Below are 57,671 nucleotides of genomic sequence, written 5' to 3'. Positions count from 1 at the left end.
CTTTTGAGGGGGGCATATTTTTCGTTCATAGTCATCCTGCCTTGTAATTTAACTACATCCATTTTCCCTTTCGGGGCTCACAATCTAACGAAAAACGCTAGTCGGAGTCAAATAAAGTAAACCTAGTTTGCACTTTTTATCGTTGAGGCAAGTGTACACTAGGCCTGACTCAAATCGTTATTATTACTGAAAATTTATTACATTTTTCGTTTTAACCAAAGCAATATTGATGGATTGCTTTGCGAATAATTTTTATCGTCGGGTCGATAAAATCTAAACTTAAGAACTCATCGGGCTGGTGAGCTTGGTCGATAGAACCGGGGCCGAGCACCAATGTTGGACAAAGCTGCTGCAGGAACGGCGCTTCTGTACAGTAGTTCACCGTTTCGGAATTCTGTTCACATAGGCTTTCCATGCCTTGTACAAAGGGATGCTGATGATCGCATTCATAACCAGGAATGGGTTCATGCAGTGCCGTTATGCTCAGTCGCCCGGGCCATTTTGCTTCAACCTCTTGAAGGGCATCACGCAGCAAGTTGTCTAAATTGTCGAGACTGATGCCGGGTAATGGACGGACATCGTAATGCAGTTCACAGCAACCACAGATACGGTTGGCACTATCACCGCCGTGAATATGACCGAGATTCAAGGTTGGACCGGGAATAGCAAAGCCTGGATGGTGATACTCTTTAATCAAGCGATCTCTGAGCTTCATCATGGCAAACAGCACTTCGTGCATAATTTCGATAGCGTTGACCCCAAGAGCGGGATCGGATGAGTGACCTGATTTTCCGGTGACGCGAATGGCATTCGCGACATGACCTTTGTGACCTCGAATTGGCACTAGGCTTGTTGGCTCACCAATAATGCAGTAGTCCGGATCAAAGGGGGCGCTTTGCGTAAAGTGTCGCGCGCCTAGCATGGTGGTTTCTTCGTCACAGGTAGCTAAAACATACAGCGGTTTGCTCTGTTTACTCCAATCAATGCTTTTTACCGCTTCATAAATAAAAGCAAAAAAGCCTTTCATATCGGCGGTGCCTAAACCGTAGAAGCGGTTGTTCGCTTCGGTAAGGTCATGAGGGTTGAAGTTCCAACGTCCCTCATCAAAAGGCACCGTATCGCTGTGTCCTGCCAATATTAGACCACCTTCACCTTCACCCATTTTGGCAATCATGTTGTATTTATTGCTTTCAACTTCAATCACCTCGACCTGAAAGCCGAGATCGGTCATCCAAGCGGCGAGTTTTTCAATCACGGCTTTATTGCCCAGATCCCAACTAGGGTCGGTTGAACTGATGGATGGGGTACTGATGAGTCCCTTGTAGACATCTAAAAAAGTCGCTAATTGCATATTATCTTCACTTCTATGGTTGACAGATGAATCTCAAGACGGTAAAACACATATTAAATCAAAATTAATGAATAAAAAATCAATTTAAAGCGATTTTTTTATATTACTACTCATTAATGCTTGGGTTCATCGAATTAATAACGGACGTAAAGTGATGCTAAAAACCACTATTATCGGCGCCAGCGGCTACACAGGAGCAGAATTAGCTCTGATGGTCTGCAAACATCCGCAGCTCAAGCTATCAGGTTTGTATGTTTCCGCCAATAGTGTTGATGCCGGAAAACCGATTTCTCAACTGCACGGTAAATTAGGCGGTGTGGTTGATATGCCTGTTCAAGCGCTTACCGATGTTGCTCAAGTAGCGGCACAGAGTGATGTGGTGTTTTTAGCAACGGCGCATGAAGTGAGCCATGATCTTGCCCCGACGTTTTTAGAGCAGGGCTGTCAGGTATTTGATTTGTCCGGCGCTTACCGTGTCCAGAGTGACAGCTTCTATACCCAGTTTTATGGCTTTGAACACCAAAATGCCAACTGGCTAGAACAAGCGGTATATGGTCTTGCGGAGTGGAACAGTGCCGCGATCCAGCAGGCACAACTAGTAGCGGTGCCGGGTTGTTACCCGACGGCTTCTCAATTGGCGATCAAGCCCTTGCTAGAAAAACAACTACTGGATACTCAAGTGTGGCCGGTGATCAATGCAACCAGTGGTGTTTCGGGCGCAGGGCGTAAAGCGAGTATGACCAATAGCTTTTGTGAGGTGAGCTTGCAACCTTATGGCATTTTTAATCATAGACACCAACCTGAGATTGCCACGCATCTGGGCTGTGATGTGATTTTTACTCCTCATCTTGGCAACTTTAAACGCGGTATTTTGGCGACGATCACCATGAAGTTGGCAGACGGCGTGAGTGAACAACAGGTTGCGGAAGCCTTCTCCGTTTATGCTGATACGCCATGTGTACGTGTAAAAAATAGCATTCCAAGAATACAAGATGTTGAAAATACGCCGTTTTGTGATATTGGTTGGCAGGTGCAAGGACAGCATATTATCGTGGTTTCTGCGATTGATAACCTGCTTAAAGGGGCATCGAGTCAAGCGATGCAATGTTTGAATATTAAAAATCAATTCGCCGAATTGACGGCACTCGTCTAGCAAAGGAGCTTGCTATGAACTCTACTTCATCACAATCCGTGCCGTTGGTCATCAAATTAGGTGGCGCTGCGCTTTCATGCACAAAGACTCTAGGGGATTTGTTTGGCGCAATTTCTCAATATCAGCAGCAAGCTCAGCGTGAAATTATTATTGTTCATGGTGGCGGTTATCTAGTCGATGAATTGATGCAGAAATTGCAGCTTCCGGTTGAAAAAAAACAAGGGCTACGCGTGACACCCTATGACCAAATTGGGGTGATTGCAGGTGCGTTGGCTGGGACTGCAAACAAACTATTGCAAGGCGACGCTATTAAAGCGGGCTTGAATACGGTAGGTCTTAGCTTGGCTGATGGTGGTCTGTGCCAAATTGTTGAGCTTGATCCAGAACTGGGCGCAGTCGGTGCGGCTTCTCCGGGTAATTCAGCGTTATTAAAAGCGGTGCTATCAACGGGTGCGCTGCCCATTATTAGTTCAATTGGTCACACGGCAGAAGGTCAGATCATGAATGTCAACGCCGACCAAGCCGCTGTTGCCGTTGCGGGTGCTTTAGATGCAGAGCTCGTTTTGCTGTCAGATGTCAGCGGTGTACTGGATGGTAAAGGACACTTGTTATCGAGTTTAAGCGCTGAACAAGCAGAGTCTTTGATTGCAGGGAAAGTGATCACTGATGGCATGATTGTGAAAGTACGAGCGGCACTGACGGCAGCCAATGACTTAGGTCGTCCCATTGAAGTCGCTACTTGGCGCTATCCAGAAAAACTGACGGAGTTGTTCGCAGGGAACAGCATCGGAACACAATTTGTACCCAATTAATCTTAATGTTTATTATACCGATGCGCTGACCGCCTCAGGCACGGATTTCAGGAGAGAAATAAAATGAGTAAACCATCTGTAAACAAGGTAGTTGTGGCCTATTCTGGCGGTCTTGATACCTCAGTAATCATCCCATGGCTAAAAGAGAACTATGACTGTGAAGTGGTGGCGTTTGTCGCTGATGTGGGTCAGGGTGAAGAAGAGTTGGTTGGTATCGAAGAGAAAGCGAAAGCTTCAGGTGCTTCCGAGTGTTACGTGGTCGATCTTAAAGAAGAAATGGTCGCTGACTACATTTACCCAACACTAAAAACTGGCGCATACTACGAAGGTAAGTATTTGCTAGGGACTTCAATGGCGCGTCCAATCATTGCTAAAGCGCAAGTTGAGATCGCGCGTAAAGTAGGTGCTGATGCGCTTTGTCACGGTTGTACTGGTAAAGGTAACGACCAAGTGCGTTTTGAAGGTGCGTTTGCTGCGCTTGCGCCGGATCTTGCTGTGATTGCACCATGGCGTGAATGGGATTTGGTCAGCCGTGAAGAGTGCCTCGATTATCTTGCCGAGCGCAACATTCCTTGTAGCGCTTCACTGACCAAGATTTATTCTCGTGATGCTAACGCTTGGCATATTTCTACGGAAGGTGGCGTACTGGAAAATACTTGGAATGCGCCAAATGAAGATTGCTGGGAATGGACGGTTGCTCCTGAACAAGCACCGGATCAGGCGGAATACGTCACGCTGGAAGTGAAGCAGGGTGAAGTGGTTGCGGTTGATGGTGAGCAAATGACACCATATAACGCTTTGGTTTACCTCAATGATAAGGGTTCTAAACATGGCGTGGGTCGTATTGATATCGTTGAAAACCGTCTTGTCGGTATGAAGTCTCGTGGTTGTTATGAAACTCCAGGAGGCACCATCATGATGGAAGCATTGCGTGCCGTTGAGCAATTGGTTCTTGATAAAGCGTCGTATGAATTCCGTGAAGAGTTAGGTGTCAAAGCATCACACCTTGTTTACGATGGTCGTTGGTTTACACCGCTATGTAGCTCAATTCTTGCGGCATCAGAAGAGTTAGCGAAAGATGTGAATGGTGAAGTGGTGGTGAAACTCTACAAGGGTCAAGCAACCGTCACGCAAAAACGCAGTGATAACAGCTTGTATTCAGAAGAGTTTGCGACTTTTGGTGAAGACGACGTGTATGACCAAAGCCATGCGGGCGGCTTTATCCGTCTTTACTCACTTGCAAGTCGTATCAGAGCGCTAAACGCAGCGAAAAAATAATTAACATTGATTGTTTGACCGTTAATCACCCCATTTGGTAACAAATGGGGTTTTCTTTTTGCAGTAAAAGTGATTAATAACTTATGCTTACGGGAATGAAACGCGAGCACTTGAGTGCCTTGCCTTAATCATAATAAACATAAGTAGAAAATTATTTTGAATACTTATGTGGAATTAATGAATTTTTACTTTATTTTTAGCCGCAATTGCCGTAACTTTAAGCTTATCGATTTAGGCATCGTTTTTCATCGTTCAGTACACGGCAAAGACCGAGCAGTTTAGGAGAGACACAATGGCATTATGGGGCGGAAGATTTACCCAAGCAGCAGATACGAGATTCAAAGACTTCAATGATTCATTGCGCTTTGATTATCGACTTGCTGAGCAAGATATTGTTGGCTCCATTGCTTGGTCAAAAGCGTTAGTATCGGTGAATGTACTCACCGAAGATGAGCAGCAAAAACTAGAATTAGCGCTGAATGAACTTAAATTAGAAGTGATGGAAGATCCTGAACAGATCTTGCGTTCTGATGCCGAAGATATCCATAGTTGGGTCGAGCAGCAACTGATAGGCAAAGTGGGCGACTTGGGCAAGAAGCTTCATACCGGGCGTTCTCGTAATGACCAAGTCGCGACGGATCTTAAACTTTGGTGTCGTCAACAAGGACAACAACTGCTGCTAGGGCTAGATAGACTGCAAATGCAGATGGTTGAAGTAGCAAAAGCACATCAAGGCACGGTACTGCCAGGCTACACTCACCTGCAAAGAGCTCAGCCTGTCACATTTGCTCACTGGTGTTTGGCGTATGTCGAAATGTTCGAGCGTGACTACTCCCGTCTTGAGGATGCCATCAAGCGTCTAGACACATGCCCGTTGGGTTCTGGGGCGTTAGCGGGTACCGCTTATCCTATGGACCGTGAGCAGTTAGCCCACAATCTTGGTTTCCACCGTGCAACCCGTAATAGTCTCGATTCGGTTTCTGATCGTGACCATGTTATGGAGTTAATGTCGATTGCCTCTATCTCTATGCTGCACCTTTCTCGTCTTGCAGAAGATATGATTTTTTATAATTCCGGTGAGTCGAACTTTATTGAGCTAGCGGATACGGTCACTTCTGGATCGTCTCTGATGCCACAAAAGAAAAACCCAGATGCATTGGAGTTGATTCGTGGTAAGACTGGGCGTGTTTATGGTTCGCTTGCTGGCATGATGATGACGGTAAAAGCTTTGCCTTTGGCTTATAACAAAGATATGCAGGAAGACAAGGAAGGGCTGTTTGACGCTCTAGATACTTGGAATGATTGTATGGAGATGGCAGCGCTTTGCTTTGATGGGATTAAAGTCAATGGCGAGCGTACACTAGAAGCTGCGAAGCAAGGCTACGCCAATTCTACAGAGTTGGCGGATTATCTGGTGGCGAAAGGGATCCCATTCCGTGAAGCTCACCATATTGTGGGGGTTGCCGTGGTGAGTGCGATAGCCAAAGGCTGCGCATTAGAAGAGTTATCAATTGAGGAACTCAAACAGTTCTCGGAAGTTATTGATAGCGATGTGTACGAAATCCTAACGATTGAAAGCTGCTTAGAAAAACGCAGTGCGCTAGGTGGAGTCTCACCAACACAAGTGAACTATGCGGTGAATCAAGCGGAGAAACGTTTACTCGCGAGAGATAACTCGAAAGTGAAAGTACGCTCGGCGAGATTGACGGACATTGATGCACTTGAAAGCATGGTTGCTTATTGGGCGAATCTCGGTGAAAACCTACCACGCAATCGCAATGAATTAGTCAGAGACATCGGTTCATTTGCGGTAGCAGAGCATCATGGTGAAGTGACCGGTTGTGCATCGCTGTATGTGTATGACTCTGGGTTGGCGGAAATTCGTTCTCTAGGAGTAGAAGCTGGATGGCAGGGACAAGGTCAAGGTACCGCGATTGTTCAACACCTTGTTGAGAAGGCGCGTAAAATGGCCATCAAGAAAGTGTTTGTACTAACGCGTACTCCTGAATTCTTTATGAAGCATGACTTTATTCCGACCTCTAAAACATTGCTTCCAGAAAAAGTGCTAAAAGATTGCGACCAATGCCCAAGACAGCACGCTTGTGATGAAGTGGCATTGGAAGTGAACCTTGTTGAACAGGTTATTGCCAAGGTGAATGTCGCTTAACTATCTGAAAAATAGTTAGATTAAAAATTAAATTAATTTAATTTAGAAAATTCATCAGAAACATTGAACCAACAGGAAAAGGCGGAGTCTACTAAAGTACCACTGCTTTTTCTTAGAAGAATCTAAGAAGGCCCCAAGTCAGTTTTGACTCTGGGGCTTTTTTCTTTTCAGCCCCTATCCCCTAAAATCTAGCCCCTAAAACCTAGAAGCACAGATAACCAAACAAACCTATTGATAGTCAACCCCTAATATTGATATTGTACTCATAGTTATTTTCTATCGGAGAGAAACATGAACATTCGAGATTTCGAGTACCTAGTCGCGTTGGCGGAGCATAAGCATTTTCGCAAGGCTGCGGAGGCTTGTTTTGTGAGTCAGCCGACCTTGAGTGGTCAGATCCGAAAGCTTGAAGATGAGATTGGCACTTCTCTGTTAGAGCGCAGCAGCCGTCGCGTGCTATTTACCGATGCGGGCTTACAGCTGGTGGACCAAGCGCAGCGCGTTTTGAAAGAAGTGAAAACCTTTCGAGAAATGGCTGCGGGTCAAAGTGGTGAGATGACAGGACCGATGCATATTGGTTTTATCCCAACCGTGGGACCTTACTTATTGCCTAAAATTGTTCCAAGACTCAAAGAAGCGTTTCCTGATCTGGAGTTGTATCTGCACGAAGCCCAAACCCATCAACTGGTTCGCCAATTAGAGGATGGAAAATTGGATTGCTTGGTACTGGCTTCGGTTCCAGAGACCGCCCCATTTAAAGAGATTGAGGTTTACAATGAACCACTAAGTATCGCCATCCCTTGTGATCACGAATGGGCAAGTCTATCTGAGATTGAAATGGATCAGTTGGAAGGTAAAACGGTTCTGTCATTAGGGGATGGGCACTGTTTACGTGATCAAGCTTTGGGCTATTGCTTTGCTGCCGGAGCAAAAGATGATGAGCGTTTCAAAGCGACCAGCCTAGAAACTTTACGCAATATGGTGGCGGCAGGAGCGGGTATCACATTATTACCTGAGTTATCTTTGCCGTTAGATAAAGTAAAAGATGGCGTCTGCTATGTTAAAGCTGTCAATCCAACACCAGCAAGAAGCTTGGTACTCGCTTATCGTCCTGGCTCACCATTGCGCCCAAGGTATGAAAGATTGGCTGCCTCGATTTCTGAATATTTAAACGCTTAAAGCCGAATGATAAAACAAGGGTCTTGTAGTTTGACCACAAGACCCTTGTTGATTTGCTAGGCAAAGGGACGATTTGTCTTGGAGATAAGCAGCCTTTGCGTAATGAACAACTCAAAGTAATATCCAGTCCAAGTACTGTCCCGTCTAAGTCATGCTCGGTCTAAGTGATGCTCGCTCTAAGTGATAAGCAGTGTCGCTAAGCCAAGAAAGACCGATAAGCCCACAACGTCAGTAATCGTGGTTAGCGCCATTCCGCCAGCTAGGGCTGGATCGATATTGAGTTTCTTTAATAAAATCGGAATGGTTACCCCAGCAATGCCCGCAACCACAAGGTTGGTTAGCATAGCGGCTGAGATGATGCCACCCAGCACCCAGTTACTCTTCCATGCGACAACAATACCGCCAATAATCAGCGCCCACAAAATACCGTTGAGTAAGCCAATGGCAGCTTCTTTAAGTAACAGTTCTCTCCGGTTACTATCACCGATATGACCCAAGGCGAGCCCGCGAATCACTAGAGCGATCGTTTGGTTACCGGCAACACCTCCCATAGATGGGACGATGGTCATTAAGATGGCAATAGCGGCCATTTGTTCAAGGGTCGCTTCAAACATATTGGAGACTGAAGCCGCAGCCAGCGCGGCTAATACGTTAGCGCCTAACCAGACACTGCGTCGTCTGGCTGATTTCACCACGGGTGCAAAGGTATCTTCATCATCATCCATACCTGCCATACTCATCATTGAGTGTTCTGCATCTTCACGAATGATATCGACCACATCATCAATGGTAATACGACCGACAAGATGCTGTTGACTGTCAACAACCGGCGCTGAAACCCAGTCACGACGTTCGAACAAAGAGGCAACATCGGAATCACTCGTTTCAACATGGATAGCTTCATCGGCATCGTCCATGACATCGGCGACTTTGACATCGGGCTGGCTGGTTAAAAGTGTGGCCAAAGAAAGGTGACCAATCAGCATGTCTTCATCGTCAATAACATAGAGAGCATCGGTGGCTTCCGGCAATTCACCTTTCATTCTTAGGTAACGCAACACGACATCAATATCGACGTCACCACGGATGGTGATAAAGTCGGTATTCATAATGCCGCCGGCGCTATCCTCTGGATAAGAGAGGGCGGTTTCGACACGGAGTCGATCTGCGGTGTCCATTTGCGATAGGACTTCGCGGGAAACATCGTCGGGGAGACTACGTAACACATACGCTACGTCATCGGTGTCCATCCCTTCAGTTGCTTCGGCCAACTTCTCTGGTGCCATTTTGGACACAAGACCATCTTTGACATCCTCATTCAGTTCATCGAGGATTTCACCATAGTCTTCAGGATCCGTTAGCTGCCATAAAACTTCACGACTTTTACGGGGTGAGGCTTCTAAAAGATGTGCAATATCTTCAGGTTCCATGTCCTGAAGTTGTCTACGAACATAAACGAAACGCCCATTTTCAAGCGCCTCGCTTACTTCTTGTAGGGTCTGGTGAGCTTGGTCGAATTCTATTTGCTCTGCCATTGATCCCCCTAAAGGTAAATATATTGATCAGTCGATTAATAAACGTATGTTCATTATAGAGCCTAACCAATTAGATTAATAAACAAATCATGAGTTTGCTGAGTGTGGTTAATTTTAGCAGTTGAGAGGCGGCAGCAGAGGATTATTCTTCTTCGTCGAATCTATGTTCTACCAGTTCACATACAGCATCAAGCGCGCCTTGGGCATCTTTTCCTTGCGACTTGATCGTGATGTTTTCACCTTGAGCCGACTCAAGCATAAGCAGCCCCATGACACTATCAGCCGTGGCTTCTTTGTTCTCATGATTACAGATGGTGAGTGTTGCATCAAAGCTTTGTGCTAGCTCAACCAATTTTACAGCCGCTCGAGCATGAAGACCAAGGCGGTTTTGAATAAGAACGGTGCGAGAGAGTGTCATTGTCTTCCTTGTTACTACTTTTTGTCTTCTAATGAAGTATGGCGAATTTTAACTTGATGTCCCAAGCTCATAAAATACTGCCCCAACTTTTCAGTTAGATAGACTGAACGATGTTTACCGCCAGTGCAACCAATCGCCACAGTAAGGTAGCTGCGGTTGTTTTTTTCTAGCATAGGTAACCAGCGCTCGACGAAATTTTGGATATCGGTACGCAGTTCAGCAACTTCCGGGATAACATCTAAAAATGCAATGACGGGCTCATCTAACCCGGTAAATGGTCGCAGAGCTGGTTCCCAGTGAGGGTTAGGCAAAAATCGCACATCAAATACATAGTCAGCATCTTGCGGCATACCGTTTTTAAAGCCAAAAGATTGAAACACCATAACTAGATCGCGCTTTTCTTTGCCTTCAAGCTCGACTCGAATTTTTTCACTTAAGTCGTGAATAGACTGCTGACTGGAATCGATCAGAAAGTCAGCTTGATCTCGGATAGGTGTGAGTAAGCATTTCTCGCGATCGATAGCTTGCTCTAGGCTTAATTTATCTTCAAGTTGCGAGAGAGGGTGAATGCGACGAGTTTCGCTGTAGCGTTTCAGTAATACCTCTTTTGAAGCATCAAGGAACAGGACCTGTATTTGATGTTGCTTACCTATTTGCTCAAGCTGTAGAGACAGACTCGAGAGGTTGGTCGGCAAATTACGAATATCAATGCTAACGGCAACGTTTTGATTGGAGTCTTTCGTTGTTGAAACAAAAGAATCCAAAAGGCTAACGGGTAGGTTATCGACACAGTAATACCCTAAATCTTCCAGCACTCTAAGAGCAACACTTTTACCTGCACCTGAGTGACCACTGACTATGATTAAGCGCATACTGTATTCCGGCAATGATTAATGGCTAATGATGATATCGAATAGCTCTTGATCGCTTTGAGCTTTTCTCAGTTGTTTGAGAACAGTTTTATCATTTAAACGCGCTGCCATACATGACAATGTGTTTAAATGTTCTTTACACTGTGCGTCTGGCACCAACAGGGCAAACATGAGGTCAACAGGGCGATTATCGATGGAGTTGAAATCGACGGGCTGTTGGCATTGCAGTAAAACGGCGACGGCTTTGTCGCTGTCTTGCATTCTCGCATGGGGAATGGCTATTCCGTTGCCAATTCCTGTACTTCCGACTTTTTCGCGACTTAGCATACATTCGAACAGTTCTGTTGGATTTTGTCCGGTATGTTCTGCGGCAATCTCACTAATAATTTCTAAAGCACGTTTTTTGCTTGTGCATTGGACTGCACTTTTGGTGCAGTCCAATGTCAATACTTCGTTGATTTGCATGTTAGTGGCTACTTAGTTTTTCTTTGTGTTTGTTCAACTGTCTAACCAGTTTATCGACCAGAGCGTCGATTGCAGCGTACATATTCTCATCGTCTGCTGCAGCGTGAATCTCGGCTTGGTTCACATGGAGCGTAGCTTCTGCGATTTGGTTTAATTTTTCAACTTTTAAAATGACATTAATACTATTTATATGGTCAAAAAAGCGCTCTAGCTTTTGGAACTTACTCTGAACGTAGTCTTGCATTGCGTCAGTAACATCGACATGGTGGCCTGTAATTTGAATTTGCATAGACTTTCCTTCTTGGTTAGTGGCCCTATAGTAGGCGTTTACGCTGACTGGAAGGGGCAATGCCCAACGATTCACGGTACTTAGCGATGGTTCGTCTAGCTACCTGAATTCCTTGGTCAGCCAGTTGGGTAGCAATTTTGCTATCACTCAATGGCTTGGCTGGGTTTTCCGCAGCGACAAGCTTCTTGATTAAGGCTCGAATCGCAGTAGAGGAGCATTCCCCACCGTTGTCTGTAGAGACATGACTCGAGAAAAAGTACTTAAGTTCAAAAATTCCACGGGGTGTATGCATGTATTTCTGTGTTGTTACACGAGAAATGGTGGATTCATGCATTTCTACAGCTAAAGCTACGTCATTGAGAACCATCGGCTTCATTGCTTCTTCGCCATGCTCAAAGAAATCGTGTTGATGTTCGACGATACACTTTGCCACTTTGAGCAGGGTTTCATTACGGCTCTCAAGGCTCTTAATTAACCATTTCGCTTCTTGAAGATTGGAGCGAATGTATTGACTATCTGGGCTATTACCCGTTCCAAGTTGTGCATACTGCTGATTCACTTTGAGCTTCGGTGCACTGTCTGGATTTATTTGTACCACCCATTTACCATGATCTTTGAAAACCGACACGTCAGGTACAACGTATTCTGTTTCGTCAGGTGTAATCTTGCTACCCGGACGTGGGTCGAGTTGCTGAATCAGTTTTAACACTTCTCGTAATTCAGCTTCTTTAAGCTTAGTCTCTTTGATGACAAGCTTGTAGTCACGATTACCGAGTTGGTCGATGTGGTTGGTAAGGACTAACTTGGCTTCTGTAAGCCATGGAGTATCTTCTGGATACGTTGCTAGTTGCAGCAACAAGCAGTCTTGTAAGTTAACCGAGGCAACACCCAGAGGATCAAATTGCTGAACGCGTTTTTTTACCGCAACCACTTCGTCCAGTTCGACATCTTCAATATCAAGACTGTCTAAGATCTCTTCGCAGCTTAGGGTGAGGTATCCGTAGTTATCGACAGCGTCGATGATGGCGAGAGCAATGGCGCGATCGATTTCCGAGAAAGGGGTTAGACCTAACTGCCAAACAAGATAGTCTTGCAGAGACTGAGTGGTTTCACCTTGGTAGATAGGCATGTCGTCGTCAAGGGCGATACCGGTATTCCCCGTGTTCGCGCTGTAGACGTCATCCCAAGTGGTATCCATTTCTAGTTCGTTAGAAATTTCCGATTTCTCTATCTGTTCTGAGCTATCTTTTAGATCAGGTTCGCTAAGGATGTCGGCGCTGACTTCGGCCTCTTCTTTGCCTTCAGATGAGTTCTTTTCTTCGTTGGCCGGTACGTCATCCGTTGACTCTTCAACATCGAGTAAGGGGTTAGAATCTAACGCCTCTTGAATCTCTTGTTGCAGATCAAGCGTCGACAACTGCAGCAAGCGAATAGCCTGTTGCAGTTGAGGTGTCATCGCTAATTGTTGACCTAGCTTGAGTTGTAATGAGGGTTTCATTAAGTGTTGTTGGCCTATTATTAAAAATTTCTACACACGCCTATTTAATCATAGTCTGAATTGTTCACCGAGATAAACCTGTTTTACATGCTCATTATTGAGAACATCTTCCGGTGAGCCTTCGGCAATGAGATGACCTTGGCTAACTATGTAGGCTTTTTCACAAACATCCAATGTTTCGCGAACGTTGTGGTCAGTTATCAAAACACCTAAGCCTCTGTCGCGCAAGTGTTCTATAATTTTCTTTATATCAATAACTGAGATTGGGTCAACCCCAGCAAAGGGTTCATCAAGCAGAATAAACTGCGGGTTTGCAGCCAAAGCTCTAGCGATTTCTACTCGTCTTCTTTCACCACCGGAGAGAGCCATACCTGCACTTGCTCGAATATGCTGGATATTAAACTCATCCAATAAATCTTCTAGTCGGTCTTGGCGTTCCTCTTCAGTCAGCTCTTTTCGCGTTTGAAGTACCGCCATGATGTTGTTTTCAACACTCAGTTTACGAAAAATAGAGGCTTCTTGAGGGAGATAACCAATCCCCATACGCGCACGGCTGTGCATAGGAAGTACGCTGATGTCTTCGCCATCGATAGAAATGGTCCCTTCATCTCGCGCAACTAAGCCGACAATCATATAAAACGAGGTGGTTTTTCCTGCTCCGTTAGGACCAAGAAGACCGACAATCTGTCCAGATTCAACCGAGAGACTAACGTCGGAAACGACCTTTCTATTTTTATAACTTTTCGCTAAGTGAGATGCTTTTAATAGCGCCATAACTGTGCTGCTTACTCTTGAATTTGTTGCGGTTGTAGTACGGTAGATACACGCTCTTTGGAGCTACCATCGGCGATCAGTTTTTGGGTTGAAATACTGTAATTGATCGTCGTACCACGGATAGTGTTGCCATCTTGCGCTAGCATTGCATTACTGGTCATTGTCAGACGATCTTGCTTGAGTGAATAACGCAACGTGTCAGCTTCGCCTTTCAGTTCTTTGCCATCGTCTGTTAATTGGGAAAATGTCGCAGGCTTTCCGAAACCCTCGATATCTTGAATTTCCCCCGTCTTTGCATCGCGAGTGACGATAATCTTATCGGCATTAATGTTGATGCTTCCCTGTTTCAACTTAACATCACCGGCAAACGTCACTTGATTACTCTTCATATCAAGCTGTTGTGTATCTGAATCAATATAAACGGGCTGCTTTGTATCCGTTGATAGAGCAAAGGCAGAGGCCGAAAATAAAACACAAAGACTAATACTGAGGTGAGAGAATTTCATATTTGCTGTTCACTTTTTTGTAGAGCTCGGCAAGGTGATTGGCAAAATTTCCTTTCATTGCCGCACCTTGCGTTTCAAATTGTGGGCCGAGTAGAAGGGTGTCAGTATCCGCCCAAAAGTCGCGATTGTCTAACTGAATACCCATCTGCTCTGTTGATAAAGTATCGAAACCGGATTCAGGTAACAGATTTCTAGCAATCACATTACCATAAAGTGTCAATACTTCATCCTTATCTAATACTGCTCGGTTTGCTGATATTTCCCATTCCTGCGTGCTGCCATCAGCGAAAATACGCAATACGGGGTAATCAAAGATTGTCTCTTCTTTTTTAGCAAAGTGAGAAAGATGTGACGAACTAATGCTATAGCTGCGCATACCATTATTGGTGTAAGCCACGTTTTGAAGATTGCGCGCGTTGAATGCAGGCATTTCAATGCCTGGATTCACGGTAATAACCGAATCATCTTCGTTAGTCCAAAGGTAGTAGCCACAACCGATGGAAATCAACACCAGTACCCCATATAGAATACGAGACAAACTCATATACTGAGACCCTTATGAGTCTCTAGTTCGCCTTTTGCTTCTAATATCAGGTCACACACTTCACGTACCGCGCCCCGTCCGCCAGGAATGGTTGTGGTATGGATCGCTTTACGTTGCAGCAATGGGTGCCCATCAGCAACGCAGACTCCCAGCGCGACTTTTTCCATTACTGGCCAATCAATCAAGTCATCACCAATGTAGGCGGTGTGCTCAGGAGCGATATTCAGTTTAGAAACAATATCCTGATACGCTTGGAGCTTATTGTCTTGTCCTTGATAGATGAGTTCTATGCCTAAAGCATTCATGCGATTTTCGACGATTTGAGACTGTCTACCGGTAATGATCGCGATTTCGATGCCAGCATTCATTAATGACTTAATGCCATAGCCGTCACGAGTATGAAAGGTTTTCAGTTCTTCGCCCTGGTTGCCCATAAAGACCAAACCGTCAGAGAACACACCGTCGACGTCGCAGATTAATAGCTTTATCTTGGCGGCAATCTCGACAATGTTTTTATCTACTGGACCATAAAGTGTTTCAATTTTTTGTGTCATTAGACGACCCCTGCTTTTAATAGATCATGCATATTTAATGCGCCCACTACTTTGTCTTGTCCCGCTAGTTTACCTTGTTCGACTAAGATTAAACCATTGATGTTCTTGGACTGCATAAGATGGAGACCCTCTGCCGCTAATAGGTGTGGAGAGGTCGTGGTTGGGTTTTCTGTCATGACTTCACCAATTTTAGTGGTGTGAATATCGATGCGCTTATCTAAAATACGCCGCAAATCACCGTCGGTGAATAGACCCAATAGATGTTGATGTTCATCAATGATGGTGGTCATACCTAAACCTTTATCAGAGATTTCTAATAGCGCATCGCGGACTAAGGTGTCGGCACTGACAGTCGGTAATGCATCACCAGAGTGCATAATATCGCTTAATTTTAGTAGTAATTTACGACCTAATGCCCCACCAGGATGAGAAAGGGCAAAATCCTGTTCATTAAATCCACGCGCTTCAAGCAGCGCGACCGCCAAGGCGTCCCCCATCACAAGAGTGGCGGTTGAACTTGAGGTCGGTGCTAAACCGAGAGGACAAGCTTCTTTAGGAACTGTAATTTGTAAGTGGAAGTCAGACAGTTTAGCCATGCTTGATTCTGGTTTTCCAGTCATGCTGACGGTGCGAATACCCAAGCGCTTAAATACTGGAAACAAACCCAAGATTTCATCCGATTCGCCTGAGTTTGAAATTGCGATCACGAGGTCTTTGGCTTCAACCATACCAAGATCGCCATGCGCTGCTTCGCCGGGATGAACAAAAAATGCTGAGGTGCCCGTGCTCGCGAGCGTCGCCGCTATCTTTTTGCCGATGTGACCGGATTTCCCCATGCCCATGACAATGACTTTACCTGCATGATTGAGAATAGTGTCACAAACGGCAGCAAATTGGTCATCGAAATAGTGTTCAATATGTTTCAGCGCTTGTACTTCAATATCCAACACCCGCTTAGCACTTTGGATATAATCAAATCTAGACATGAAATTCGCCCTTATGCTGCCATGTTTGCAAATAGATAAACCTGATAACCAATGAAGAGCACGATTAGGATGCCACCTTCAATGCGATTAATGCTCTTGGATTTGCCTAAGGCCATCACCACTAACAGTAAAGAAACCGCTAGCATAACCCAGAAGTCACGCCCCATTGCATATTCACTGAGTACCGAAGGATTGATAAGACCTGGTAGTCCCATTACGGCAAGGATGTTAAACACGTTGGAGCCGATAATATTGCCCACAGCCATATCATCTTCGCCTTTCAATACGCCAGCAAGAGAAGCGGCCAGTTCAGGCAAGCTGGTACCGATAGCGATGATGGTTAAACCGATCACGAGATCGCTCATTCCGAAATACTGAGCAATCGTGACCGCACTATCAACCAATCGATCGGCGGCGAGTGGTAGCACAATTAAGCCGATCACAACCCACATGGCAGCTTTGCCGTTGCTAACGCCCTCTGGTACTTCAGACTCTTGCTCTTCGAGCATGGCATCGCTGCCGCCTTTGGCTTTTTCTGCTTGGCTGATTCTTAGCATGGTGATGATAAAGGCTAAAAATAGTACAACGAGTAATACACCTTCATAGAAGCCCAAATAGTTATCCCAAAGTAGGGCGCCAGCAATGAGTGTGACAACAATCATCAGCGGCAGTTCTCGCTTAAGCACCGCGGAAGAGATAGATAAAGGCTTGATAAGTGCAGTAATACCTAAGATAAGTGCGATATTGGCAATGTTGGAGCCTAAGACGTTGCCCACTGCGGTGTCAGTTTTTCCATCCAGTGCGGCAGTCGCAGATACCATCATCTCAGGAGCGGATGATCCCATCGCTAGAATCGTCATACCAATAACGAGGGGGGATATCCCAAAGTTCCTTGCTAAAGCAGCTGACCCAAAAACCAGTTTGTCTGCACTCCAGACTAGAAAAACCAGACCAATAATAAGAAAAACGACAGCTTCAAGCATTTGGGATATCCATGGTGTTTAATAAAGATATTTGGCGGCTAATTCTACGGCTTGCGTGCCAAAATGGAAGTATATCAATCAATAAATTAGTAATTATACCGCGTCTGGCCTTGTTGCACTCATGCTGACGGTTATTGGGTATAAGTTAAGTCTACAACTAAAATTTATGGAGTCGCATTATTTAGCCCTCTCAGCATTATCTCGTCGTTCTCGCATTTTGCGTCTTTAACCACGTTAAAATGGGTAAATTTTTGATATAGAGCATTTATTGTAGATGAAATTATGTCAGTAATTGTATCCTCGGGTTTCATTCATCTTCAGGTCAGACTAATATTGATGCTTCTTGATTTCCGGTTCATCAGAAAGGAATGGTATGTTAAACAATAGCTTGGTGTCAGTGAAAGGTCTCTCTTTTACTCGCGGAGAGCGTGTTATCTTCGATGACATCAGCTTGGATGTGCCTAGAGGAAAAGTCACCGCGATTATGGGACCGTCAGGGATTGGTAAAACGACATTATTAAGATTGATCGGCGGTCAACTTCAACCGGATAAAGGTGAGATCTGTTTTGAATCCGACAACATTCCTGCCTTGTCTAGAAAACGCCTTTACCAAGTACGCAAAAAAATGGGCATGTTGTTTCAGTCGGGAGCACTCTTTACTGACCTCAATGTACTGGAAAATGTGGCATTTCCTCTTCGAGAGCATACGGAACTTAGCGAAGAAATGATTCGAACGTTGTCGCTGCTTAAGCTAGAAGCCGTAGGTCTACGTGGTGCTTCACAGTTAATGCCCAGTGAATTGTCTGGCGGTATGGCTCGGCGAGCAGCGTTGGCAAGGGCGATTGCTCTTGATCCTGAGTTAATCATGTATGACGAACCGTTTGTTGGTCAGGACCCGATTACTATGGGAATTTTGGTTGAGCTTATTGGTAAGTTAAATCGTGCCTTGAACCTCACCTCTATTGTCGTCTCTCATGATGTTCCAGAGGTGATGTCGATAGCTGATTGGGCTTATTTGTTGGTCGATGGACGTATTATCGCTCAAGGCTCGCCGGAAGATTTGCGTAATAATCCGGATGCGGGTGTTCAGCAATTTTTGCAAGGAAACTCGGATGGTCCGGTGCCATTTCGCTTTCCTAGCCCACCGTTAGCTGAGGAGTTGTTTTCGTGATGTCCGATTGGATACAAAGCTTGGGTCATAAGACGTTATCCCTATGTTATGCATGGGGGCGAGCTACATTTATGTTGATGGGAGTGTTGTTTGCCAAGCCTCAGCCAAGTAAGCATTTTCCCCTGCTACTCAAACAATTGCATAACTTAGGTGTACAGTCTCTCGCGATTATTGTGGTTTCTGGTCTATTTATCGGTATGGTGTTGAGCCTGCAAGGCTATATCGTGCTGGTGGACTATGGTGCAGAAGGAAGCCTGGGACAGATGGTTGCGCTATCGCTGCTAAGAGAGTTGGGACCTGTCGTGACGGCGTTGCTTTTTGCTGGACGTGCTGGCTCTGCCTTGACGGCAGAAATTGGTCTAATGAAAACAACAGAGCAACTCTCTAGCTTAGAAATGATGGCAATAGACCCCATTCGTCGAGTGGTGTCGCCACGATTTTGGGCGGGTGTGATCTCGATGCCTATGCTGGCGATGATTTTTATGTCGGTCGGGATTTTAGGCGCGCATGTTGTTGGGGTTGACTGGAAAGGCGTGGATCACGGCAGCTTCTGGTCTGCAATGCAGTCATCGGTTGAGCTTGGCAAAGATATTGGTAATAGCTTTATCAAATGTGTTGCCTTTGCTATTACCGTCACTTGGATTGCTCTATTTAATGGTTATGATGCCTTGCCGACTTCCGAAGGTATTAGCCGTGCAACCACCAAAACGGTGGTTCACTCATCACTGGCTGTTTTAGGCCTAGATTTTATTCTTACCGCCCTCATGTTTGGCAGCTAAATTTAAGGATTATTCGATGCAACAAACACGTAAGTTGGAATTATGGGTTGGTAGCTTTGTTCTTATTGGGCTTTGCGCCATTTTGTTTATGATTTTTCAAGTTGCTGACGTAAAGGGGTTAGGTTCAAGCGATACTTATACCCTAGAAGCTCGCTTCGATAATATCGGCAGTTTAAAAGTTCGCTCCCCAGTTAAAGTTGGGGGAGTGGTTGTTGGCCGTGTTAGCGCTATCCAGTTAGATAAAGAAAGTTATCTACCGACGGTGACGTTAGCGCTAAATAGTGATTATCAGTTCCCTGAAACGTCGAGTGCGCAGATTCTTACCTCTGGATTGATCGGTGAGCAATATATCGGACTAGTACCGGGTTTCATTTTTGACGATGAAGGCTATTTATCCGATGGCGACCGTATCGAAGACACCAAGTCTGCTCTAGTCTTAGAAGATATGATCGGCCAGGTATTGTATAGCATTAGCGGCAGTGATGATTCGAAGTAGGAGCAGTAGTATGTTTAAGAAGTATTTTTCGTGGTTGGCTGTAATCGTGGTTTCTTTTGGTAGTGTTGCTGCGGATATCGAGATTGATAGAACCGATCCTTACAACATGATGCAGCAGGTATCAATGCATGCGTTTGGTCGTTTGAAATCCGAGCAAGATAAGATAAAAGCCGATCCTGACTACCTAAAAGTGGTGGTAAATGAAGAGCTGATGCCTTACGTCAATGACCGTTATGCCGCACTTAAATTGTTAGGTCCTAATCTAAAAGGGGCAAAACGTGAGGATGTATTGACGTTTATCAATGCTTTTCATGGTTATCTTGTGACTTCGTATGCTCAAGTTTTAACTCAGTACGATGGTCAAGAGATCCGTTTTGGAAACCGACCGGTCATTGATGATCAAACCAGCATTGCAGGTGTGCAAGTGACCATCTTGGACAGCCCAAGACCGAATATTAGACTTGAGTTTAAACTGCGCAAAGATAAAAAATCGGGCGAGTGGAAGGCCTTTGATATGATTGCGGAAGGCGTGAGTCTGCTATCTAGCAAGCAATCAGAGTGGAATAGTAAGATTCGCCAAGAGGGGATTTTGTCTGTTGCAGAAGAGCTACAAAGATTAGCGGATACTCCAATTCGCGTTGAAGGTAGTAAGTAATGTCATCGGCAACGATTGAAGTTATTGAAGCGAGTAACTATCGATTGAAAGGGGACATCACACATACCAGTGTGCCGTTCTTGTGGCAGCAGGTAATGAGCTTGCCGTTTGCGGTTGAGCAGTTGGAGGTGTCATTGCAGCATACAACGCGCTTTGATTCTGCGGGACTCGTGATGTTAATTCACTTATTAGAGCATGCAAAAAATCGAAAGTGTCATATAATGCTCAGCTTCATACCGAAACAACTAGAAATATTAATCGAATTATACAACCTAGATTCGGTGATTGAGAAACATATTTAGGAGTATCTTGTGGATAGCACAAAAGTACAGGAACTATTGCAAAACGCATTAAATCTTGCAGAGCTACATGTAAAGGGTGAAGGTAGCCACTATGAGGTAATTGCTGTTGATGCGCAGTTCGACGGCATGAGCCGTGTCAAGAAACAACAGCTGATCTACGGACCTCTTATGGAATATATTCAGCGTAATGACATCCACGCAGTTTCAATTAAAGCCTACACACCAGAAGAGTGGGCTCGTGATAAAAAGCTGATGTCTTTATAAGGTTTTATTGATGGATAAGTTTCAAGTTATTGGATCGAACCAACCACTATCTGGTGAGGTATCGATCTCAGGCGCCAAGAATGCAGCGCTTCCTATCTTATTTGCTTCGATTCTGGCAGAAGAGCCAGTAGAAGTAGCGAATGTCCCACATCTTCGTGATATCGATACCACGATGCAACTTCTGACTCGTTTAGGTGCCAAGGTGCGTCGTAATGGTTCAGTACATGTCGACGGCAGCGGGATCAACGAGTTTTGCGCCCCTTACGACTTGGTAAAGACCATGCGTGCGTCGATTTGGGCATTGGGTCCACTTGTAGCGCGTTTTGGTCAGGGACAGGTTTCTCTTCCGGGTGGATGCGCTATCGGTGCTCGACCGGTTGATTTGCATATTCACGGTCTTGAAGCACTCGGTGCTGACATCACATTAGAAGATGGCTATGTAAAAGCAAGCGTTGATGGTCGTCTTAAAGGTGCTCATGTCGTAATGGACAAAGTGAGTGTTGGTGCCACTATTACAGTGATGTGTGCAGCGACTCTTGCCGAGGGTACTACGGTATTGGACAACGCAGCTCGTGAACCAGAGATTGTTGATACCGCGGACTTCTTAAACCAAATTGGTGCCAAGGTTTCAGGCGCAGGTACAGATACGATTACCATTGAAGGTGTCGAGCGTCTTGGTGGCGGTCAACATACTGTTGTTGCAGACCGTATTGAAACCGGTACCTTTTTAGTCGCAGCGGCGGTCTCCGGCGGTAAAGTCGTGTGTAAAAATACCAATGCACACCTTCTTGAAGCCGTATTGGCCAAGTTAGAAGAAGCGGGTGCCAAGATTGAGACCGGAGATGATTGGATCTCACTTGATATGACGGGTCGTGAATTACAAGCTGTTTCGATTCGCACCGCACCACATCCGGGTTTCCCAACGGATATGCAGGCTCAGTTTACTTTGCTTAATATGCTGGCCAAGGGCGGCGGTGTGATCACCGAGAACATTTTTGAAAACCGCTTTATGCACGTACCAGAGCTAATGCGCATGGGGGCGAAAGCCGAAATCGAAGGCAACACAGTGATTTGCGGTGATGTAGAGTCGCTAAGTGGCGCTCAAGTCATGGCGACAGACTTACGTGCATCGGCAAGTTTAGTGATTGCCGGCTGTATTGCGCAAGGCGAGACGATCGTCGACCGTATTTATCATATCGATCGTGGGTATGAAAAAATAGAAGATAAGTTGTCTGCTTTAGGTGCAAACATAAAGCGTGTCGAAGGATCGGAATAAATAGCCAACAATGTAATGAGCCGGAACCCTTTGGTTTCGGCTCTTTTTTGAATGGAATGTCGGAGTAAAAAATGATTGCTTTGATTCGCTGCATTGCTGTAGCGATTTTTGCGTGTTTAATGTTTATTTTTGGGTGTGGATACTGTCTGCTAAGCCCAAGAAATCCAAAGCACGTCTTCAGATTTGGTCGCTATTTTGGCGCGATGTCCAAGGTGTTTGGTATCAAATTGGAACTGCGTCTGCCCGAAGATGCGTATCAGCGTGGTCAGCATGTCTATATCGCTAACCACCAGAATAACTGGGACCTTTTCACTGTATCTTCTGCGGTCACTCCGAATGTGGTGACCGTGGGTAAAAAGAGTTTAGTATGGATGCCACTATTTGGTCAGCTCTATTATCTAACCGGTAATATTTTGATTGATCGTGCCAACCGTAGCAAAGCGAAAGGAACGATTGATCAGGTTGTCGACAGTATAAAAAGCAGTAATCTGTCAGTGTGGATGTTCCCAGAAGGCACACGTTCGCGTGGTCGAGGGTTACTTCCTTTTAAAACAGGTGCATTTCATGCTGCAATTGGCGCCGATGTTCCCGTGATTCCTATCGTTTGCAGTAGTACCAATCACCTCAAATTGAATAAGTGGAATAATGGTCACGTTATCATTGAGATGCTGCCACCAGTTTCTGTTGAGGGGTATGAAAAAGAGAATGTTCGCCAACTAGCTGAAATCTGCCGTCAACAGATGGAAGAGAAACTTGCCCAACTTGATGAAGAAGTTCAACAGCGCAATATGCAGTAATGTAGTTGGGTGCTAAATTAAGCGGGATAAAAAATGAGGAGGCATTGCCTCCTCATTTTTTAACTTATGCCATCTGTCTGTTTGGACTAGTACGAACGTGTGTAAGATAGAGAGGCAAGCCAACAAAACAGAACCCTCCGACCAAGTTCCCCAATGCTGTTGGTAGTTCATTCCAGATTAAGTATTCAGCAACAGTAAAATCTCCGCCCATAATCATAGAGAATGGGAATAGGAACATGTTAACAATTGAGTGTTCGAAACCCATAAAGAAGAACAGCATGATCGGCATCCACATCGCCAACATTTTACCGCCAGCCGTGGTTGATATCATCGCGCCAACGACGCCCATTGACACCATCCAGTTACATAGCATGCCCCTTATAAAGATAGTCAGCCAACCCGTTGTACCATGAGCCTGATAACCCACCGTCCGTGATTCACCGATAGCACTCACTTTCGCAGCAATAGCACCGCCATCAATTTTATAACCATAAGTCAGTATAAAAGACATCATCACAGCAACGGTTAGTGCGCCAGCAAAGTTACCCACAAAGACTAGTCCCCAGTTTCTGAGTAATTGCTGCATGTTAACGCCGGGTCTTTTATCTATGAGAGCAAGTGGTACTAGAGTAAAAACACCAGTAAGAAGGTCGAATTTCATTAAATAGAGCATGATAAATCCAACGGGGAAGAGAATCGCGCCAACCAGAGCTGAACCAGATTGAATGGTTACTGTGATCGCAAACATGGCGGCGAGAGCCAGAATAGCGCCGGCCATAAAAGCTCTAATTAAGGTATCTTTTGTTGACATAAAAACTTTCGACTCTCCAGAGTCGACCATCTTTTTCACAAACTCATTGGGTTCTAAATAAGCCATATAGCATCCTTGTATTAATAAATAGACTCTATAGAATTAACGCAAAGTACGTGCCACTTCACATAATGCTGTAACCGGTTGAAATAAATTGTAATATTTGCAAGTGGTCAGTTATTAGATGTCGATTTGCTTTAAATTTAAGCAATGGATGTTTAGATACTGTGCATGAAAAGTCTTAGATAGACGCAGTGAAAGCATGAAAGAATTAGATGAATTAATGTTAAGAGTTAACTACAATTCGCCAACGAGATAATAATGAAGCAAAGAGGTAATGTGGCTAGCATTAAAGTTTCGGTAGAACGTCTTCAGCCAGGATTACATGTACGTCTTCCCCTGAAATGGAATGAGCATCCATTTCTTTTTAATACATTCAAGATCAAATCCCAAGACCAGATACATGTCATTAAGCATCTGGGGCTAAAGTATGTCTTCGTAGCACCCGAGCTCAGTGATGTTGCGCCACGAAGTTTTGAAGAAATAAAGCCGGAAGAACAAGCTCCTCAAGATGATGCTGCTCAGAAACTATGGGCAGAGAAGCAAAAACGCATTGAAGAGTTGAGCCGTTACAGGCGTCGCGTAGCAAAGTGTGAAAAAGAATTTGAACGTTCACTGGCGCAGATTCGCTCAGTGATGGCAAAACTACGCAATAGACCAGAGCAAGCCGCGCAAGAGGCTCAGTTTCTGGTTGAAAATATTGTCGACACACTGTTAGCCGAAGAAGACGTTGCACTACATCTTGTCGGTAGCAAAAGCGAGTTTGAGGACGTCTACTTTCACAGCCTGAATGTTGCAGTTTTATCAATGATCATAGCGAAAGCTAAAAAAATGAATAGTGAGCAGATAAAACAAGTGGCGATGGCCGCTCTATTTCATGATATTGGTAAAATTAAGATCCCACCCGCTATATTGAGAAAGGTGACGCCACTGACTGATCCCGAACTCAATTATTATAAAATGCATACCAAGTATGGCGTCGACCTTGCCAATAAAATAGAAGTGCTGTCAGAAACCACGATCAAAGTGATCGACCAACACCATGAAAAGTTTGATGGTAGTGGTTACCCGAAAGGTTTAAAGAAAGAGCAGATCCACCCAGTGGCACAGATCATTGCTGTCGCCAACGCCTTTGATAATCTCTGCCACCATAATATTCCAAGTGAAAAGAAGATACCTTATGCGGCACTGTCCTACTTATTTAAGCAGTGTAGGCACGAGTACAATCAAGAAAACCTCAATATCTTGATCAAGTATATGGGAGTTTACCCACCTGGAACCATTGTCAGACTCACCAACAAGATGGTTGGGTTGGTTGTATCTGTAAATAGCGGCAACCTATTAAACCCGAATGTACTCCTTTATGATCCAAATGTTCCAAAGATGCAGGCTCCGATTATCGCCTTAGAAGAGAAAGAACTAAAAGTCGATAAAGTCATACATCCAGATAAATTGCCGCCGGAAGTAAGAGAATACCTGAACCCGAGGAGCCGAGTTTCTTACTACTTTGAAAGTGACAAAGGCTAAAATTAACCAGAAAATGGTCGCTTTTGCGCTTTTGTGCCTATTAAAGAACCAAACGCAATAAAAAATCCATTTTCAGTAAAAAAAGCCTTGCCAAGATGAATCCGATCTCTATAATGCACCCTCGCTGACACGGGAACGAGGCATTAAAACCTCTACCAAATCAGTGACAGGTCAACCTCCTAGAGGTTAGAGAAATTAAGTTGAAAAAAGTGGTTGACACAACAACTTATCTCGCTAAAATGGCCGTCCGTTTTGAGAGAAGCTCAAAACAAGCTCTTTAACAATATAAACCTATCAATCTGTGTGGGCACTCGTTGATGATAATCAAAAAGAGATACTTCGGTATCCATTTAGATTTCAATGAACTGAGTGACCAATCAAGTCGAAAGACTTGGCACAGTCAATTCATTGTTGTTCTGTTGGAACAACAATAGCTTTAAAATGACTTCTTACTTTCGAGTAAGGACAGTTTTGAAGTCAGTATTCGTTGAGTCTCCCCTATTTCATAGGGAATCAAAATCTTAAATTGAAGAGTTTGATCATGGCTCAGATTGAACGCTGGCGGCAGGCCTAACACATGCAAGTCGAGCGGAAACGAGTTATCTGAACCTTCGGGGAACGATAGCGGCGTCGAGCGGCGGACGGGTGAGTAATGCCTGGGAATATGCCTTGATGTGGGGGATAACCATTGGAAACGATGGCTAATACCGCATAATGCCTTCGGGCCAAAGAGGGGGATCTTCGGACCTCTCGCGTCAAGATTAGCCCAGGTGGGATTAGCTAGTTGGTGAGGTAATGGCTCACCAAGGCGACGATCCCTAGCTGGTCTGAGAGGATGATCAGCCACACTGGAACTGAGACACGGTCCAGACTCCTACGGGAGGCAGCAGTGGGGAATATTGCACAATGGGCGCAAGCCTGATGCAGCCATGCCGCGTGTGTGAAGAAGGCCTTCGGGTTGTAAAGCACTTTCAGTCGTGAGGAAGGGGTATACGTTAATAGCGTATGTCTTTGACGTTAGCGACAGAAGAAGCACCGGCTAACTCCGTGCCAGCAGCCGCGGTAATACGGAGGGTGCGAGCGTTAATCGGAATTACTGGGCGTAAAGCGCATGCAGGTGGTTCGTTAAGTCAGATGTGAAAGCCCGGGGCTCAACCTCGGAACTGCATTTGAAACTGGCGGACTAGAGTACTGTAGAGGGGGGTAGAATTTCAGGTGTAGCGGTGAAATGCGTAGAGATCTGAAGGAATACCGGTGGCGAAGGCGGCCCCCTGGACAGATACTGACACTCAGATGCGAAAGCGTGGGGAGCAAACAGGATTAGATACCCTGGTAGTCCACGCCGTAAACGATGTCTACTTGGAGGTTGTTCCCTTGAGGAGTGGCTTTCGGAGCTAACGCGTTAAGTAGACCGCCTGGGGAGTACGGTCGCAAGATTAAAACTCAAATGAATTGACGGGGGCCCGCACAAGCGGTGGAGCATGTGGTTTAATTCGATGCAACGCGAAGAACCTTACCTACTCTTGACATCCAGAGAAGCCAGCGGAGACGCAGGTGTGCCTTCGGGAGCTCTGAGACAGGTGCTGCATGGCTGTCGTCAGCTCGTGTTGTGAAATGTTGGGTTAAGTCCCGCAACGAGCGCAACCCTTATCCTTGTTTGCCAGCACGTAATGGTGGGAACTCCAGGGAGACTGCCGGTGATAAACCGGAGGAAGGTGGGGACGACGTCAAGTCATCATGGCCCTTACGAGTAGGGCTACACACGTGCTACAATGGCGCATACAGAGGGCGGCCAACCAGCGATGGTGAGCGAATCCCAAAAAGTGCGTCGTAGTCCGGATTGGAGTCTGCAACTCGACTCCATGAAGTCGGAATCGCTAGTAATCGTAGATCAGAATGCTACGGTGAATACGTTCCCGGGCCTTGTACACACCGCCCGTCACACCATGGGAGTGGGCTGCAAAAGAAGTGGGTAGTTTAACCTTCGGGAGGACGCTCACCACTTTGTGGTTCATGACTGGGGTGAAGTCGTAACAAGGTAGCGCTAGGGGAACCTGGCGCTGGATCACCTCCTTAACGATAAGATTATTGCGATGAGTGTTCACACAGATTGATGGTTTATAGATTAAAGACGATACTGGGTCTGTAGCTCAGGTGGTTAGAGCGTTCGCCTGATAAGCGAGAGGTCGGTGGTTCAAGTCCACTCAGACCCACCAATAGTCCTAACGGATTTTGGCATACAGTATCAACACCTGATGGGGCTATAGCTCAGCTGGGAGAGCGCCTGCCTTGCACGCAGGAGGTCTGCGGTTCGATCCCGCATAGCTCCACCATCTTTAAGCGCATTAGTGATAGTGTCTTTAAAAATGGTTTCCTTCTTTATAGAGAAGGTGAAACATTGCTCTTTAACAATTTGGAAAGCTGACGAATAACAACAATCCCCTTATCTTTAGATAAGCGTTGTTATTCAAATAAAAGTTCTCAAATCCTAGTGATTCTTTTTCAATAAAGAATGATTAGGTACCAACACACATTCAAGTGTTCTTGGAAACAACATAACTTCGGTTGTGTTTGTTCACTTTTTGCTTCTGCTTTTTTATAAAAAGCGGAAATAAAGAGTTATTTGAGTCCGGCAAAATCAAAGCTATCTCGCTCATTCAAATAATGAGATAGCGACTTTGGTTGTTTAACGACAGCGCCAAGATTTCTTTAGAAACTCTTTGGGGTTGTATGGTTAAGTGACTAAGCGTACACGGTGGATGCCTTGGCAGTCAGAGGCGATGAAAGACGTAGTAACTTGCGATAAGCCCAGATTAGGTAGTAACAACCTGTGAGTCTGGGATGTCTGAATGGGGAAACCCACTAGCATAAGCTAGTATCATTAACTGAATACATAGGTTAATGAGGCGAACCGGGGGAACTGAAACATCTAAGTACCCCGAGGAAAAGAAATCAACCGAGATTCCGAAAGTAGCGGCGAGCGAAATTGGATTAGCCCTTAAGCTTTTAGCGCGTCAGGTGAAGAGTCTGGAAAGTCTCGCAATAAAGGGTGATAGCCCCGTAACCGACAACGTGCAATCAGTGAAAACGAGTAGGGCGGGACACGTGATATCCTGTCTGAATATGGGGGGACCATCCTCCAAGGCTAAATACTCCTGACTGACCGATAGTGAACCAGTACCGTGAGGGAAAGGCGAAAAGAACCCCTGTGAGGGGAGTGAAATAGAACCTGAAACCGTGTACGTACAAGCAGTAGGAGCCTCTTTTATGGGGTGACTGCGTACCTTTTGTATAATGGGTCAGCGACTTATATTCAGTAGCAAGGTTAACCGAATAGGGGAGCCGTAGAGAAATCGAGTCTTAACTGGGCGTCGAGTTGCTGGATATAGACCCGAAACCAGGTGATCTAGCCATGGGCAGGTTGAAGGTTGAGTAACATCAACTGGAGGACCGAACCGACTAATGTTGAAAAATTAGCGGATGACTTGTGGCTAGGGGTGAAAGGCCAATCAAACCTGGAGATAGCTGGTTCTCCCCGAAAGCTATTTAGGTAGCGCCTCGGACGAATACTACTGGGGGTAGAGCACTGTTAAGGCTAGGGGGTCATCCCGACTTACCAACCCTTTGCAAACTCCGAATACCAGTAAGTACTATCCGGGAGACACACGGCGGGTGCTAACGTCCGTCGTGGAGAGGGAAACAACCCAGACCGCCAGCTAAGGTCCCAAAGTATAGCTAAGTGGGAAACGATGTGGGAAGGCTTAGACAGCTAGGATGTTGGCTTAGAAGCAGCCATCATTTAAAGAAAGCGTAATAGCTCACTAGTCGAGTCGGCCTGCGCGGAAGATGTAACGGGGCTAAGCTATACACCGAAGCTGCGGCAATAACTTTTAGTTATTGGGTAGGGGAGCGTTCTGTAAGCCGTTGAAGGTGAACTGTAAGGTTTGCTGGAGGTATCAGAAGTGCGAATGCTGACATGAGTAACGATAAAGGGGGTGAAAAACCTCCTCGCCGGAAGACCAAGGGTTCCTGTCCAACGTTAATCGGGGCAGGGTGAGTCGACTCCTAAGGCGAGGCCGAAAGGCGTAGTCGATGGGAAACGGGTTAATATTCCCGTACTTCTTACAATTGCGATGGGGGGACGGAGAAGGCTAGGTGGGCCTGGCGATGGTTGTCCAGGTTCAAGTGCGTAGGCTGAAGGTTTAGGTAAATCCGGACCTTCTTAAGGCTGAGACACGACGTCGAGCATCTACGGATGTGAAGTCATTGATGCCATGCTTCCAGGAAAAGCCTCTAAGCTTCAGATTGTAAGGAATCGTACCCCAAACCGACACAGGTGGTCGGGTAGAGAATACCAAGGCGCTTGAGAGAACTCGGGTGAAGGAACTAGGCAAAATGGTACCGTAACTTCGGGAGAAGGTACGCTCTTAGCGGTGAAGTCCCTAGCGGATGGAGCGGCCGAGAGTCGCAGATACCAGGTGGCTGCAACTGTTTATTAAAAACACAGCACTGTGCAAAATCGTAAGATGACGTATACGGTGTGACGCCTGCCCGGTGCCGGAAGGTTAATTGATGGGGTTAGACTTAGGTCGAAGCTCTTGATCGAAGCCCCGGTAAACGGCGGCCGTAACTATAACGGTCCTAAGGTAGCGAAATTCCTTGTCGGGTAAGTTCCGACCTGCACGAATGGCGTAATGATGGCCACGCTGTCTCCACCCGAGACTCAGTGAAATTGAAATCGCTGTGAAGATGCAGTGTACCCGCGGCTAGACGGAAAGACCCCGTGAACCTTTACTACAGCTTGGCACTGAACATTGACCCTACATGTGTAGGATAGGTGGGAGGCTTTGAAGACGGTACGCTAGTATCGTTGGAGCCGTCCTTGAAATACCACCCTTGTAGTGTTGATGTTCTAACTTAGACCCCTTATCGGGGTTGAGGACAGTGCCTGGTGGGTAGTTTGACTGGGGCGGTCTCCTCCCAAAGAGTAACGGAGGAGCACGAAGGTGGGCTAATCACGGTTGGACATCGTGAGGTTAGTGCAATGGCATAAGCCCGCTTGACTGCGAGAATGACAATTCGAGCAGGTGCGAAAGCAGGTCATAGTGATCCGGTGGTTCTGAATGGAAGGGCCATCGCTCAACGGATAAAAGGTACTCCGGGGATAACAGGCTGATACCGCCCAAGAGTTCATATCGACGGCGGTGTTTGGCACCTCGATGTCGGCTCATCACATCCTGGGGCTGAAGTCGGTCCCAAGGGTATGGCTGTTCGCCATTTAAAGTGGTACGCGAGCTGGGTTTAGAACGTCGTGAGACAGTTCGGTCCCTATCTGCCGTGGGCGTTGGAAGATTGAAGGGGGCTGCTCCTAGTACGAGAGGACCGGAGTGGACGAACCTCTGGTGTTCGGGTTGTCATGCCAATGGCATTGCCCGGTAGCTAAGTTCGGAATCGATAACCGCTGAAAGCATCTAAGCGGGAAGCGAGCCCTGAGATGAGTCTTCCCTGGCGCTTTAAGCGTCCTAAAGGGTTGTTCGAGACTAGAACGTTGATAGGCAGGGTGTGTAAGCGTTGTGAGGCGTTGAGCTAACCTGTACTAATTGCCCGTGAGGCTTAACCATACAACACCCAAAGGGTTTTGATGGACTCAAAGCAAGAACAGATTGAATGTGTGAGAACTTAATCAGCTTTCCAGATTTTTACCTTTAGCTTTTTTAAAGCTGAAAGTAAGCAAGAATTTGCTTGGCGACCATAGCGTTTTGGACCCACCTGACTCCATTCCGAACTCAGAAGTGAAACGAAACAGCGCCGATGGTAGTGTGGGGCTTCCCCATGTGAGAGTAGGTCATCGCCAGGCTTTAAACATTGTCTATTTAAAGCCCTTTTTTGGTCAGACTTTAGATAGTACCACTGCGGAGTGGTAGTTCAGTTGGTTAGAATACCGGCCTGTCACGCCGGGGGTCGCGGGTTCGAGTCCCGTCCACTCCGCCATTTATTTAGAAAAAGCCCTAGCAGCAATGCTAGGGCTTTTTCGTGTCTGTTGTTTGTATCCACCAGCCAATAGAAAATGCCCTTCCGATAGTTGCTGAAACCCTAACATTCACCACCCACTCGATACCTTGCCTACTGCCTAGCACCTATTTCCTATCACCATCATTCTTTCGAAGGAATGACCCTACCTCAAGCAAGCTATACACTCGCTTTAACAAATCACAGAGCAATAAAAAAGGCAGCTTAATGCTGCCCTTGTCGTATTCCAAACTAACTCTGACTATTCAAAAAGCTCTTCATGGAGTGCTTTCACCGCTTGCTTAGCCTCTTGTTCATCGAGTAAGAAGCAGAGATTATGAGGGCTTGCTCCGTAGCAAATCATGCGAATATTAAAGTCGTCTAATGTATCGAATACTTCAGCCGCCGATCCTTTGGTTTCACTCATGTTATTGCCGATCAGTGCAATTAGGCTGAGTCCTTGCTTTACTTCAACGGTGCACAGTTGTTGTAGCTCTTCTAGAGTGGCTTGAGGCAGTTGTGGTGCACCGCCAGCGGTATCGGTTTGATCCAAGGTTAAGGACACGCTGACTTCTGATGTCGTCACCAGGTCAACAGAGATTTTATGTTTAGCGAGTACCGTGAATACATCCGCTAAGAAGCCATACGCTTGGAACATCTTAGGATTACGCAGTGTCACCATGGTTTGGTTATTGCGTAGTGCTAACGCTCTAAATAGCGGCGCACTTTGTACACTTTGCTTGACCCAAGTTCCCCCTTCTCGAGGCGCTTTAGAAGAGCCGACAAAAACTGGGATTTGATGGCGAAGAGCAGGGAGTAGCGTCGACGGATGCAGAATTTTTGCACCGAAGTTTGCCATCTCTGAAGCTTCACTAAAGCTAATTTCCGGAATTGGACGAGCGTTAGGCGCAATTCGTGGGTCCGTGGTATAGATCCCCGGAACATCGGTCCAAATCTCTAGACCGGAAGCTTGCACCGCTTCGGCAATAAGAGCTGCGCTATAGTCACTGCCACCACGCCCAAGCGTTGTAGTATCGCCTTCATCGTCAGAACCAATAAATCCTTGTGTCACGACAACATGCTCATTGCAAAGAGGAACCAGTTTATGTTCTGCTGCTGCTCTGGTGGCTTCAAGGTTAGGCTCTGCTTTACCAAAGTCACTGTCTGTTTTTAGAACTTCGCGAATATCGAAGCGTACCGCGTTGATACCTCGTTCTTGCATCAATCGGGAAAGTATATGTGTCGACATGCGTTCACCGCAGGCAACAAGATGATCAGTAAGCTTTGCGGTCGCATCAATGCAAGCCGCTTCAGATAGGGTAGCAACCTTATCAATTAAAGCGTCAACGCGAGCTTCAATGGCGCTCGCATCAGATAGCTGCCCCATGATGTTGTAGTGAATGTGTTTTAATTGCTTAATGAGTTCGGCACGACGTACATCGTCTTTTACACCATTAGCAAGTTCGACCAAAATATTGGTGACGCCTGAGCAGGCGCTGCTAACAACGAGTCTTGTTTGTGGGTTGTTTTCGATGATTTCTGCACAACGGCTCATTGCTTCGAAGTTGGCGACGCTAGTTCCACCAAATTTAGCGACATTGAATGCGCTCACACTGTTTCTCCAAGAATTCCAAAAATTAAAGCGGGCTTATAGCCCAACATCCGATGTTTGAAGAGAAATTAGAGCAGAGGAATAAGAAAGTAACAATAGACCTCAGAAGCTCCTCACCAATAGGTTGGTGACAGTTAAAGGGATTCAGCCCGTTTAACCGACAAACTAAAACCGACAATTCTAGTCCATCTCGGCACTGCTCCCCATAGATAATAGGTATTGGAGTTGTGGCTCCACATATTACCTGCCTGGGCAGTGCTCCTCTTCTGCTTGATAGCTTCACCATTCAACGTGTTTCGTCGTGAAATGTCAATAATCCGTGCTAGATATTTTGTACTGAATTTAGCTGAAAAAAAACCGAGAGCTTTTGGCTCTCGGTTTGTTGTTTTGTTTAAGGCTGAAGATTATAGCGCCGCAATCGTCACTTTCTGTTCTTCAAGCTTGCTTAACGTATCTTTGTAGCCTTCAAGCTTTTCACGCTCTTTAGCCACAACAGCTTCAGGTGCTTTGGCAACAAAACCTTCGTTACCTAACTTACCTGCGATACGTTTGATCTCGCCTTGAGTTTTGGCAATCTCTTTGCTTAAGCGATCTAGCTCGGCATCTTTGTCAATCAGGCCCGCCATTGGGATCATCAGCTCAGATTTAGCGACCAACGCAGTTGCACACGCTGGCGTTTCTTCGCCGGCAGACAGAACCTTGATGGTCTCAAGCTTAGCCAGTGAAACCAATACCGCTTTGTTTGCTTCAAGGCGAGCAGCATCTTTCTCATCTGCGACTTTTAGCATCACATCAAGTGGCTTGCTTGGAGCAATATCGTACTCGGCTCTTAGGTTACGGATACTAGTGATAAAGGCTTTAACCCACTCAATGTCATCAAGCGCTTCTTGGCTGAAGTTAGCTTCTTGATATTGAGGAAGGGCTTGTAGCATAATCGTATCGCCTTCAACACCGTCTATCAGCGGCTTAATGCTCTGCCAGATAGTTTCGGTGATGTATGGCAATACAGGATGTGCCAAGCGTAGCGTCTTTTCTAGCACCGTGATCAGGGTACGACGCGTACCGCGCTGCTGTGCTTCTGTCCCTTTCCATAATACGGGTTTGGTTAGCTCTAGATACCAGTCACAGAATTGGTTCCAGATGAACTCATAAATGGTGTTCGCAGCCATATCGAGACGGTAGTTGTCGATGTGGTTGTTAAACTCCTTCGCTGCAAGCTCAAACTGGGACTCGATCCATTTATCCGCTTGCGAGAACTCAATGTCGCTACCCTGTCCGTTTGTAGATGGGAAGCCACAATCTTGCTCTTCTGTGTTCATCAATACATAACGGCTCGCATTCCAAAGCTTGTTACAGAAGTTACGATAACCCTCTAGACGTTTCATATCCCAGTTGATATCACGACCAGTAGAAGCCATCGCCGCTAGAGTAAAGCGCAGTGCATCGGTACCATAAGCTTCAATGCCGTTCTCGAACGTTTTACGCGTGTTTTTCTCGATCTTTTTCGCCAGTTGCGGCTGCATCATATTGCCAGTGCGCTTCTCAACCAAAGATTCTAGGTCAATACCGTCAATCATGTCGATTGGGTCAAGTACGTTGCCTTTCGACTTAGACATCTTGTCGCCGTTCTCATCACGGATAAGACCAGTCACATAAACGGTCTTAAACGGAACTTGAGGCTTACCGTCTTCATCTTTACAGAAGTGCATGGTCATCATGATCATACGAGCAACCCAGAAGAAGATGATATCGAAACCTGTTACCAATACATCGGATGGGTGGAAGGTTTTAAGGTCGTCAGTCTGCTCTGGCCAACCTTGAGTACCAAAGGTCCAAAGTGCCGAAGAGAACCAAGTATCTAACACATCGTCATCTTGGCGTAGCACCACAACAGGCGCTAGGTTGTTATTCGCACGAACTTCTTCTTCAGAACGACCAACATAGACATTACCGTCGTTGTCGTACCAAGCTGGGATACGGTGACCCCACCATAGTTGACGTGAAATACACCAATCTTGAATGTCACGCATCCAAGAGAAATACATGTTTTCATACTGCTTAGGTACAAACTGGATTTCACCGTCTTCGACGGCTTTGGTTGCTGTCTCTGCGAGCGGTGCAGTACGCACATACCATTGGTCAGTCAGCATAGGTTCAATAACAACACCACCACGGTCACCGTAAGGAACGGTTAGGTCGTGATCTTTGATTTCATCGAGTAGACCTAGTGCTTCAAATTCCGCCACGATGGCTTTACGTGCTGCGAAGCGTTCCATACCTTGATACTGTTCAGGCAGGTCAGCGGCGTATGCATCACTTGGCTCACCATTGGTCGTGAATACTTCAGCCGCATTGCGAATATTGGCGTCAAAAGTCAGGATGTTGATCATCGGCAATTGATGACGTTTACCCACTTCATAGTCATTGAAGTCGTGAGCGGGCGTGATTTTTACACAGCCAGTTCCTTTTTCCATATCAGCATGTTCGTCACCCACGATAGGGATACGACGATCAACGATTGGCAGGATCAGTTCTTTACCAATAAGATCTTTGTAACGTGGATCTTCTGGGTTTACCGCAACGCCAGTGTCACCCAGCATGGTTTCTGGACGAGTGGTTGCGACAACAATGTAGTCTTTGCCATCGGCCGTTTTTACGCCATCCGCGAGTGGGTAGCGGAAGTGCCACATGTGACCTTTCTTATCTTTGTTTTCTACTTCGAGATCAGAAATCGCAGTGTGCAGTTTTGGATCCCAGTTAACCAGACGTTTACCGCGGTAGATGAGGTCATCTTCATATAGGCGAACAAACACTTCTTGAACTGCGTTTGATAGACCGTCATCCATAGTGAAGCGCTCACGATCCCAATCAACCGAAGCACCTAGACGGCGAAGCTGCTTAGTAATCGTGCCGCCAGATTCTGCTTTCCACTCCCAGATTTTGTCGATGAAGGCGTCACGACCGTAATCATTCTTGGTCTTGTTTTCTTCAGCAGCAATTTTACGCTCAACAACCATTTGCGTCGCGATACCAGCGTGGTCGGTACCCACTTGCCAAAGGGTGTTCTTGCCTTTCATACGTTCACAACGGATTAGCGTATCCATGATGGTGTCTTGGAAAGCGTGACCCATGTGTAGGCTACCAGTGACGTTCGGTGGCGGGATCATGATGCTGTATGATTCTTTAGTGGTGTCACCGTGAGGCTTAAAGTAGCCTTTCTCTTCCCAAGTCTTGTATAGAGCTTGTTCGATAGATTGAGGGTTATATGTCTTTTCCATAGCTTTCTTGGATACTTACTTTAATCTGTGAAAGAAATTTGCCAAACCTTATAAGTAAACGCGACGGCTGCTTACTTATAAGGATTGACCTTGGTTAGGATTCAGGGTGCTGAATCTCAATGGTTTGAAGCTGATAGCCCGCTTGACGATAAATTTTATACCTTTCTCGTGCAAGTTGCTTAGCTTTTTCTTCGCAAGGAACGAAGTCTACCACTTGAGCAAAGGAGTTCGCAAAGGTTGCAGCGTTATTCGCCATATTTATTACTAATTGGCGGTTCCAACTCGGCTTTAGACCGGCAAAGCCTATCTCTACTGGCGTGCCACTTTTGGGACCTTCACCCACTAAGTTGTGCGCCAGATAATCATTTGGCTCTTGCTGCCAGAAATGTTCAGCAAGTTGTTCGGCAGCGATTTTGTCGTCGCAGTTGATATAGACCTTTGCACCTTGGGCGCTGAAGTGTCGACAGAGAAAATGCACATAGCTTGCCCACCCCAACGTAGAGTCTTGTGGAGAGCCCTCTTGAATGATGTAAAAAGTCGCGGTATTCATTGTCGGTCTATGGTTATCGAATCATTGAGTTTAACAAGCGGATATTAAAAAGGGCCTTGCGGCCCTTTGATGATTACTCTTCAGTCTCTTGGCCACTGCGATTGAGCAGGAATTGGACAAGGAGTGAGACTGGTCGACCCGTAGAGCCTTTAGCTTGACCAGACTTCCAAGCCGTCCCTGCGATATCTAGGTGTGCCCAGTTGTACTTTTTGGCGAAGCGAGACAGGAAACAACCCGCAGTGATGGTGCCACCTGGGCGTCCACCGATGTTCGCCATATCAGCGAATGGGCTGTTTAGTTGCTCTTGATACTCGTCGGCCATAGGCAGACGCCATGCACGGTCACCGGCTTGCTCAGAAGCGTTGACTAACTCATGCGAAAGAGGGTTGTGGTTGGAGATAACACCACTGATGTGATGACCAAGGGCAATTACGCAGGCACCAGTGAGAGTAGCTACGTCAACGACGCATTCTGGCTCATAGCGCTCGACGTAAGTCAGTGCATCACAAAGTACCAAGCGACCTTCTGCGTCAGTATTCAACACTTCAACCGTCTGGCCTGACATTGTCGTTAGAATGTCACCAGGGCGATACGCATTGCTACCAGGCATGTTTTCACAACCTGCGAGTATAGCAACCACATTGATAGGTAAGTTGAGTTTAGCCAGCGCTTTCATGGCGCCGAAAACAGAGGCTGCGCCACACATATCATATTTCATCTCATCCATGCCTTCGCCTGGTTTCAATGAAATACCGCCTGAGTCGAACGTCAAACCCTTACCAATCAATACAATAGGCTTGGCATCGGAGTCTGGATTACCTTTGTACTCCATGATTGACATCATAGACTCATTTTTGGAGCCACGACCCACCGCTAGGTAAGACGTCATACCCAATTTTTCCATCTCTTGCTCACCAATGATCTTGGTAGTGATGGTGTCGTAATCGTCAGCTAAGCGGCGCGCTTGAGAAGCAAGGTAGGCTGGATTGGCGACGTTTGGCGGCATGTTGCCAAGGTCTTTACTCGCTTTAACGCCCGATGAGATAGCTAAACCATGTGCAATGGCTTTTTCACCTAAGTTCAGCTCACGACGAGTCGGTACGTTAAACACCAACTTGCGCAATGGGCGGCGAGTCTCTGGCTTATTGCTTTTGAATTGATCAAAAGTGTAAAGACCGTCTTTAGTGGCTTCAATAGCTTGGCGCACTTTCCAATAGGTATCACGACCTTTGACATGTAGCTCAGTTAGGAAACAAACCGCTTCCATTGAACCCGTTTCGTTCAATGTGCTGATGGTTTTTTGAATGATTTCTTTGTATTGGCGTTCACCCAACTCACGTTCTTTACCACAACCTACTAGCAGCACTCTCTCAGAAAGCACGCCGGGTACTTGGTGTAGTAACAGCATTTGTCCGGGTTTTCCTTCTAAATCACCACGACGAAGCAAAGAGCTAATATAGCCGTCACTGATTTTATCTAGTTGCTCAGCAACCGGAGAGAGACGACGTGGCTCAAACACACCGACGACGATGCATGCACTGCGTTGTTTCTCTGGGCTGCCACTTTTTACATTAAACTCCATGCTAACTCCCACATCCTAAAGACAAATAGAACGAAATGTTGGATAATCGATCTTTGACACTGAACCTCGTAAGCCATTAAGGCCTATAATCATCAAAGATTAGAATCGTTCAAAAAAGTAAAAAACAAAAGGTTTACCCGAAAACTATAGCGATTCCATCAAAAAAACAAGTTTTGTATAGGTATTTTCACAGTGATTATTGTTAGATATTTGATCCGAGAAACAATCAAAAGCCAATTTGCGATATTTTTTGTCCTATTTCTCATCTTTTTAAGTCAAAAAATAATCCGTGTGCTGGCTGACGCTTCAGACGGCGATATTCCTGCCAGTCTTATTGCTTCAATTGTTGGATTGAATATGCCGGCGATGGGGCTGCTTATGCTGCCTCTGAGTCTATATATTGGTATTTTGATTACTTTTGGTCGTTTATACGCAGAAAGTGAAATTACCGTGATGAATGCCACTGGAATAGGCAATAAGTTCCTTATTATGGCTCCGCTTTATCTGGCGCTTATCACCTCGGGAGTAGCAGCGTTTAATTCCTTATTTCTTTCTCCTTGGGCGCAAAATAAAGAAGCTGAATTGATAGAACAAGTCGCTGCAGAAAATAGCGTTGAGTTGCTACAAAGTGGTCAATTTCAGCGCACGCCGGATGGCTCTGCGGTGGTGTTTATTGATGGGGTGAAAAACAAAAAGCTTGAGGGTGTGTTTGTTGCTCAAGTATTACCTAGAGAGTCGATTAAACCCAGTGTGTCTATTTCGAGTGGCGGTATTGTCAAAGAGTTATCTGACGGTCGTCAGATTTTAACCCTGTACGACGGCGCTCGCTATCAAGGCGTGCCGAAAAATGTCGAATATATGGTGACTTACTTTGATGAGTACGATGCACTTATCGGTCAGCGTGAAGTAAAGCGTAAGGGAAGAGACTGGGATGCAATTCCCACAGTCGAGTTGTTTAAGTCGGATAACCCTAAGGCGATTGCGGAGCTTCACTGGCGTATCTCTTTGATCATTTGTATCCCGTTACTGACCATGGTGGTGATCCCGTTATCAGCGGTCAACCCGCGTCAAGGTCGCTTTGCTAAAATGGGACCAGCGATTTTATTTTATCTTGCTTATTTCTTATCAATTAGTGCGGCAAAATCTGCGATTGAAGATGGTTCCATTCCGGGTTTAATTGGTATGTGGCCCATTAATATTGCGCTGCTTGTTTTAGGCATTTTATTGAATTCTATGGACAGTGTTTTCGTGAGAAAACTTAAAGATAACTTTCGTCAAAAGAGGTTAGCAAAGCGTGTTTAAGATTCTCGACCTCTACATTGGTAGAACCATCATAGCGACCACAGTACTGACACTGGCTACCTTTGTTGGTCTTTCTAGCATCATCAAATATGTAGAACAGTTAAGAAAAGTCGGGCAGGGAACCTATGATTTGATGACGGCGCTATACTATGTTGTTTTGAGTATTCCTCGCGATATTGAGATGTTCTTTCCCATGGCCGCCTTGTTAGGAGCATTGATTGCACTGGGCACCCTTGCATCAAGCTCAGAACTGACCGTCATGCAGGCAGCCGGTTATTCTAAGTTAGATATCGGTCTGTCGGTACTTAAGACAGCGATTCCCTTGATCGTCATGGTTGTTATTCTTGGAGAGTGGGGAGCGCCTCAAGCGCAGAAGACAGCTCGTGAAATGAGAGCAGCCTCGATTTCTGGGGGTAGCATAGTATCGGTGAGAAGTGGCGTATGGGCCAGAGATGTGGATGATTATATCTTTATCAATGAGGTCAATGACGCACATCTCAATGGCATTACCATCTGGAGCTTTAATAAAGACAAGAAGTTACAACAAGTGCTATTCGCTGAGCAAGCAGAGTACCTCGCCGATAACAAGTGGCGCATGACCAATGTTGATATCACCGACATGAGGAATGATGTTCAGATTACTAAGAGTGACATACCTAACTATGAATGGAAGACGTCACTCGCTCCTGACAAGCTAGCGATTGTAACTGTTAAACCGGAAGAACTGGCGCTCAGTGGGCTTTATGATTATGTCACTTACTTGAAAGATTCAGAGCAGGAATCCGCTCGTTATGAGTTGGCACTATGGCGTAAGGTAACTCAGCCGTTATCTGTTGGCGTTATGATGTTAATGGCACTGTCGTTTGTGTTTGGACCATTACGGAGTGTGACGATGGGCGCTAGAATCCTCTCTGGCGTGATCGCCGGTTTTGCTTTCTACATATCGAGTGAGTTTTTTGGACCGCTGAGTATTGTTTACAACGTCCCACCATTCTGGGGGGCCGTCGCCCCAAGTATCGTGTTTTTATTCGTTGCCACGATGTTGTTGAGAAGAAAGCTTTAAGCAGAAAAATATCCAAATAGTTTCGCTGCACCTCACCTGTTGAGGTGATTGGGAAATCAATCATAGGAATTTAAAAAGCGACCATCCGAAAGATGGTCGCTTTTTACTGTAGGGAGAGAACACGATTTTTGTTATTGGAATGGTAATTTTGGATTTGCTTAAGCGTATGCGCAGCGCAGTCTCATAACCTCTTGGTTCACTTCTTTTACGGCCTGAAAATGTCGTTTTTCTGCTCTGTCTGGGATAATGAGTTTACCGTTATCAAACTCGAAGCGACCTAATCCATAGATATATATTTTACCTTTAAACAGACGACTAATATGTTTGGCGATCATACCTGGAGTGTAGCGCTTAAAGAGTCTCATACAGCTTTCCTTATCGATATAGCCTAGCGAAAAGATTATAAAAAAAATCATCATTAAAATGTGTGATTGCCTAGGCTTTTTGGCGACGTAATTTGTGGTCTTTAGGGTTTTGTGCTGTCTATACCATAAAATTAGCATATCATCTATTTTTATGTGATATTCACCACAAAAGCTCTTGTTGTTATCATTTGAATTATCATCAGAGTATTAACAGGTTAATCTAGTACGAGATTCTTTTGATTCTAGAAAATGTCCTCTTGTTTATTCTGAATCGAAGCTACCCTGTATTTCTCTGAACCGTATTTTTTCTGAGTTCAAGTTGTTTTTCTTAATCCACGTTGTCTTTTCTGATTTGTTACGCACAGCGCGTCAACAATGTTCATCGGAGCTATGTTCATCAGAGTCATGTTCATCAGAGCTATGTTTACCAGAACCATGCTCATTAAAGCCATGTTCATCAGAAGTCTTAATATTGCCTAGCTATTACATAGACCGGAAATTGAGAGAAAAGTTGTTTACTGAAAAGAAGTTTTACAATCAAAGCGATTCGATGAATAAAAAAAAGCCCGCTCAGCGGGCCAAATGTCACAGATGCATTACACAAAAGTGGAGTTACTGCGGTTGCAGATAGTCACTCTAGTGCTATCGCAATCACACGGAGTCGTTGGTTGCGATAGGTTTACAATAGTACAAAAATCACCAGATGACTATTTATGCGTAATAAATAGATATATTTTCATTGAAGTTTTGTTTTTTCTGTGAGTTACGCCGAATTTATAAATGCAACAGAAGTTCGATGTTTCATTAAAACTTTGATATGGACTAGCGTGTAATCGCTCCCCAAACCGGAGTAATTAGAGAAAGCAACTGTTCAAGGGGGAGCTCAATCCCCGCGATTCGTTCGCCACTGCTGATGGTAATGGTGTGATTACGTTTAATATCAAGATCTAAAACGATGGGTAACGGTTGCTTGAGAAGCAGTGGAGTGACGGTGCCAATTTTATACCCGGTGATGGCTTCTACTTCGTCACTGGACAAACAGGTCATACGACGGCGTGAGAGGAGAGTGCGGACTTTTTTGGGGTCAACTTGCTTATCGCCCGGACAACATGCGAGTACATACTGATTATCCATGTCTCTTAGTACCATCGTCTTAAGCATTGTTTGTGGCTTAATGCCTCTAAGTTGAGCCGCATCCTCGATGGATACGGCTTCTCGCTCTTGTATAAGAACCCTAAAAGGAACGTTTGAGAGCTGTAAAAAACGAGTGATAGGCGTATCAATCATCTTGCTCGGCGAGATATGAGGGGAGAGAGAGTTGCAGTTGTTGGCTCTGTCCTGTCACTCTAAATTGCGTGTCATCATCTAGGTTGTTGGGAAGGATAACCAAAGCGACAAATTCTTTGTCAGCGTAATAGCTTGCTAAAACGTCACCGGCTTTGCGCCAGTTATCACCCACAGAACGCTCTATCTCGATAGCGCTCAGATCTAAATCAGACTCTAGTTCACCAGACAGCGTTGCCATCATGCGTTTGTTGATACCGCGATATTTGGCTCTTGCGACGGTCTCTTGACCAGTATAACACCCCTTGTGGAAGCTAATGCCGCCGAGTTGGTCCAAATTGAAAGCTTGTGGGATATGAGCATTTTGTTGCTCAGCTTCTAGAATAGGCAATCCAGCTTCGATATCCATCTTGCGCCAGAGAGCTTCTGTAACCCAAGCATCCTCGTTATTCATTAGGTGCTGTGAGGCAAATGCTTGATCACATAAAACCATCCAACGCTGTCCATCAATCTTAATGGCTGTGGATTGCTCTGATTGTCGTACGTCACCTTGAGAGGGGAAGTGGTCATTAATCCATTGCTCAGCTTCTTCACCGATAACACCGAATAGAGGAAGTTCGCTGGTGATGATCTCTACCTTGGAAAAAATGGCGTATTTCTTGAGTTCGGTAAGCTCTTTTTCTATCGCACTGAGTGGCTGTGCCATTCCATAACCACGAGGCGTATTGAAAAGGCGGAACAGACTCCATACCTTACCTTTTGCATCGCAATGTGCGCCAAGAACTGAAGCATCTTCATTGAGCGACACAACATCACAAGTGACTTGACCTTGCAAATAGGATTTCTTATCGTCGCCAGTCATTTCGATCACACCCCATGAAGCTAGGCGGGTGAACATTAAGTTCGGGGCGGGGGTTGAAGCGGAAATTTCTAGAGTCTTATGTGCTGGAAACCAATCCATAAATCTGTATCTCATTGGTGAACATAACGGGTATGTTAGTCTTTAGCACTCAATTTGTCAGCAGATTGTTGAACCTTAGAACTTGTGATACAACTAGCTTTTATGATTCGCATTGTGGTTGTGATTGAGCCATCTTGCTACACTCAGCAGAATTAATGTTGTAGATGGAGAATGGAATGTACTCTAGTGAGGAAAAAGCACGGATAAAGTGGGCGTGCCGTAGAGGAATGCTTGAACTCGATGTGGTGTTCATGCCTTTCTTTGAAGAATGCTTTGAAACATTAAACGATCAAGAACAACGTGATTTTGCCTCTCTGCTAGAATGTGATGATCCCGATCTATTCACTTGGGTCATGGGTCATGGACGCAGTGACAATTTGGGCCATGCTTCAATAGTTGACAAGATTGTTGCCTATAACCTCAGCAAAGTTCGTTGATTCAAAGCGAACGTATCCTGAACCCTCAAAATGGCATGTGTTTGTAAAGGCACATAAATCGATACATGCTGTTTTGATTGAGCGTCAATTATTGGTTAGCGTCTTATTAATTATCATTATTTCTGATATTCCCCTCATCGCCACCGCCTATCTGGCATCCATAGTTATTCATTATCATTGGCTTCGTCCCTCGCTAAGTGGGGAATTCTTGTTATCGCAGAAACAGGTTAAAGCCCGCAATAAAACGCACTTATCTCCCGAGTATATGCTGACGTTTAAGCATTGGTTATTAGCGATTAAATTATCGGGTCATTGGTACTTACTTTGGCGAGACTCTTGTCAGGATGAAGTCTACCGACGCTTAGTAGTGGCAATAAAAAGGCAGTCGTAGAGACTGCCTTGGCGAGAAGTGACTTAACGAGAAGTGACTTGGCGACTAAACCTTGTCGTTGAACGCTTGACTCGGATCGAGAATAGTCGGTCCACTATGTTCAAGCATATCTGGATAATCTAAGGTGTAATGTAACCCACGACTTTCTTTTCTCTGCATAGCACAGCGCACCATAAGTTCAGCAACTTGAAGCAGGTTACGTAACTCGAGTAGGTTGTTAGAGACCTTGAAGTTACTGTAGTACTCATGGGTTTCTTGTTGCAGTAATTGGATGCGTCTTAATGCTCGCTCAAGGCGCTTTTCGGTACGCACAATACCCATGTAATCCCACATGAATAAGCGCAACTCGTGCCAGTTATGTTGGATAATGACTTCTTCATCGGAGTCACTGACTTGGCTTTCATCCCATGCAGGAAGACTTGGGGCAATGCTAGCCTTGTCTAGTCCATTGAGAATATCGTTTGCGGCAGACCAAGCATAAACCACACATTCTAGCAGTGAGTTCGACGCCATACGGTTTGCGCCGTGTAGACCGGTGTAACTCACTTCTCCAATCGCATACAGTTGCTCTAAGTCGGTTTTACCGGACTTGTTAACCATAACGCCACCGCAAGTGTAGTGCGCCGCAGGCACGACCGGGATCGGATCTTTGGTCATATCAATACCGAGATCCTGCAGACGCATATGTATCGTTGGGAAGTGTTTGACAATAAATTCTTCCGGCTTATGGCTGATGTCTAGGAACATACAGTCTGCACCCAAGCGCTTCATCTCAAAGTCAATCGCTCTGGCAACCACATCACGAGGCGCAAGTTCGCCACGCTCATCAAAGTCAGGCATAAAGCGAGATCCATCAGGTCGCAACAGATACGCGCCTTCACCGCGCAAGGCTTCAGTAAGGAGGAAGTTTCTTGCGTCAGGATGGTATAGGCATGTTGGGTGGAACTGATTGAACTCTAAATTGGCAACACGACAACCGGCACGCCAAGCCATAGCAATACCGTCACCGGACGAAACGTCAGGGTTGGAGGTGTATTGATACACTTTTGAGGCGCCGCCTGTCGCCAGTACCACAAATTTAGCTCTTACCGTTTCGACATGTTCTTGGTTTCGGTTCCAAATATAAGCGCCAACGACTTTGCTCTTGTCACCGCCTACCTTGTCTCCAGTAATGATATCTAACGCGTTGTAGCGCTCTAGAATCTGAATGTTGGGGTGGCTATTCACATTGTCCTGCAGTGTCGTCTGCATCGCCATGCCGGTGGCATCCGCCGCATGAAGAATTCGACGGTGGCTATGTCCACCCTCACGAGTAAGGTGATAACGAGGTTGCCCGCTTTTTGCTGGTTCAACTTGGTCAAAGGGAACTCCGCCGTCAATCAGCCATTGAACGCACTCTTTGGCATTCTCGGCAATAAACTGAACGGTTTCCTCTTCACACAGCCCAGCGCCAGCGATGTTGGTATCATTGACATGTGACTCAATGCTGTCTGATTCGTCAAATACTGCTGCAATGCCCCCTTGAGCGTAATAAGTTGCCCCTTCACTTCGAGGCCCTTTACTCAAGACGATCACTTTAGCGCGTTCTGCAACGCGCAATGCTAGTGAGAGCCCTGCAGCACCACTTCCTATGACTAATACATCACAAAGATGCTCTCGGTTTGTCTTCATATTCTGTTAAAAATCCTGACCTAGGGTAGAGTTGCGTCACTCTAATTCAGATGTAAGCACATGGCAGGAGGCTACGTGCCTGTAGTTGGAGAGGGACACTTAAGTTCTATGAATGGGTTCTTGCTCTATTAAGGCAAAAAACGATTGAGTTAGTGGATAAACTCATACATCCTTGTCAATGGATCAAATTGTACTTGACGTTAATTCACATAGCGAATGGAAAAAAGACAAATTAAACCATAAAGTTTGAACTTTTCATTGAACGCACAGTCACAATAATGCGCTTGTTAGCGGTGGTGTCAAGACTACAATAATAGATAAATAGCACTCATATCTGAGAAGGTAGGAGTCATAACCAATAGGAGTGTAGGCTCGAATGAACGAGCAACCGACCGATCAGGTACTGATTGAGCGCGTTCAAAGTGGAGATAAGCAAGCCTTTAATCTGTTAGTACTTAAGTACCAAAATAAGGTGTGTAATCTCATATCAAGATACGTGAGCAATTCTGGTGATGTTGCAGATATTGCCCAAGAAGCCTTTATCAAGGCGTATCGTGCAATACCCACTTTCCGAGGTGAGAGTGCATTTTATACTTGGCTATATCGTATTGCTGTGAACACAGCAAAGAACCACATCGTTGCGCAAAGCCGTCGACCGCCAGCGAGCGATGTAGACGCAGAAGATGCCGAATTTTTTGAATCTGGTAATGCTTTGAAAGAAATATCGAACCCAGAGAACTTAACGTTGTCGAATGAATTGAAACGTACTGTGTTCGCTGCGATTGAAGCTTTACCAGAAGACTTGAAAACCGCAATGACGCTTCGTGAGCTTGATGGGCTCAGCTACGAGGAAATTGCAGAGGTGATGGATTGTCCCGTTGGTACTGTTCGCTCCCGCATTTTCCGCGCTAGAGAGGCTGTAGAGAAGAAGATTAAGCCTCTTCTCGAACGCTAATACTATTGATTAACTATGGTGAAAATAATGGCTGATAAACAAAATCTTTCAGCATTCATGGATGGAGACCTGATAGATGATGCTTTCGTGGAAGCGTTAGCCCAGGACCAAGAGAGCCAGCAGAGTTGGCAGCATTATCATCTTATTGGTGATGTAATGCGTGGTGACGAACCTAAAAACTTGGACTGGAATATCGCTGACAGTGTGGCTGCTGCGCTTGAGAATGAAGCGCCTCACACCCCGGTAGCACCTGTGGTTATGCCTATGGAGGCTCAGCCTTCGCCGCAAAAAGCCAAACGTCAACTTCCAGCGTGGCTGTCTCAACTTGGACAAGTTGGGGTAGCGGCTTGTGTTTCTCTTGCGGTGATTGTTGGTGTGCAGCAATATTCGATGACAGATGCAAATCAAGTGGAAACCGAAACGTTACCAGTGTTACAAACTATCCCATTTTCTGGGAGTGTGGAGCCAGTTAGCTTGACGCGACAGTCTGTTGAATCGACTACTCACCAAGAAGCCGTGAGCAGCGAACAGCGTCGCAGAATTCATGCTATGCTCCAAGATTATGAGTTGCAACTGCGCCTTAACAGTGACGCGCAAGCTCCATTGAATACAGAAACAGAATCGGTCGTTGAATGAAAAAACTTCTGACCAGTTCATTATTGCTGTTCAGTTTATTGAATGTAAATGCCGCCTCTGCTGAGCAACTCTCAGCAGAGGCGCTGTTACAGGATATGAGCCAAGCGACACAGCAGTTGAATTATGAACTGTCTTATATTCTTATCAAAAAGAACAGCATAGAACCTCTGGTTTATCGTCATGCCAATCTAGAGGATCAGCAACTTGCGCACCTCGTTTATCTCAGTGGACCTATCCGAGAGGTGATTCGCAGAGGTAATGAAGTGAGCTATATTGAGCCGGGTGTCGATCCTTTCACCATCGAATCCGGCAAGATGGTCGCGCCTTTAATGCCTCTCATTGGGACTGACATCAATCAAATTGGTCAATATTATGATTACGTCCACATGGGGCGTGCCCGTGAAGTTGGTGTCGCGACGCAAGTATTCCGTATTGTTCCCAAAGATGGTCTACGTTACTCCTACGTACTGTGGATAGATGAAGAGACGAAACTCCCATTGCGTGCTGACTTGCTTGATCGTGATGGTGAGATTTTGGAACAGTATCGCGTGATCTCTTATACCGTAAATCAACATTTCGCTACAGCGCTTAGCTCTCTTAATGATGTGCAATTACCGGCCGTACTTGCCTTACCGAAAGGTGATATTGAGAGCAGTGATTGGGAGGTGACTTGGGTTCCGGATGGTTTTGATGCCAAAGAGTTGAATCGTTACGCTATGTTCTCGACTGAGCATGTGGTCGAAAGCCAGATGTTCAGCGATGGTCTGTTTAGCTTTTCAGTCTATGTATCGGAAAGTGATAACCAGTCATTGAATGGTCCTTTGATCAGACAAGGTAGACGAACCGTGCATAACATTGTCATTGGCAGCAAACAGATCTCGGTTGTGGGTGATATTCCCCCAGCCACGGCTCAGCGTATCGCTAAATCGGTATTGATTAAATCGAGCAGCCCTGAGGTAAGCGGGCCATGATGACTGCGTTGGCAACCGTCACAAGTGTGAAGTCCAAAGAGCACGAGTTTGACGTGGTATTGAGTTGTGAGCAAAAAACCAGCTGCAGCTCATGCCAATCAAAGAGTAGTTGCGGTACGGGTATCGTCAGCAAGGCTGTGGGTAACAAGCAACTGCTTTGGTCGCTCAAAACGGATAAATCCGTTAAGCAGGGCGATGTGGTCGAAATCGGTTTCCCTGAAAATCACTTACTTAAATCGGCCGCTCTTGCCTATCTATTGCCCCTACTGTTTCTTTTTATCGGTGCGGTCTTAAGTAAGCTGGTGCTGGGTCCCTGGACCGAGTACAACGAACTGACCATGATATTAAGTGCTATCATTTTTTCTGTGTTTGGTTTTTTTATCGCACGCAAGTGGATTGCAAAACTGGAGCAGTCTTCCTCACAACAAGTCGTGCTTATTCGGGTTCTTGGACAGTCTGTAGCCTAAATAAGGTGCGAACCCTGTCGAAATTCGGTAGAATCTGCCAACTTATTTGAACAACACGCCTTTGGCTTGTTGGTTCTGTGTCCCTTTTGTTTAAGAGTTTAGCTACATCAAATCTATGAAGCACATTCGTAACTTTTCGATTATTGCCCATATCGACCACGGTAAGTCCACTCTATCAGACCGCTTGATTCAGGTTTGTGGTGGCTTAAGTGACCGTGAAATGGCAGCCCAAGTTCTTGATTCTATGGATCTTGAGCGTGAGCGTGGTATTACCATCAAGGCTCAGAGTGTCACTCTGGATTACAAAGCCCAAGACGGTGAAACGTATCAGTTAAACTTTATCGATACCCCTGGACACGTTGACTTCTCCTATGAGGTTTCTCGTTCTCTAGCAGCGTGTGAAGGTGCGCTTCTCGTCGTCGATGCTGGTCAGGGTGTTGAAGCTCAGACTTTGGCGAACTGCTATACAGCGATCGAAATGGATCTTGAAGTCGTTCCGGTTCTAAACAAGATTGACCTACCAGCGGCAGAGCCTGAGCGTGTTGCGGAAGAAATTGAAGACATCGTGGGCATCGACGCGGTTGAAGCGGTTCGCTGCTCGGCGAAAACCGGTCTGGGTGTAGACGGTGTGCTTGAAGAGATCGTGGCTAAGATCCCAGCTCCAGAAGGCGATCCTGATGCACCACTGCAAGCGCTAATTATCGACTCTTGGTTCGACAACTATCTAGGTGTTGTCTCTTTGGTTCGTATTAAAAATGGCGTATTGAAGAAAAATGACAAGATTAAAGTCATGTCGACTGGTCAGGTTTGGGGTGTTGACCGTCTAGGTATCTTCACACCAAAACAGATTGATACTACGGAACTGAATACGGGTGAAGTAGGTTGGGTTGTTTGTGGTATTAAAGATATCTTAGGTGCGCCAGTCGGTGATACATTGACTCTAGCTAAGAATGGTAGTGACCAAGCGCTTCCTGGCTTTAAGAAAGTCAAACCTCAGGTATACGCGGGTCTATTCCCAGTCTCTTCTGATGACTATGAAAACTTCCGTGATGCACTGGGTAAACTGAGCCTAAATGATGCGTCTCTGTTCTATGAACCAGAAAGCTCTGCAGCGCTTGGTTTTGGTTTCCGTTGTGGCTTCTTGGGTATGCTCCACATGGAGATTATCCAAGAGCGTTTAGAGCGTGAATACGACCTTGACCTTATTACCACCGCACCAACGGTAGTTTATGAAGTGGTTAAGACTGACGGCGATCTTCTTTACGTCGATAGCCCAGCTAAGCTGCCTGCTATCAACGATATTGAAGAGATCCGCGAGCCCATTGCTCGTTGTAATATCTTAGTTCCGTCTGATTACCTCGGTAACGTGATCACCTTGTGTGTGGAAAAACGTGGTCTTCAGGTTGATATGGTTTACCACGGCAACCAAGTTGCGATCACCTATGACATTCCAATGGCCGAAGTGGTTCTAGACTTCTTTGACCGTCTGAAGTCAACCTCTCGTGGTTATGCTTCTCTGGATTACAACTTTATCCGTTTTGAAGAGTCTGACATGGTTCGTGTGGATGTGCTTCTTAACGGTGACCGTGTTGATGCGCTGGCTTTGATTACTCACAAAGATCAGTCGCAAACCCGTGGTCGTCAACTGGTTGAGAAGATGAAAGAGTTCATCCCTCGCCAAATGTTCGATATCGCGATTCAAGCAGCGATTGGTAACCATATTATTGCTCGCTCTACCGTTAAGCAGTTGCGTAAGAACGTAATCGCAAAATGTTATGGTGGTGACGTGAGCCGTAAGAAGAAACTGCTTAAGAAGCAGAAAGAAGGTAAGAAACGTATGAAGCAGATCGGTAACGTTGAACTGCCTCAAGAAGCCTTCTTGGCAATTTTGCATGTTGGCAAAGATTAATCATCCTTGTGACAACAGAAGCTAATGTGACAACAGAAGCAAATAGTAGAAGTGAAAGCGCTTTAGGGTGCTTTCACTTTCGTTATTTTTATAGAGACGAAAATAAGGGAATGTAATGGCTAATACCTTCTCATTGATCCTGGTTATTGTAACCTTGGTGACAGGTGTAGTTTGGGTTTTGGATAAGCTGGTATTGAAGAAAAAACGTCAACAAAAGTTGGCGGATATTCAAGCGCAAGCAAACAATCTTGATGATGCAACCGCAGAAAAAGTGTTGGCTCCTTCATGGTTTGTTGAAAATAGTGTGTCCATTTTCCCCGTCATCGGTTTTGTATTAGTGTTGCGTTCTTTTATCTATGAGCCGTTCCAAATACCGTCTGGCTCGATGATGCCAACTTTGCTGGTGGGCGATTTTATCTTAGTTGAAAAATTCAGCTATGGTATTAAAGACCCAGTGTGGCGCAGTGAGTTAGTTGAAACCGGTAAGCCGGAGCGAGGTGATGTTGCGGTGTTTAAATTTCCGCCATCACCCAATGTCGATTACATTAAACGTGTTGTCGGTATGCCCGGAGATACGATTCGCTACAGTGCAACCAAGGATATCTGTATTCAGCCTAAAGGTGAGTCGAACTGTAAACCAGTGAAACTTTCCAATGTGGTCGATAGCCCGTTTTTCCAAGATGGAATACCTTTAATTCAAATGGATGAGAAATTAGGCGCGGTCGCACATTCGATCTTGGTTAACCCCGTTAGCCGTGACCGTATTGACCGATATCAGCCTCGCCCAGGCGTGAGAGAGTGGGTTGTGCCAGAAGGTAATTATTTTGTAATGGGTGACAACCGTGACAATAGCGCGGATAGCCGTTACTGGGGCTTTGTGCCGGAAGCGAATCTAGTCGGCAAAGCAGTCGGTATTTGGATTAGTTTTGAATTTGAGCGTGGCTATGACAGTGTCTTACCTACGTGGATCCCAACGGGTGTGAGATTTAATCGCATCGGTGGCATTGATTGAACGAAAGAGTATGAAATCTCATATTGAACGATTAGAAAAAAAACTGGGTTACCAGTTTCGTAACGAAGAGCTATTAACTCTTGCGTTAACGCACCGTAGTGCGCACAGCCAGCACAATGAACGCCTAGAGTTTCTGGGCGATTCTATTCTCAGTTTTGTTGTTGCTGATGACCTTTATCACCGCTTTCCAAAAATTAATGAAGGCGATATGAGCCGTATGCGCGCGACGTTAGTTCGAGGTAATACCTTAGCTGAGTTGGGTCGTGAATTTGAGTTAGGCGAATACTTACAACTGGGTCCTGGCGAGCTAAAAAGTGGCGGTTTCCGTCGTGATTCTATCTTGGCGGATGCGGTTGAGGCCATTATTGGCGCTATCTATTTGGACAGCGATGTAGAAACCGTACGTCAAATGATTCTCGCTTGGTACCAAGGGCGCTTAGAGTCGATTCAGCCAGGCGTTTCTCAAAAAGATCCGAAGACCCGACTGCAAGAGTTCTTACAAGGCAGAAGAAAACCGCTGCCTGCGTATACAGTGACTAATATTAAAGGGGAAGCTCATAACCAAGAGTTTACAGTTTCCTGTGAGGTAGCAGGCATGGATAAACCTGTTATTGGTCGAGGCACCAGTCGCCGCAAGGCAGAGCAAGCCGCTGCAGAACTGGCTCTAGAGAAATTAACGAATGTCTGATAACGAATTTGATATTGATGCTTATTTTGCCTCAAACGGCGAATCAAGCGGCTTAGAGACAAATCACGCAGAAAGCCAACACTGTGGTTTTATTGCCATCGTGGGTCGTCCTAATGTGGGCAAATCGACTCTGCTTAACCATATTCTTGGGCAGAAGATTTCGATCACGTCTCGTAAGCCACAGACAACACGTCACCGTATTATGGGCGTAGAGACCGACGGTGATTATCAAGCGATTTATGTGGATACCCCAGGGCTACATATTGAAGAAAAGCGTGCCATCAACCGTTTGATGAACCGTGCGGCGAACAGCTCATTGAGTGATGTAAACTTGGTGCTGTTTCTTGTCGATGGAACTCATTGGACGAACGATGATGAAATGGTACTCAACAAGCTACGTAAAGCAGAATTTCCGGTCGTGCTTTGTGTTAACAAAGTCGATAACGTCAAAGACCGTAATGACGTGATGCTGCATATGCGTGAATTGTCGAACAAGATGGAGTTTGTTGATGTCGTGCCTATCTCTGCCAAACAAGGTAAAAACATCGACGTGATTCGCAAGCATGTGCGCGAGCATTTGCCAGAGGCGGTTCACCACTTCCCAGAAGAGTATGTTACTGACCGCTCGCAGCGCTTTATGGCGTCAGAGATCTTGCGTGAGAAGTTAATGCGTTTTACCGGAGAAGAGTTACCTTACTCAGTGACGGTAGAAATCGAACGTTTTGATTATAACCCGGAAACCGATGGCTTCCATATCAATGCGCTAATCTTAGTTGAGCGTAATGGTCAGAAGAAAATGGTCATTGGTAAAGGTGGTGAGAAAATCAAAACCATCGGTCGTGAAGCAAGATTGGATATGGAAGAATTATTTGACCGTAAAGTCTATCTAGAGACTTGGGTTAAAGTGAAGTCCGGTTGGGCGGATGACGAGAGGGCACTGCGCTCGCTCGGCTATATCGACGATATCGAGAATAAATAAACACAACAGTCCGAGCTCATCTAGCTCGGACTGTTCTATCTAGGCATCGGCTCTTTTTCTAGGCATAGCTCCTTTTTTAGGTTTAGCCCCTTTCTAGGTGTAGAACCTTTTTGAGCGTAGAACCTTTTTGAGGTTGTCAGGTTAAAATTATATGGATGGATTACAGCGTTGCTTTGTTTTACATCGCAGACCCTACAGCGAGTCGAGCTTGATTCTGGATGTGTTCAGTGAAGAGTACGGTCGTCTATCTATTCTTTCCAAAGGGGCACGAAGTAAACGCTCCAATCTAAAAGGTGCCTTGCAACCTTTTACCCCACTGCTACTCAAATGGTCTGGAAAGGGCTCGATGAAGACGCTGCGCCAAGCAGAAGCCATCAGTCTTGGGCTGCCATTAACCGGCATTAATCTTTACTCAGCCTTGTATGTGAATGAGTTGATTGCCCGCGTGTTAGCCAGTGAGGTTCCATTCCCCTCTTTATTTCATGACTATCTTCAAGCTTTAACAGAGCTGGCGCAAAATAGTAACCCAGAGCCTGCCTTGAGACGTTTTGAGTTGGCGTTGCTTTCAGCCATGGGTTACGGCGTGGATTTTCTTCATTGCGCGGGTACCGGTGAACCCATCGACCCAAAAATGACGTATCGATACAGAGAGCAGAAAGGCTTTATTGCCAGTGTTCGCAACGATAATCTGACGTTTGTTGGGGAAGAACTCATCGCAATTAGTGAGCGTCGCTTTGCCAGTAAATCTCAACTTCAAGCGGCAAAACGCTTTACACGTATAGCACTTAAGCCTTATCTTGGCGGGAAACCATTAAAAAGCAGGGAGCTGTTTATTCCCAAACTAAAGCAGCTTTAATCAAGGAGTAAAATTGATGAATCCTATCCTACTCGGGGTCAATATTGACCATATTGCCACTCTTCGTAATGCCCGTGGAACCAAGTATCCAGATCCCGTTCATGCCGCAGAAATCGCTGAGCGTGCGGGTGCTGATGGTATCACTATTCACCTGCGCGAAGACCGTCGTCATATTGTTGATCGTGACGTACGCATCCTGAGAGAAACCTTGCAGACCCGAATGAACCTTGAGATGGCAGTGACCGAAGAAATGGTTGGGATTGCACTGCAAACCCAACCAGAATTTGTCTGCCTTGTGCCAGAAAAACGTGAAGAACTGACCACAGAGGGTGGTTTGGATGTCAAAGGTCAGCTAGAGAAGATTAAAGCAGCCACTGAGAAAATGACGCAAGCAGGGATCAAAGTGTCACTGTTTATTGATGCCGATAACGCTCAGATTGACGCGGCTAAAGCGGCGGGTGCACCCTATATCGAGTTGCATACTGGTCATTATGCGGATGCGGAGAGCGAAGCAGAGCAGCAGAATGAACTGAAGAAGATCGCTGCCGCCGCGAGCTATGCTGCCGACATCGGTCTTATTGTTAATGCAGGTCACGGTTTGACTTACCACAATGTGGGTCCGATTGCCGCTCTGCCAGAAATCTATGAACTCAATATCGGCCACTCTATTATTGGGCGCGCGGTGTTTGATGGTCTTGATAAAGCCGTTGCCGATATGAAAGCCATCATGGCAGACGCACGACGCGGTTAATTTTTGATGGCGATTTTAGGCTTAGGTACCGATATTGCAGAAATCGGCAGATTGGAAAAAACGCTGTCTCGAAGCGGAGAGGCGTTTGCTAAGCGCATATTGACTGAAACTGAGTTTGCTCAGTTTCAGTCTCTTAAGCAGCAAGCCCGGTTTTTGGCCAAGCGTTTCGCCGCCAAAGAAGCGGCATCAAAAGCCTTAGGTACTGGTATTGCTCAAGGTGTGACTTTTCAAGATTTTCAAATATCGAATGATGACTTGGGTAAGCCAATATTGATATTGAATAAGCGAGCGGCAGAGATTGCCGCTGAACGTGGTATCAATGCTATCCACCTGACCATTTCTGATGAACGCCACTACGCGGTGGCGACAGTGATCTTTGAGGCGGTTTAGGTCTTATGGTTGATATAAAGTGGAGCCGCTTCTATCACCTTATCCATTTCTTCTTGTAACTCAAACAGCTCGGGTTCAATATTTTCTAGCGACTCACCTGAGCGCAGGGCTTTCTCGATTGCGGCGCAAATAGCTTTTAATCGAGGAACGCCACTGTAAGAGCAACTACCGTGTAGTTTATGAATATGATGGATGACATCGTCACGGTCATCATAATCTTGCTCCAGAACTTGCTGCGAGATTTGATAGACCTCTGGAATGTAATCCAGCAACATCTTAAGCATATCGATTGCCAGATCTTCTTTGTGAGCCGATTGGCGCAGCGCAGCTTGCCAGTCGATGATCTTATTGTTGTCGATAAGGTTGATTGCTGGCGCTAAAGGTTTGGGGTCGGTCTCTGCGTGAGTTGCCGAGGCATGTTCCAACGGCAGAGCCTGAGTCACAGGTACCCATTTGTTCATAACCTGTTCGAGTATAGGCTCGTCAATAGGTTTGGTGAGATAATCATCCATCCCTTCAGATAGCAGTCGGTCTCTTTCTCCTGACATCGCATGCGCAGTGACCGCAATCACTGGAGTAGACTGGTTAGATTCGGTCTCTTTGATATATTTACAGGCAGTGACACCATCCATCTTCGGCATCTGTATATCCATAAATACCATATCAAATTTTTGCTGTTGCGCTTTTTCGACTGCCACCGTGCCACTATCACATGAAACCACCGTCTCAACGCGTTCAGAAAGCAGAGCCGTAATCAGTTTCAAGTTCGCCAGATTGTCATCCACCGCCATCACAGTGATAGGACGTTTTTCAACACTTTCGACATGAACCACGGGAGCGAGTTGTAACGGCTGTTTTTCCAGTAGTGATTGCAGTAGACGCTTGCGCGACAGGGGTTTCGTCAAACACTGAACATCATGGTTCTGCATCAAATAATCGGATAGCGCCAATTGAGTGCTCGAGGTACCGATGATCAGGTTGGAGGTGTAGTCTTGGCATTGCGCTATCCACTCCTCAACCACATTAAGGGCAATATCTTCGTTCGGTTGCAGACAAAGTACAATGTAGTCGTACGGCTCCAATCGCTCTGGTATGGCAGAACGGTAGGTGACGGACATTTTTTCTTGCGCCAATACTTGTTGAATTACCGCCGCCGCTTGAATGTTAGGCTCAACCAGTAACAACTGTTTACTCTCTATCATGCTCAGGTCAAGTGGCGTGATCATTGGGATATCCGTCGAGAGCAGTCTGAGGGTAAACCAGAAAGTGGAACCTTGGTGCAGACGACTGGTAAGACTGATCTCACCGCCCATTTGACCGACGAGTTTTTGCGTGATGACCAGACCAAGACCTGTGCCGCCATAACGCCTTGAAATACTGGCATCTGCTTGGCTAAAGGCTTGGAATAATTGCGCTTGTTGGCGCTCAGAAATACCAATGCCGGTATCGCGCACCATAAATTGCAGCTCAACGCGGTCTTCTTTGGTCGATTTCAGCTCAACGCTGATATCAATGTTGCCTCTTTCGGTGAATTTAATCGAGTTACCAATCAAGTTGGTCAGGACTTGCTGAATACGCAGCGGGTCACCCACTAATCCTGTTGGGATTTTTGGATCCACTTTCAGGGTCAGTTCTAAGCCTTTTTCGTGGGCGCTGGTGGCTTGCAGAGCGACGACTTCTTCCAAGCTGTCTTGGAATTCAAATGGAATATTCTCTAGCGCTAACTTACCCGCTTCAAGTTTGGAGAAATCGAGAATGTCATTGATGATATTCAGCAGGTTATTGGCCGATTTTTCAATGGTCTGTAGATAGTCGGTTTGGCTGTTCGTCAGTTGGGTTTTTAGCATTTGTCGAGTGAAGCCAATCACTCCATTAAGTGGCGTACGCAGTTCGTGTGACATATTGGCCAAGAATTCTGACTTCACGCGCGCCGCTTCTTGAGCGCGTTTTTTAGCAATATCGAGTTCGACGTTTTGGATTTCAAGCTGTTCTAATGTTTCACGTAAATCGGAGGTGGCTTGGTCAATACTGTGTTGCATCTCTACATGGT

General features: G+C 45.7%; 52 protein-coding genes, 3 tRNA genes, 3 rRNA genes and 1 riboswitch (2 of these 59 running past the window's edge). Of the genes, 34 read left to right on the top strand and 24 right to left on the bottom strand.

Annotation, left to right across the window (positions count from 1 at the left end; translation table 11 throughout):
* Together ppc and argE are read right to left on the bottom strand one after the other, a co-directional pair.
* A protein-coding gene (gene ppc / locus L9Q39_RS12445) for a phosphoenolpyruvate carboxylase (RefSeq protein ID WP_237485352.1) crosses the window boundary here: on the bottom strand, positions 1-29 show its start. It extends 2,605 nt beyond the left edge of the window; 29 of the gene's 2,634 nt are visible here — the first part of the coding sequence; its start codon is at positions 27-29; its stop codon lies beyond the left edge, outside the window.
* 182 nt (positions 30-211) lie between these two features.
* Entirely contained in the window at positions 212-1,351 is a 1,140-nt protein-coding gene (gene argE, locus L9Q39_RS12440; protein WP_237485351.1) for an acetylornithine deacetylase, read from the bottom strand.
* A 154-nt stretch (positions 1,352-1,505) separates the two neighbouring features.
* Here argE and argC point away from each other — a divergent pair, with 154 nt between their 5' ends.
* The 5 genes from argC to oxyR all read left to right on the top strand — a co-directional run bounded on the left by argC (position 1,506) and on the right by oxyR (position 7,940).
* Positions 1,506-2,504 carry an N-acetyl-gamma-glutamyl-phosphate reductase gene (argC, locus tag L9Q39_RS12435; RefSeq protein ID WP_237485350.1) on the top strand — a complete coding sequence of 333 codons (999 nt, stop codon included), beginning with the start codon at positions 1,506-1,508 and terminating at the stop codon, positions 2,502-2,504.
* Between the two features lie 14 nt (positions 2,505-2,518).
* A complete protein-coding gene (argB, locus tag L9Q39_RS12430) occupies positions 2,519-3,316 on the top strand; it encodes an acetylglutamate kinase (protein WP_237485349.1) in 798 nt (265 codons plus the stop codon).
* Positions 3,317-3,379: 63 nt separating this feature from the next.
* Entirely contained in the window at positions 3,380-4,594 is a 1,215-nt protein-coding gene (locus L9Q39_RS12425; protein ID WP_237485348.1) for an argininosuccinate synthase, read from the top strand.
* Positions 4,595-4,886: 292 nt separating this feature from the next.
* A complete protein-coding gene (gene argH / locus L9Q39_RS12420; protein ID WP_237485347.1) occupies positions 4,887-6,761 on the top strand; it encodes an argininosuccinate lyase in 1,875 nt (624 codons plus the stop codon).
* A gap of 291 nt (positions 6,762-7,052) precedes the next feature.
* Entirely contained in the window at positions 7,053-7,940 is an 888-nt protein-coding gene (gene oxyR / locus L9Q39_RS12415; RefSeq protein WP_237485346.1) for a DNA-binding transcriptional regulator OxyR, read from the top strand.
* 176 nt (positions 7,941-8,116) lie between these two features.
* On the opposite strand, the gene mgtE is transcribed toward oxyR, so the two are convergent.
* From mgtE to L9Q39_RS12355, 12 genes are all read right to left on the bottom strand, one after another.
* Complete coding sequence (mgtE, locus tag L9Q39_RS12410) at positions 8,117-9,475, bottom strand: magnesium transporter (RefSeq protein WP_237485345.1); 1,359 nt, start codon at positions 9,473-9,475, stop codon at positions 8,117-8,119.
* A 142-nt stretch (positions 9,476-9,617) separates the two neighbouring features.
* Entirely contained in the window at positions 9,618-9,893 is a 276-nt protein-coding gene (locus tag L9Q39_RS12405) for an HPr family phosphocarrier protein (protein WP_237485344.1), read from the bottom strand.
* Between the two features lie 14 nt (positions 9,894-9,907).
* On the bottom strand, positions 9,908-10,765 hold the full coding sequence (rapZ, locus tag L9Q39_RS12400) for an RNase adapter RapZ (protein ID WP_237485343.1): 858 nt from the start codon (positions 10,763-10,765) through the stop codon (positions 9,908-9,910).
* Positions 10,766-10,783: 18 nt separating this feature from the next.
* Positions 10,784-11,230: a PTS IIA-like nitrogen regulatory protein PtsN gene (ptsN, locus tag L9Q39_RS12395; RefSeq protein ID WP_237485342.1), complete on the bottom strand. Its 447-nt coding sequence runs from the start codon at positions 11,228-11,230 to the stop codon at positions 10,784-10,786.
* A 1-nt stretch (position 11,231) separates the two neighbouring features.
* The gene (gene hpf, locus L9Q39_RS12390) at positions 11,232-11,519 is read right to left on the bottom strand and encodes a ribosome hibernation promoting factor (protein WP_237485341.1); all 288 of its coding nucleotides are present in this window, start codon (positions 11,517-11,519) and stop codon (positions 11,232-11,234) included.
* A gap of 25 nt (positions 11,520-11,544) precedes the next feature.
* Complete coding sequence (locus L9Q39_RS12385; protein ID WP_237485340.1) at positions 11,545-13,017, bottom strand: RNA polymerase factor sigma-54; 1,473 nt, start codon at positions 13,015-13,017, stop codon at positions 11,545-11,547.
* A gap of 48 nt (positions 13,018-13,065) precedes the next feature.
* Positions 13,066-13,791: an LPS export ABC transporter ATP-binding protein gene (gene lptB / locus L9Q39_RS12380; protein WP_237485339.1), complete on the bottom strand. Its 726-nt coding sequence runs from the start codon at positions 13,789-13,791 to the stop codon at positions 13,066-13,068.
* A gap of 11 nt (positions 13,792-13,802) precedes the next feature.
* On the bottom strand, positions 13,803-14,297 hold the full coding sequence (gene lptA / locus L9Q39_RS12375; RefSeq protein ID WP_237485338.1) for a lipopolysaccharide transport periplasmic protein LptA: 495 nt from the start codon (positions 14,295-14,297) through the stop codon (positions 13,803-13,805).
* Positions 14,272-14,841 (bottom strand): LPS export ABC transporter periplasmic protein LptC, encoded by a 570-nt coding sequence (gene lptC, locus L9Q39_RS12370; RefSeq protein ID WP_237485337.1) that lies wholly within the window; start codon positions 14,839-14,841, stop codon positions 14,272-14,274. The genes lptA and lptC overlap by 26 nt, the downstream gene beginning before the upstream one ends.
* A complete protein-coding gene (gene kdsC / locus L9Q39_RS12365; RefSeq protein ID WP_237485336.1) occupies positions 14,838-15,395 on the bottom strand; it encodes a 3-deoxy-manno-octulosonate-8-phosphatase KdsC in 558 nt (185 codons plus the stop codon). Before kdsC ends, lptC begins: the two co-directional genes overlap by 4 nt.
* Positions 15,395-16,381, bottom strand: a complete 987-nt coding sequence (locus L9Q39_RS12360) for a KpsF/GutQ family sugar-phosphate isomerase (protein ID WP_237485335.1) — start codon at positions 16,379-16,381, stop codon at positions 15,395-15,397. The genes kdsC and L9Q39_RS12360 overlap by 1 nt, the downstream gene beginning before the upstream one ends.
* Before the next feature lie 11 nt (positions 16,382-16,392).
* On the bottom strand, positions 16,393-17,364 hold the full coding sequence (locus tag L9Q39_RS12355) for a calcium/sodium antiporter (RefSeq protein WP_237485334.1): 972 nt from the start codon (positions 17,362-17,364) through the stop codon (positions 16,393-16,395).
* A 373-nt stretch (positions 17,365-17,737) separates the two neighbouring features.
* Between L9Q39_RS12355 and mlaF the strand changes: the two genes are divergently transcribed.
* The 8 genes from mlaF to L9Q39_RS12315 all read left to right on the top strand — a co-directional run bounded on the left by mlaF (position 17,738) and on the right by L9Q39_RS12315 (position 23,104).
* Complete coding sequence (gene mlaF / locus L9Q39_RS12350) at positions 17,738-18,535, top strand: phospholipid ABC transporter ATP-binding protein MlaF (protein WP_237485333.1); 798 nt, start codon at positions 17,738-17,740, stop codon at positions 18,533-18,535.
* Positions 18,535-19,314 (top strand): lipid asymmetry maintenance ABC transporter permease subunit MlaE, encoded by a 780-nt coding sequence (mlaE, locus tag L9Q39_RS12345; RefSeq protein ID WP_237485332.1) that lies wholly within the window; start codon positions 18,535-18,537, stop codon positions 19,312-19,314. The genes mlaF and mlaE overlap by 1 nt, the downstream gene beginning before the upstream one ends.
* 16 nt (positions 19,315-19,330) lie before the next feature.
* Positions 19,331-19,810, top strand: a complete 480-nt coding sequence (gene mlaD / locus L9Q39_RS12340; RefSeq protein ID WP_237485331.1) for an outer membrane lipid asymmetry maintenance protein MlaD — start codon at positions 19,331-19,333, stop codon at positions 19,808-19,810.
* A gap of 10 nt (positions 19,811-19,820) precedes the next feature.
* Positions 19,821-20,465, top strand: coding sequence for an MlaC/ttg2D family ABC transporter substrate-binding protein (locus tag L9Q39_RS12335; protein ID WP_237485330.1), 645 nt, complete (start codon positions 19,821-19,823; stop codon positions 20,463-20,465).
* Positions 20,465-20,767, top strand: coding sequence for an STAS domain-containing protein (locus L9Q39_RS12330; protein WP_237485329.1), 303 nt, complete (start codon positions 20,465-20,467; stop codon positions 20,765-20,767). The genes L9Q39_RS12335 and L9Q39_RS12330 overlap by 1 nt, the downstream gene beginning before the upstream one ends.
* A gap of 9 nt (positions 20,768-20,776) precedes the next feature.
* Positions 20,777-21,031 carry a BolA family iron metabolism protein IbaG gene (gene ibaG / locus L9Q39_RS12325; RefSeq protein WP_237485328.1) on the top strand — a complete coding sequence of 85 codons (255 nt, stop codon included), beginning with the start codon at positions 20,777-20,779 and terminating at the stop codon, positions 21,029-21,031.
* Positions 21,032-21,041: 10 nt separating this feature from the next.
* On the top strand, positions 21,042-22,307 hold the full coding sequence (gene murA, locus L9Q39_RS12320; protein WP_237485327.1) for a UDP-N-acetylglucosamine 1-carboxyvinyltransferase: 1,266 nt from the start codon (positions 21,042-21,044) through the stop codon (positions 22,305-22,307).
* A 71-nt stretch (positions 22,308-22,378) separates the two neighbouring features.
* A complete protein-coding gene (locus L9Q39_RS12315; protein ID WP_237485326.1) occupies positions 22,379-23,104 on the top strand; it encodes a 1-acylglycerol-3-phosphate O-acyltransferase in 726 nt (241 codons plus the stop codon).
* 64 nt (positions 23,105-23,168) lie between these two features.
* On the opposite strand, the gene L9Q39_RS12310 is transcribed toward L9Q39_RS12315, so the two are convergent.
* On the bottom strand, positions 23,169-23,981 hold the full coding sequence (locus tag L9Q39_RS12310; protein WP_237485325.1) for a formate/nitrite transporter family protein: 813 nt from the start codon (positions 23,979-23,981) through the stop codon (positions 23,169-23,171).
* A gap of 273 nt (positions 23,982-24,254) precedes the next feature.
* Here L9Q39_RS12310 and L9Q39_RS12305 point away from each other — a divergent pair, with 273 nt between their 5' ends.
* The 7 genes from L9Q39_RS12305 to L9Q39_RS12275 all read left to right on the top strand — a co-directional run bounded on the left by L9Q39_RS12305 (position 24,255) and on the right by L9Q39_RS12275 (position 31,493).
* Positions 24,255-25,502 (top strand): cyclic di-GMP phosphodiesterase, encoded by a 1,248-nt coding sequence (locus L9Q39_RS12305; protein WP_237485575.1) that lies wholly within the window; start codon positions 24,255-24,257, stop codon positions 25,500-25,502.
* Between the two features lie 523 nt (positions 25,503-26,025).
* Positions 26,026-27,578: ribosomal RNA gene (locus L9Q39_RS12300) — 16S ribosomal RNA — on the top strand.
* A 63-nt stretch (positions 27,579-27,641) separates the two neighbouring features.
* Positions 27,642-27,718: transfer RNA gene (locus tag L9Q39_RS12295), tRNA-Ile, on the top strand.
* Between the two features lie 41 nt (positions 27,719-27,759).
* Positions 27,760-27,835, top strand: a tRNA-Ala gene (locus tag L9Q39_RS12290).
* 399 nt (positions 27,836-28,234) lie between these two features.
* A 23S ribosomal RNA gene (locus tag L9Q39_RS12285) occupies positions 28,235-31,123 on the top strand.
* A 120-nt stretch (positions 31,124-31,243) separates the two neighbouring features.
* Positions 31,244-31,359: ribosomal RNA gene (gene rrf / locus L9Q39_RS12280) — 5S ribosomal RNA — on the top strand.
* The 16S, 23S and 5S rRNA genes sit together here with 3 tRNA genes alongside, the layout of an rRNA operon.
* A 57-nt stretch (positions 31,360-31,416) precedes the next feature.
* A tRNA-Asp gene (locus tag L9Q39_RS12275) sits at positions 31,417-31,493 on the top strand.
* A gap of 280 nt (positions 31,494-31,773) precedes the next feature.
* Here L9Q39_RS12275 and lysC read toward each other — a convergent pair.
* The 4 genes from lysC to pepA form a co-directional block, all read right to left on the bottom strand.
* Entirely contained in the window at positions 31,774-33,123 is a 1,350-nt protein-coding gene (lysC, locus tag L9Q39_RS12270; protein ID WP_237485324.1) for a lysine-sensitive aspartokinase 3, read from the bottom strand.
* A 98-nt stretch (positions 33,124-33,221) separates the two neighbouring features.
* Positions 33,222-33,397, bottom strand: a riboswitch (Lysine riboswitch).
* A gap of 130 nt (positions 33,398-33,527) precedes the next feature.
* Positions 33,528-36,401, bottom strand: coding sequence for a valine--tRNA ligase (locus tag L9Q39_RS12265; protein ID WP_237485323.1), 2,874 nt, complete (start codon positions 36,399-36,401; stop codon positions 33,528-33,530).
* A 94-nt stretch (positions 36,402-36,495) separates the two neighbouring features.
* Complete coding sequence (locus tag L9Q39_RS12260) at positions 36,496-36,951, bottom strand: DNA polymerase III subunit chi (RefSeq protein ID WP_237485322.1); 456 nt, start codon at positions 36,949-36,951, stop codon at positions 36,496-36,498.
* Positions 36,952-37,024: 73 nt separating this feature from the next.
* Entirely contained in the window at positions 37,025-38,533 is a 1,509-nt protein-coding gene (gene pepA / locus L9Q39_RS12255) for a leucyl aminopeptidase (RefSeq protein WP_237485321.1), read from the bottom strand.
* Between the two features lie 192 nt (positions 38,534-38,725).
* Here pepA and lptF point away from each other — a divergent pair, with 192 nt between their 5' ends.
* Together lptF and lptG are read left to right on the top strand one after the other, a co-directional pair.
* Positions 38,726-39,835 carry an LPS export ABC transporter permease LptF gene (gene lptF, locus L9Q39_RS12250; RefSeq protein ID WP_237485320.1) on the top strand — a complete coding sequence of 370 codons (1,110 nt, stop codon included), beginning with the start codon at positions 38,726-38,728 and terminating at the stop codon, positions 39,833-39,835.
* On the top strand, positions 39,828-40,898 hold the full coding sequence (gene lptG, locus L9Q39_RS12245; protein WP_237485319.1) for an LPS export ABC transporter permease LptG: 1,071 nt from the start codon (positions 39,828-39,830) through the stop codon (positions 40,896-40,898). Before lptF ends, lptG begins: the two co-directional genes overlap by 8 nt.
* 158 nt (positions 40,899-41,056) lie before the next feature.
* On the opposite strand, the gene L9Q39_RS12240 is transcribed toward lptG, so the two are convergent.
* The 3 genes from L9Q39_RS12240 to ygfZ all read right to left on the bottom strand — a co-directional run bounded on the left by L9Q39_RS12240 (position 41,057) and on the right by ygfZ (position 43,508).
* On the bottom strand, positions 41,057-41,263 hold the full coding sequence (locus L9Q39_RS12240; protein WP_237485318.1) for a DUF1107 domain-containing protein: 207 nt from the start codon (positions 41,261-41,263) through the stop codon (positions 41,057-41,059).
* 822 nt (positions 41,264-42,085) lie between these two features.
* On the bottom strand, positions 42,086-42,550 hold the full coding sequence (locus tag L9Q39_RS12235; RefSeq protein ID WP_237485317.1) for an aminoacyl-tRNA deacylase: 465 nt from the start codon (positions 42,548-42,550) through the stop codon (positions 42,086-42,088).
* A complete protein-coding gene (gene ygfZ, locus L9Q39_RS12230) occupies positions 42,543-43,508 on the bottom strand; it encodes a tRNA-modifying protein YgfZ (protein WP_237485316.1) in 966 nt (321 codons plus the stop codon). The genes L9Q39_RS12235 and ygfZ overlap by 8 nt, the downstream gene beginning before the upstream one ends.
* 176 nt (positions 43,509-43,684) lie before the next feature.
* Between ygfZ and L9Q39_RS12225 the strand changes: the two genes are divergently transcribed.
* Complete coding sequence (locus L9Q39_RS12225; protein ID WP_237485315.1) at positions 43,685-43,945, top strand: FAD assembly factor SdhE; 261 nt, start codon at positions 43,685-43,687, stop codon at positions 43,943-43,945.
* A 436-nt stretch (positions 43,946-44,381) separates the two neighbouring features.
* Here the strand turns inward: L9Q39_RS12225 and nadB are convergent, their stop codons facing one another.
* Complete coding sequence (nadB, locus tag L9Q39_RS12220) at positions 44,382-46,007, bottom strand: L-aspartate oxidase (protein ID WP_237485314.1); 1,626 nt, start codon at positions 46,005-46,007, stop codon at positions 44,382-44,384.
* 376 nt (positions 46,008-46,383) lie between these two features.
* Between nadB and rpoE the strand changes: the two genes are divergently transcribed.
* From rpoE to acpS, 11 genes are all read left to right on the top strand, one after another.
* Positions 46,384-46,962, top strand: coding sequence for an RNA polymerase sigma factor RpoE (gene rpoE / locus L9Q39_RS12215; protein WP_237485313.1), 579 nt, complete (start codon positions 46,384-46,386; stop codon positions 46,960-46,962).
* A 27-nt stretch (positions 46,963-46,989) separates the two neighbouring features.
* A complete protein-coding gene (locus L9Q39_RS12210; protein WP_237485312.1) occupies positions 46,990-47,598 on the top strand; it encodes an RseA family anti-sigma factor in 609 nt (202 codons plus the stop codon).
* Positions 47,595-48,569, top strand: a complete 975-nt coding sequence (rseB, locus tag L9Q39_RS12205) for a sigma-E factor regulatory protein RseB (RefSeq protein WP_237485311.1) — start codon at positions 47,595-47,597, stop codon at positions 48,567-48,569. The genes L9Q39_RS12210 and rseB overlap by 4 nt, the downstream gene beginning before the upstream one ends.
* Positions 48,566-49,036 carry a SoxR reducing system RseC family protein gene (locus L9Q39_RS12200; RefSeq protein ID WP_237485310.1) on the top strand — a complete coding sequence of 157 codons (471 nt, stop codon included), beginning with the start codon at positions 48,566-48,568 and terminating at the stop codon, positions 49,034-49,036. The genes rseB and L9Q39_RS12200 overlap by 4 nt, the downstream gene beginning before the upstream one ends.
* A gap of 115 nt (positions 49,037-49,151) precedes the next feature.
* Complete coding sequence (gene lepA / locus L9Q39_RS12195) at positions 49,152-50,945, top strand: translation elongation factor 4 (protein WP_237485309.1); 1,794 nt, start codon at positions 49,152-49,154, stop codon at positions 50,943-50,945.
* Between the two features lie 115 nt (positions 50,946-51,060).
* Positions 51,061-51,957 (top strand): signal peptidase I, encoded by an 897-nt coding sequence (gene lepB / locus L9Q39_RS12190; RefSeq protein WP_237485308.1) that lies wholly within the window; start codon positions 51,061-51,063, stop codon positions 51,955-51,957.
* Between the two features lie 10 nt (positions 51,958-51,967).
* Positions 51,968-52,645 (top strand): ribonuclease III, encoded by a 678-nt coding sequence (gene rnc / locus L9Q39_RS12185; RefSeq protein ID WP_237485307.1) that lies wholly within the window; start codon positions 51,968-51,970, stop codon positions 52,643-52,645.
* Positions 52,638-53,624 (top strand): GTPase Era, encoded by a 987-nt coding sequence (gene era, locus L9Q39_RS12180; RefSeq protein WP_237485306.1) that lies wholly within the window; start codon positions 52,638-52,640, stop codon positions 53,622-53,624. Before rnc ends, era begins: the two co-directional genes overlap by 8 nt.
* A 151-nt stretch (positions 53,625-53,775) precedes the next feature.
* Complete coding sequence (gene recO, locus L9Q39_RS12175) at positions 53,776-54,480, top strand: DNA repair protein RecO (RefSeq protein WP_237485305.1); 705 nt, start codon at positions 53,776-53,778, stop codon at positions 54,478-54,480.
* Positions 54,481-54,496: 16 nt separating this feature from the next.
* Positions 54,497-55,231, top strand: coding sequence for a pyridoxine 5'-phosphate synthase (gene pdxJ, locus L9Q39_RS12170; protein ID WP_237485304.1), 735 nt, complete (start codon positions 54,497-54,499; stop codon positions 55,229-55,231).
* Between the two features lie 6 nt (positions 55,232-55,237).
* A complete protein-coding gene (gene acpS, locus L9Q39_RS12165) occupies positions 55,238-55,621 on the top strand; it encodes a holo-ACP synthase (protein WP_237485303.1) in 384 nt (127 codons plus the stop codon).
* On the opposite strand, the gene barA is transcribed toward acpS, so the two are convergent.
* Positions 55,618-57,671 carry the 3' portion of a two-component sensor histidine kinase BarA gene (gene barA, locus L9Q39_RS12160; RefSeq protein WP_237485302.1) on the bottom strand. It continues 742 nt past the right edge of the window, so the window shows 2,054 of its 2,796 coding nt (coding positions 743-2,796); the start codon falls outside the window, past its right edge; its stop codon occupies positions 55,618-55,620. The genes acpS and barA overlap by 4 nt on opposite strands.

The sequence above is a fragment of the Vibrio hippocampi genome, assembly GCF_921292975.1.
Lineage (GTDB): Bacteria > Pseudomonadota > Gammaproteobacteria > Enterobacterales > Vibrionaceae > Vibrio > Vibrio hippocampi.
Note: the sequence above shows the minus strand (reverse complement) of the source record. Positions and strands in the feature narration are given on the sequence as shown.

What these genes read in the sequence shown, in the direction of transcription:
- argE (WP_237485351.1), bottom strand. Translation starts at nt 1,351, where the DNA reads ATGCAATTAGCGACTTTTTTAGATGTCTACAAGGGACTCATCAGTACC.
- argC (WP_237485350.1), top strand. Translation starts at nt 1,506, where the DNA reads ATGCTAAAAACCACTATTATCGGCGCCAGCGGCTACACAGGAGCAGAA.
- argB (WP_237485349.1), top strand. Translation starts at nt 2,519, where the DNA reads ATGAACTCTACTTCATCACAATCCGTGCCGTTGGTCATCAAATTAGGT.
- L9Q39_RS12425 (WP_237485348.1), top strand. Translation starts at nt 3,380, where the DNA reads ATGAGTAAACCATCTGTAAACAAGGTAGTTGTGGCCTATTCTGGCGGT.
- argH (WP_237485347.1), top strand. Translation starts at nt 4,887, where the DNA reads ATGGCATTATGGGGCGGAAGATTTACCCAAGCAGCAGATACGAGATTC.
- oxyR (WP_237485346.1), top strand. Translation starts at nt 7,053, where the DNA reads ATGAACATTCGAGATTTCGAGTACCTAGTCGCGTTGGCGGAGCATAAG.
- mgtE (WP_237485345.1), bottom strand. Translation starts at nt 9,475, where the DNA reads ATGGCAGAGCAAATAGAATTCGACCAAGCTCACCAGACCCTACAAGAA.
- L9Q39_RS12405 (WP_237485344.1), bottom strand. Translation starts at nt 9,893, where the DNA reads ATGACACTCTCTCGCACCGTTCTTATTCAAAACCGCCTTGGTCTTCAT.
- rapZ (WP_237485343.1), bottom strand. Translation starts at nt 10,765, where the DNA reads ATGCGCTTAATCATAGTCAGTGGTCACTCAGGTGCAGGTAAAAGTGTT.
- ptsN (WP_237485342.1), bottom strand. Translation starts at nt 11,230, where the DNA reads ATGCAAATCAACGAAGTATTGACATTGGACTGCACCAAAAGTGCAGTC.
- hpf (WP_237485341.1), bottom strand. Translation starts at nt 11,519, where the DNA reads ATGCAAATTCAAATTACAGGCCACCATGTCGATGTTACTGACGCAATG.
- L9Q39_RS12385 (WP_237485340.1), bottom strand. Translation starts at nt 13,017, where the DNA reads ATGAAACCCTCATTACAACTCAAGCTAGGTCAACAATTAGCGATGACA.
- lptB (WP_237485339.1), bottom strand. Translation starts at nt 13,791, where the DNA reads ATGGCGCTATTAAAAGCATCTCACTTAGCGAAAAGTTATAAAAATAGA.
- lptA (WP_237485338.1), bottom strand. Translation starts at nt 14,297, where the DNA reads ATGAAATTCTCTCACCTCAGTATTAGTCTTTGTGTTTTATTTTCGGCC.
- lptC (WP_237485337.1), bottom strand. Translation starts at nt 14,841, where the DNA reads ATGAGTTTGTCTCGTATTCTATATGGGGTACTGGTGTTGATTTCCATC.
- kdsC (WP_237485336.1), bottom strand. Translation starts at nt 15,395, where the DNA reads ATGACACAAAAAATTGAAACACTTTATGGTCCAGTAGATAAAAACATT.
- L9Q39_RS12360 (WP_237485335.1), bottom strand. Translation starts at nt 16,381, where the DNA reads ATGTCTAGATTTGATTATATCCAAAGTGCTAAGCGGGTGTTGGATATT.
- L9Q39_RS12355 (WP_237485334.1), bottom strand. Translation starts at nt 17,364, where the DNA reads ATGCTTGAAGCTGTCGTTTTTCTTATTATTGGTCTGGTTTTTCTAGTC.
- mlaF (WP_237485333.1), top strand. Translation starts at nt 17,738, where the DNA reads ATGTTAAACAATAGCTTGGTGTCAGTGAAAGGTCTCTCTTTTACTCGC.
- mlaE (WP_237485332.1), top strand. Translation starts at nt 18,535, where the DNA reads ATGTCCGATTGGATACAAAGCTTGGGTCATAAGACGTTATCCCTATGT.
- mlaD (WP_237485331.1), top strand. Translation starts at nt 19,331, where the DNA reads ATGCAACAAACACGTAAGTTGGAATTATGGGTTGGTAGCTTTGTTCTT.
- L9Q39_RS12335 (WP_237485330.1), top strand. Translation starts at nt 19,821, where the DNA reads ATGTTTAAGAAGTATTTTTCGTGGTTGGCTGTAATCGTGGTTTCTTTT.
- L9Q39_RS12330 (WP_237485329.1), top strand. Translation starts at nt 20,465, where the DNA reads ATGTCATCGGCAACGATTGAAGTTATTGAAGCGAGTAACTATCGATTG.
- murA (WP_237485327.1), top strand. Translation starts at nt 21,042, where the DNA reads ATGGATAAGTTTCAAGTTATTGGATCGAACCAACCACTATCTGGTGAG.
- L9Q39_RS12315 (WP_237485326.1), top strand. Translation starts at nt 22,379, where the DNA reads ATGATTGCTTTGATTCGCTGCATTGCTGTAGCGATTTTTGCGTGTTTA.
- L9Q39_RS12310 (WP_237485325.1), bottom strand. Translation starts at nt 23,981, where the DNA reads ATGGCTTATTTAGAACCCAATGAGTTTGTGAAAAAGATGGTCGACTCT.
- L9Q39_RS12265 (WP_237485323.1), bottom strand. Translation starts at nt 36,401, where the DNA reads ATGGAAAAGACATATAACCCTCAATCTATCGAACAAGCTCTATACAAG.
- L9Q39_RS12260 (WP_237485322.1), bottom strand. Translation starts at nt 36,951, where the DNA reads ATGAATACCGCGACTTTTTACATCATTCAAGAGGGCTCTCCACAAGAC.
- pepA (WP_237485321.1), bottom strand. Translation starts at nt 38,533, where the DNA reads ATGGAGTTTAATGTAAAAAGTGGCAGCCCAGAGAAACAACGCAGTGCA.
- L9Q39_RS12240 (WP_237485318.1), bottom strand. Translation starts at nt 41,263, where the DNA reads ATGAGACTCTTTAAGCGCTACACTCCAGGTATGATCGCCAAACATATT.
- L9Q39_RS12235 (WP_237485317.1), bottom strand. Translation starts at nt 42,550, where the DNA reads ATGATTGATACGCCTATCACTCGTTTTTTACAGCTCTCAAACGTTCCT.
- ygfZ (WP_237485316.1), bottom strand. Translation starts at nt 43,508, where the DNA reads ATGGATTGGTTTCCAGCACATAAGACTCTAGAAATTTCCGCTTCAACC.
- L9Q39_RS12225 (WP_237485315.1), top strand. Translation starts at nt 43,685, where the DNA reads ATGTACTCTAGTGAGGAAAAAGCACGGATAAAGTGGGCGTGCCGTAGA.
- nadB (WP_237485314.1), bottom strand. Translation starts at nt 46,007, where the DNA reads ATGAAGACAAACCGAGAGCATCTTTGTGATGTATTAGTCATAGGAAGT.
- rpoE (WP_237485313.1), top strand. Translation starts at nt 46,384, where the DNA reads ATGAACGAGCAACCGACCGATCAGGTACTGATTGAGCGCGTTCAAAGT.
- L9Q39_RS12210 (WP_237485312.1), top strand. Translation starts at nt 46,990, where the DNA reads ATGGCTGATAAACAAAATCTTTCAGCATTCATGGATGGAGACCTGATA.
- rseB (WP_237485311.1), top strand. Translation starts at nt 47,595, where the DNA reads ATGAAAAAACTTCTGACCAGTTCATTATTGCTGTTCAGTTTATTGAAT.
- L9Q39_RS12200 (WP_237485310.1), top strand. Translation starts at nt 48,566, where the DNA reads ATGATGACTGCGTTGGCAACCGTCACAAGTGTGAAGTCCAAAGAGCAC.
- lepA (WP_237485309.1), top strand. Translation starts at nt 49,152, where the DNA reads ATGAAGCACATTCGTAACTTTTCGATTATTGCCCATATCGACCACGGT.
- lepB (WP_237485308.1), top strand. Translation starts at nt 51,061, where the DNA reads ATGGCTAATACCTTCTCATTGATCCTGGTTATTGTAACCTTGGTGACA.
- rnc (WP_237485307.1), top strand. Translation starts at nt 51,968, where the DNA reads ATGAAATCTCATATTGAACGATTAGAAAAAAAACTGGGTTACCAGTTT.
- era (WP_237485306.1), top strand. Translation starts at nt 52,638, where the DNA reads ATGTCTGATAACGAATTTGATATTGATGCTTATTTTGCCTCAAACGGC.
- recO (WP_237485305.1), top strand. Translation starts at nt 53,776, where the DNA reads ATGGATGGATTACAGCGTTGCTTTGTTTTACATCGCAGACCCTACAGC.
- pdxJ (WP_237485304.1), top strand. Translation starts at nt 54,497, where the DNA reads ATGAATCCTATCCTACTCGGGGTCAATATTGACCATATTGCCACTCTT.
- acpS (WP_237485303.1), top strand. Translation starts at nt 55,238, where the DNA reads ATGGCGATTTTAGGCTTAGGTACCGATATTGCAGAAATCGGCAGATTG.